This is a genomic window from Streptomyces sp. NBRC 110035, assembly GCF_000829695.1.
Lineage (GTDB): Bacteria > Actinomycetota > Actinomycetes > Streptomycetales > Streptomycetaceae > Streptomyces.
Genome location: NZ_BBNN01000037.1, coordinates 57,672 through 114,802 on the forward strand (window position 1 = coordinate 57,672; position 57,131 = coordinate 114,802).

At 72.4% G+C, this 57,131-nt stretch carries 51 protein-coding genes, 1 pseudogene and 1 riboswitch (2 of these 53 cut by a window edge); of the genes and pseudogenes, 7 read left to right on the plus strand and 45 right to left on the minus strand.

Annotated features, from left to right (window positions below):
* The 6 genes from hisG to TU30_RS25330 all read right to left on the minus strand — a co-directional run.
* On the minus strand, window positions 1-109 hold the start of the coding sequence (gene hisG, locus TU30_RS25305; protein ID WP_042174005.1) for an ATP phosphoribosyltransferase. The gene continues 749 nt to the left of window position 1, outside the view; 109 of the gene's 858 nt are visible here — the first part of the coding sequence; the start codon lies at window positions 107-109; the stop codon falls past the left edge of the window.
* Between the two features lie 72 nt (window positions 110-181).
* Window positions 182-454, minus strand: a complete 273-nt coding sequence (locus TU30_RS25310; protein WP_010046365.1) for a phosphoribosyl-ATP diphosphatase — start codon at window positions 452-454, stop codon at window positions 182-184.
* Between the two features lie 34 nt (window positions 455-488).
* Complete coding sequence (gene ribH / locus TU30_RS25315) at window positions 489-974, minus strand: 6,7-dimethyl-8-ribityllumazine synthase (RefSeq protein WP_042174008.1); 486 nt, start codon at window positions 972-974, stop codon at window positions 489-491.
* Window positions 975-1,061: 87 nt separating this feature from the next.
* Entirely contained in the window at window positions 1,062-2,351 is a 1,290-nt protein-coding gene (locus TU30_RS25320) for a bifunctional 3,4-dihydroxy-2-butanone-4-phosphate synthase/GTP cyclohydrolase II (RefSeq protein ID WP_042174010.1), read from the minus strand.
* Complete coding sequence (locus tag TU30_RS25325; protein WP_042174012.1) at window positions 2,348-2,992, minus strand: nicotinamide mononucleotide transporter family protein; 645 nt, start codon at window positions 2,990-2,992, stop codon at window positions 2,348-2,350. Before TU30_RS25325 ends, TU30_RS25320 begins: the two co-directional genes overlap by 4 nt.
* Window positions 2,989-3,648: a riboflavin synthase gene (locus tag TU30_RS25330; RefSeq protein WP_234307987.1), complete on the minus strand. Its 660-nt coding sequence runs from the start codon at window positions 3,646-3,648 to the stop codon at window positions 2,989-2,991. Before TU30_RS25330 ends, TU30_RS25325 begins: the two co-directional genes overlap by 4 nt.
* Window positions 3,649-3,792: 144 nt before the next feature.
* A riboswitch (FMN riboswitch) is annotated at window positions 3,793-3,923 on the minus strand.
* Between the two features lie 475 nt (window positions 3,924-4,398).
* Between TU30_RS25330 and TU30_RS25335 the strand changes: the two genes are divergently transcribed.
* Entirely contained in the window at window positions 4,399-5,157 is a 759-nt protein-coding gene (locus TU30_RS25335) for an SDR family oxidoreductase (RefSeq protein ID WP_042174163.1), read from the plus strand.
* 89 nt (window positions 5,158-5,246) lie between these two features.
* On the opposite strand, the gene TU30_RS25340 is transcribed toward TU30_RS25335, so the two are convergent.
* Entirely contained in the window at window positions 5,247-6,455 is a 1,209-nt protein-coding gene (locus TU30_RS25340; protein WP_042174014.1) for an ROK family transcriptional regulator, read from the minus strand.
* A 157-nt stretch (window positions 6,456-6,612) separates the two neighbouring features.
* Between TU30_RS25340 and TU30_RS25345 the strand changes: the two genes are divergently transcribed.
* The 3 genes from TU30_RS25345 to TU30_RS25355 all read left to right on the plus strand — a co-directional run bounded on the left by TU30_RS25345 (window position 6,613) and on the right by TU30_RS25355 (window position 10,336).
* Window positions 6,613-7,818, plus strand: coding sequence for an MFS transporter (locus TU30_RS25345; protein WP_042174016.1), 1,206 nt, complete (start codon window positions 6,613-6,615; stop codon window positions 7,816-7,818).
* A 202-nt stretch (window positions 7,819-8,020) separates the two neighbouring features.
* Window positions 8,021-9,436, plus strand: a complete 1,416-nt coding sequence (locus TU30_RS25350) for a uracil-xanthine permease family protein (RefSeq protein ID WP_042174018.1) — start codon at window positions 8,021-8,023, stop codon at window positions 9,434-9,436.
* Window positions 9,437-9,649: 213 nt separating this feature from the next.
* Window positions 9,650-10,336, plus strand: a complete 687-nt coding sequence (locus TU30_RS25355; protein WP_042174020.1) for a DUF5995 family protein — start codon at window positions 9,650-9,652, stop codon at window positions 10,334-10,336.
* 76 nt (window positions 10,337-10,412) lie between these two features.
* Here TU30_RS25355 and TU30_RS25360 read toward each other — a convergent pair whose 3' ends face one another.
* The 7 genes from TU30_RS25360 to rpe all read right to left on the minus strand — a co-directional run bounded on the left by TU30_RS25360 (window position 10,413) and on the right by rpe (window position 19,043).
* Window positions 10,413-12,110, minus strand: a complete 1,698-nt coding sequence (locus TU30_RS25360; RefSeq protein WP_042174022.1) for an NAD(P)/FAD-dependent oxidoreductase — start codon at window positions 12,108-12,110, stop codon at window positions 10,413-10,415.
* Window positions 12,111-12,181: 71 nt separating this feature from the next.
* Window positions 12,182-12,970: a carbon-nitrogen hydrolase family protein gene (locus tag TU30_RS25365; protein ID WP_042174024.1), complete on the minus strand. Its 789-nt coding sequence runs from the start codon at window positions 12,968-12,970 to the stop codon at window positions 12,182-12,184.
* A 365-nt stretch (window positions 12,971-13,335) separates the two neighbouring features.
* Window positions 13,336-14,577 (minus strand): MFS transporter, encoded by a 1,242-nt coding sequence (locus tag TU30_RS25370; protein WP_042174026.1) that lies wholly within the window; start codon window positions 14,575-14,577, stop codon window positions 13,336-13,338.
* A gap of 129 nt (window positions 14,578-14,706) precedes the next feature.
* Window positions 14,707-15,159, minus strand: a complete 453-nt coding sequence (locus TU30_RS25375) for an Lrp/AsnC family transcriptional regulator (RefSeq protein WP_042174027.1) — start codon at window positions 15,157-15,159, stop codon at window positions 14,707-14,709.
* 95 nt (window positions 15,160-15,254) lie between these two features.
* Window positions 15,255-16,697, minus strand: a complete 1,443-nt coding sequence (locus tag TU30_RS25380; RefSeq protein ID WP_042174165.1) for a GuaB1 family IMP dehydrogenase-related protein — start codon at window positions 16,695-16,697, stop codon at window positions 15,255-15,257.
* A gap of 533 nt (window positions 16,698-17,230) precedes the next feature.
* On the minus strand, window positions 17,231-18,277 hold the full coding sequence (locus TU30_RS25385; RefSeq protein WP_042174029.1) for a sugar-binding transcriptional regulator: 1,047 nt from the start codon (window positions 18,275-18,277) through the stop codon (window positions 17,231-17,233).
* 79 nt (window positions 18,278-18,356) lie between these two features.
* Complete coding sequence (rpe, locus tag TU30_RS25390) at window positions 18,357-19,043, minus strand: ribulose-phosphate 3-epimerase (RefSeq protein ID WP_042174031.1); 687 nt, start codon at window positions 19,041-19,043, stop codon at window positions 18,357-18,359.
* A gap of 176 nt (window positions 19,044-19,219) precedes the next feature.
* Here rpe and TU30_RS25395 point away from each other — a divergent pair.
* Window positions 19,220-21,347, plus strand: a pseudogene (locus TU30_RS25395) (MMPL family transporter).
* Here the strand turns inward: TU30_RS25395 and TU30_RS25400 are convergent.
* Window positions 21,328-22,746, minus strand: coding sequence for an RsmB/NOP family class I SAM-dependent RNA methyltransferase (locus tag TU30_RS25400; protein WP_042174033.1), 1,419 nt, complete (start codon window positions 22,744-22,746; stop codon window positions 21,328-21,330). The pseudogene TU30_RS25395 and the gene TU30_RS25400 overlap by 20 nt on opposite strands.
* Window positions 22,747-22,856: 110 nt before the next feature.
* Complete coding sequence (fmt, locus tag TU30_RS25405; protein ID WP_042174035.1) at window positions 22,857-23,789, minus strand: methionyl-tRNA formyltransferase; 933 nt, start codon at window positions 23,787-23,789, stop codon at window positions 22,857-22,859.
* A gap of 345 nt (window positions 23,790-24,134) precedes the next feature.
* On the opposite strand from fmt, the gene TU30_RS25410 reads away from it, so the two are divergent.
* Window positions 24,135-24,701, plus strand: coding sequence for a hypothetical protein (locus TU30_RS25410; protein WP_042174166.1), 567 nt, complete (start codon window positions 24,135-24,137; stop codon window positions 24,699-24,701).
* Between the two features lie 319 nt (window positions 24,702-25,020).
* Here the strand turns inward: TU30_RS25410 and TU30_RS25415 are convergent, their stop codons facing one another.
* The 14 genes from TU30_RS25415 to pyrR all read right to left on the minus strand — a co-directional run bounded on the left by TU30_RS25415 (window position 25,021) and on the right by pyrR (window position 41,759).
* Entirely contained in the window at window positions 25,021-27,177 is a 2,157-nt protein-coding gene (locus tag TU30_RS25415) for a primosomal protein N' (protein WP_042174037.1), read from the minus strand.
* 148 nt (window positions 27,178-27,325) lie between these two features.
* Window positions 27,326-28,534, minus strand: coding sequence for a methionine adenosyltransferase (gene metK / locus TU30_RS25420; RefSeq protein WP_042174039.1), 1,209 nt, complete (start codon window positions 28,532-28,534; stop codon window positions 27,326-27,328).
* A 247-nt stretch (window positions 28,535-28,781) separates the two neighbouring features.
* The gene (gene coaBC, locus TU30_RS25425; RefSeq protein ID WP_042174041.1) at window positions 28,782-29,984 is read right to left on the minus strand and encodes a bifunctional phosphopantothenoylcysteine decarboxylase/phosphopantothenate--cysteine ligase CoaBC; all 1,203 of its coding nucleotides are present in this window, start codon (window positions 29,982-29,984) and stop codon (window positions 28,782-28,784) included.
* A gap of 159 nt (window positions 29,985-30,143) precedes the next feature.
* Window positions 30,144-30,416, minus strand: a complete 273-nt coding sequence (rpoZ, locus tag TU30_RS25430; protein WP_028814064.1) for a DNA-directed RNA polymerase subunit omega — start codon at window positions 30,414-30,416, stop codon at window positions 30,144-30,146.
* A gap of 73 nt (window positions 30,417-30,489) precedes the next feature.
* Window positions 30,490-31,083: a guanylate kinase gene (gene gmk / locus TU30_RS25435; RefSeq protein WP_042174044.1), complete on the minus strand. Its 594-nt coding sequence runs from the start codon at window positions 31,081-31,083 to the stop codon at window positions 30,490-30,492.
* Window positions 31,084-31,120: 37 nt separating this feature from the next.
* A complete protein-coding gene (locus TU30_RS25440; RefSeq protein ID WP_003977346.1) occupies window positions 31,121-31,444 on the minus strand; it encodes an integration host factor in 324 nt (107 codons plus the stop codon).
* Between the two features lie 257 nt (window positions 31,445-31,701).
* A complete protein-coding gene (pyrF, locus tag TU30_RS25445) occupies window positions 31,702-32,550 on the minus strand; it encodes an orotidine-5'-phosphate decarboxylase (RefSeq protein WP_042174049.1) in 849 nt (282 codons plus the stop codon).
* Window positions 32,547-33,653 carry a quinone-dependent dihydroorotate dehydrogenase gene (locus TU30_RS25450; protein WP_042174051.1) on the minus strand — a complete coding sequence of 369 codons (1,107 nt, stop codon included), beginning with the start codon at window positions 33,651-33,653 and terminating at the stop codon, window positions 32,547-32,549. Before TU30_RS25450 ends, pyrF begins: the two co-directional genes overlap by 4 nt.
* 96 nt (window positions 33,654-33,749) lie before the next feature.
* Entirely contained in the window at window positions 33,750-37,073 is a 3,324-nt protein-coding gene (gene carB, locus TU30_RS25455; protein ID WP_042174053.1) for a carbamoyl-phosphate synthase large subunit, read from the minus strand.
* Window positions 37,066-38,220 (minus strand): glutamine-hydrolyzing carbamoyl-phosphate synthase small subunit, encoded by a 1,155-nt coding sequence (gene carA, locus TU30_RS25460; RefSeq protein WP_042174055.1) that lies wholly within the window; start codon window positions 38,218-38,220, stop codon window positions 37,066-37,068. The genes carB and carA overlap by 8 nt, the downstream gene beginning before the upstream one ends.
* Window positions 38,217-38,798 carry a hypothetical protein gene (locus tag TU30_RS25465; RefSeq protein ID WP_078878509.1) on the minus strand — a complete coding sequence of 194 codons (582 nt, stop codon included), beginning with the start codon at window positions 38,796-38,798 and terminating at the stop codon, window positions 38,217-38,219. Before TU30_RS25465 ends, carA begins: the two co-directional genes overlap by 4 nt.
* Window positions 38,795-40,108, minus strand: a complete 1,314-nt coding sequence (locus tag TU30_RS25470) for a dihydroorotase (RefSeq protein WP_042174059.1) — start codon at window positions 40,106-40,108, stop codon at window positions 38,795-38,797. Before TU30_RS25470 ends, TU30_RS25465 begins: the two co-directional genes overlap by 4 nt.
* Before the next feature lie 4 nt (window positions 40,109-40,112).
* A complete protein-coding gene (locus tag TU30_RS25475) occupies window positions 40,113-41,093 on the minus strand; it encodes an aspartate carbamoyltransferase catalytic subunit (protein ID WP_042174061.1) in 981 nt (326 codons plus the stop codon).
* Window positions 41,094-41,201: 108 nt separating this feature from the next.
* Window positions 41,202-41,759: a bifunctional pyr operon transcriptional regulator/uracil phosphoribosyltransferase PyrR gene (pyrR, locus tag TU30_RS25480; RefSeq protein ID WP_042174063.1), complete on the minus strand. Its 558-nt coding sequence runs from the start codon at window positions 41,757-41,759 to the stop codon at window positions 41,202-41,204.
* 276 nt (window positions 41,760-42,035) lie between these two features.
* On the opposite strand from pyrR, the gene bldD reads away from it, so the two are divergent.
* Window positions 42,036-42,539 (plus strand): transcriptional regulator BldD, encoded by a 504-nt coding sequence (gene bldD, locus TU30_RS25485; RefSeq protein ID WP_042174065.1) that lies wholly within the window; start codon window positions 42,036-42,038, stop codon window positions 42,537-42,539.
* Window positions 42,540-42,747: 208 nt separating this feature from the next.
* On the opposite strand, the gene nusB is transcribed toward bldD, so the two are convergent.
* The 15 genes from nusB to rpsD form a co-directional block, all read right to left on the minus strand.
* Window positions 42,748-43,182, minus strand: coding sequence for a transcription antitermination factor NusB (gene nusB / locus TU30_RS25490; RefSeq protein ID WP_042174068.1), 435 nt, complete (start codon window positions 43,180-43,182; stop codon window positions 42,748-42,750).
* Window positions 43,183-43,184: 2 nt separating this feature from the next.
* Window positions 43,185-43,751 (minus strand): elongation factor P, encoded by a 567-nt coding sequence (gene efp / locus TU30_RS25495; protein WP_042174070.1) that lies wholly within the window; start codon window positions 43,749-43,751, stop codon window positions 43,185-43,187.
* Between the two features lie 57 nt (window positions 43,752-43,808).
* Window positions 43,809-44,915, minus strand: a complete 1,107-nt coding sequence (locus TU30_RS25500) for an aminopeptidase P family protein (RefSeq protein ID WP_042174072.1) — start codon at window positions 44,913-44,915, stop codon at window positions 43,809-43,811.
* A 269-nt stretch (window positions 44,916-45,184) separates the two neighbouring features.
* On the minus strand, window positions 45,185-46,030 hold the full coding sequence (locus TU30_RS25505; protein WP_042174074.1) for a Pro-rich N-terminal domain-containing protein: 846 nt from the start codon (window positions 46,028-46,030) through the stop codon (window positions 45,185-45,187).
* A 248-nt stretch (window positions 46,031-46,278) separates the two neighbouring features.
* Window positions 46,279-47,373 (minus strand): 3-dehydroquinate synthase, encoded by a 1,095-nt coding sequence (gene aroB, locus TU30_RS25510; protein WP_042174076.1) that lies wholly within the window; start codon window positions 47,371-47,373, stop codon window positions 46,279-46,281.
* Window positions 47,370-47,852, minus strand: a complete 483-nt coding sequence (locus TU30_RS25515; RefSeq protein ID WP_042174167.1) for a shikimate kinase — start codon at window positions 47,850-47,852, stop codon at window positions 47,370-47,372. The genes aroB and TU30_RS25515 overlap by 4 nt, the downstream gene beginning before the upstream one ends.
* Window positions 47,853-47,878: 26 nt before the next feature.
* The gene (aroC, locus tag TU30_RS25520; protein WP_042174078.1) at window positions 47,879-49,063 is read right to left on the minus strand and encodes a chorismate synthase; all 1,185 of its coding nucleotides are present in this window, start codon (window positions 49,061-49,063) and stop codon (window positions 47,879-47,881) included.
* Between the two features lie 139 nt (window positions 49,064-49,202).
* On the minus strand, window positions 49,203-49,604 hold the full coding sequence (locus tag TU30_RS25525; protein ID WP_042174079.1) for a hypothetical protein: 402 nt from the start codon (window positions 49,602-49,604) through the stop codon (window positions 49,203-49,205).
* Between the two features lie 50 nt (window positions 49,605-49,654).
* Window positions 49,655-50,491 carry a shikimate dehydrogenase gene (locus tag TU30_RS25530; RefSeq protein WP_042174081.1) on the minus strand — a complete coding sequence of 279 codons (837 nt, stop codon included), beginning with the start codon at window positions 50,489-50,491 and terminating at the stop codon, window positions 49,655-49,657.
* Window positions 50,481-52,250 carry an endolytic transglycosylase MltG gene (mltG, locus tag TU30_RS25535; RefSeq protein WP_042174083.1) on the minus strand — a complete coding sequence of 590 codons (1,770 nt, stop codon included), beginning with the start codon at window positions 52,248-52,250 and terminating at the stop codon, window positions 50,481-50,483. Before mltG ends, TU30_RS25530 begins: the two co-directional genes overlap by 11 nt.
* Before the next feature lie 124 nt (window positions 52,251-52,374).
* Window positions 52,375-52,839 carry a Holliday junction resolvase RuvX gene (gene ruvX, locus TU30_RS25540; protein WP_042174169.1) on the minus strand — a complete coding sequence of 155 codons (465 nt, stop codon included), beginning with the start codon at window positions 52,837-52,839 and terminating at the stop codon, window positions 52,375-52,377.
* 35 nt (window positions 52,840-52,874) lie between these two features.
* On the minus strand, window positions 52,875-55,547 hold the full coding sequence (gene alaS, locus TU30_RS25545) for an alanine--tRNA ligase (protein WP_042174085.1): 2,673 nt from the start codon (window positions 55,545-55,547) through the stop codon (window positions 52,875-52,877).
* On the minus strand, window positions 55,547-55,918 hold the full coding sequence (locus TU30_RS25550) for a hypothetical protein (RefSeq protein ID WP_042174087.1): 372 nt from the start codon (window positions 55,916-55,918) through the stop codon (window positions 55,547-55,549). Before TU30_RS25550 ends, alaS begins: the two co-directional genes overlap by 1 nt.
* A gap of 7 nt (window positions 55,919-55,925) precedes the next feature.
* Window positions 55,926-56,399 (minus strand): DUF948 domain-containing protein, encoded by a 474-nt coding sequence (locus TU30_RS25555; protein WP_042174089.1) that lies wholly within the window; start codon window positions 56,397-56,399, stop codon window positions 55,926-55,928.
* 302 nt (window positions 56,400-56,701) lie between these two features.
* Window positions 56,702-57,131 carry the 3' portion of a 30S ribosomal protein S4 gene (gene rpsD / locus TU30_RS25560; protein ID WP_042174091.1) on the minus strand. The gene runs 185 nt beyond the window's last position, so 430 of the gene's 615 nt are visible here — the last part of the coding sequence; its start codon lies off the right edge, out of view; its stop codon occupies window positions 56,702-56,704.

Consider the following 57,131-nt stretch of genomic DNA (forward strand, 5'->3'; position numbering starts at 1 on the left):
CGATCCGCAGTTCCTTCGACTCCCGGCGCTGCTGGTAGCCGGCCTCATGCAGCATCTCCGCCGCAGGGCCTGCCAGTGAACCCTTGTTGGGGAGTGCGATGCGCAGCATGAGGTCGGCTTCCTTTGCGGTGTGACGGTGTGACGGTGTACCGGTGGTCAGGGGGGCAGGGAGTGCCCGCGCTCACAGGTGGGCGTAGACGTCGTCGAGGGAGATGCCTCGGGCGACCATCATCACCTGGACGTGGTAGAGCAGCTGCGAGATCTCCTCGGCGGCCGCTTCCTTGCCCTCGTGCTCGGCGGCCATCCAGACCTCGGCGGCCTCCTCGACGACCTTCTTGCCGATGGCATGGACGCCCTTCTCCACCAGTTCGGCGGTACGGGAGGTGGCGGGGTCGCCGTGCGCGGCCTTGTGCTGGAGCTCGGTGAAGAGCTCCTCGAACGTCTTCTTGGACATGGTGGTCCTTACCCTACGCGGTGCCGGGGGCTGCTCACCGCCAGGGTTCGGATACCGAACGCAGTGTGGCCGCGGTCGCCACCGCCGCCGTGACGGCCTCGTGTCCCTTGTCCTCGGTGGAGCCGGGCAGTCCGGCGCGGTCCAGCGCCTGTTCCTCGGTGTCGCAGGTGAGCAGGCCGAAGCCGACGGGCACGCCGGTGTCGGTGCTGACCTGGGTGAGGCCCTGGGTGACGCCCTGGCACACGTACTCGAAGTGGGGTGTGCCGCCCCGGACGACGACTCCGAGGGCGACGATCGCGTCGTAGCCGCGTCCGGCGAGGACCTTGGCGACGACCGGGAGTTCCCAGCTGCCGGGGACCCGGAGCAGGGTCGGCTCGTCGATGCCGAGGTCGTGCAGGGCGCGCAGGGCGCCGTCGACCAGTCCGTCCATCACCTTCTCGTGCCACTGTGCCGCGACGACGGCGACGCGGAGGTCCCCCACGTCACGTACGGCCAGTTCCGGTGCACCCTTGCCGCTCACATCTCTCCTCGGTGGTTCTCGGCCGGCCGCCGCGGGCCGGCTCTCCTGCGGGTCGTCGCGGTCACTGTCTGCCGCGGGCGGGTACGGTCACTGGTTGCCGCAGGCGGGCACGGTCGGCGTGTCCAGCCAGGGCAGGTCGTGGCCCATCCGGTCGCGCTTGGTGCGCAGGTAACGGATGTTGTGCTCGCCCGCGGCGACGGGCATCGGCTCGCGGCCGGTGACCTCGATGCCGTACCGGACGAGTGCCCGGGACTTGTCGGGGTTGTTGGTCAGCAGACGGACACCGCGCACCCCGAGGTCGGCGAGTATCCGCGCTCCGGCGGCGTAGTCGCGGGCGTCGGCGGGCAGGCCGAGTTCGAGGTTGGCGTCCAGGGTGTCGCGTCCGCGTTCCTGGAGTTCGTAGGCGCGCAGCTTGGACATCAGGCCGATGCCCCGCCCTTCGTGCCCGCGCAGGTAGACGAGGACGCCGCGGTCCTCCGCCTGGATCCGGTCCAGCGAGGCGTCCAGCTGGGGACCGCAGTCGCAGCGCTGGGAGCCGAAGATGTCGCCGGTGAGGCATTCGGAGTGGACGCGTACCAGGACGTCCCGGCCGTCGCCGATGTCTCCGTGGACGAGGGCGACGTGTTCGACGCCGTCGACGGTGGAGCGGTAGCCGTAGGCGGTGAACACGCCGCGGGAGGTGGGCAGCCGGACCTCGGCCTCGCGGCGGACGGCGGGCTCGGAGCTGCGGCGGTAGGCGATCAGGTCCTCGATGGAGATGATCGTCAGGCCGTGTTTGCGGGCGAACGGGATCAGTTCGGGCAGGCGCAGCATCCGGCCGTCCTCGCCGGCGATCTCGACGATGGCGCCGGCCGGGCGCAGTCCCGCGAGACGGGCGAGGTCGACGGCGGCCTCGGTGTGGCCGTCGCGTTCGAGCACGCCGCCGGAGCGGGCACGCAGCGGGAAGACGTGGCCGGGGCGGACGAAGTCGGCGGGTTCGGCGGCGCCGCCCGCGAGCAGTTGGAGCGTGGTGGCCCGGTCGGCGGCCGAGATGCCGGTGCTCACGCCGTGGGCCGCGGAGGCGTCGACGGAGACGGTGAACGCCGTCTTCATCGACTCGGTGTTGTCCTCGACCATCTGCGGGAGGCGGAGCCGGTCCAGTTCGTCGCTCTCCATGGGGGCGCAGATCAGTCCGCGGCATTCGCTCATCATGAAGGCGACGATCTCGGGGGTCGCCTTCTCCGCGGCCACGACGAGGTCGCCCTCGTTCTCGCGGTCCTCGTCGTCGACGACCACGATGGGGCGGCCGGCCGCGATGTCGGCGATGGCCTGTTCGACCGGGTCGAGCATGGGGCTCTCGAACTCCTCGGTGCGGTAAAGGATCGGTGCCGTGCTCATGCCGGCGCTCCTTCCATTGCGGGGCGCGCGTCCCTGCGGGAGCGCAGCCACCAGTCGCGCAGTCCCCACAGGACCAGTGCGCCGTAGACGACGTAGACGAAGCCGGAGAAGGCGAAGCCGTTGGCGAAGTTCAGCGGTACGCCGACGAGGTCGACCAACAGCCAGGCGAACCAGAACTCGACCATGCCGCGGGCCTGGGCGTACATGGCGACGATGGTGCCGACGAAGATGTACGCGTCCGGCCAGGGGTCCCAGGACAGGGACGGGAAGGCGGTGAACAGGCCGCCGACGGCGAGGGTGCCGACGGCCGCGAGGCCGGCCAGCGCGCCGCGCTCGCGCCAGGTGGCGAACCGCACCGCGATGGAGCCGTCCTGCGCCTGCTGCCGGCCGCGGTTCCACTGCCAGAAGCCCCAGGCGGCGACGGCCATGACGACGATCTGCTTGCCCGCGCTGCCGGAGAGATGGGCGGTGGCGAAGGCCGTGAAGAGGATGAGGCCCGAGACGAACTGGGCGGGCCAGGTCCAGATGGAGCGCCGCCAGCCGAGAGCCAGGGCTGTCAGTCCGATCACGTTGCCGATCATGTCCGACCACTTGATGTGCTGGTCGAAGAGGGTGAAGGCCTCCGAGTTCAGCCAGTTCACCGCACGGCCCCCTCACCGGCGGTACCGTCACCGGCGGCCGGGGCGCCGCCGACCGGAACCCCCGTCGCGCGGTCGCCGATCATCCGCTCGACGTATTTGGCGATGACGTCCACCTCGAGGTTGACCGGGTCGCCGCTCCGCTTGAGCCCGAGGGTGGTCAGGGCGAGGGTGGTGGGGATCAGGCTGACGGTGAAGAAGTCCTGCCCGGCGTCGACGACGGTGAGGCTGACGCCGTCGACCGTGACGGAACCCTTCTCCACCACGTAGCGGGAGAGTTCGGCGGGCAGGGAGATCCTGACGACCTCCCAGTTCTCGGACGGCTCGCGCTCCAGGATCCGGCCGGTGCCGTCGACGTGCCCCTGCACGATGTGGCCGCCGAGACGGGCACCCAGGGCCATGGGGCGTTCGAGGTTCACGCGGGAGCCGACGGCGAGGGCGCCGAGGCTGGAGCGGTTCAGGGTCTCGGCCATGACGTCCGCGGTGAACTCGTCGCCCTCGTGGTCCACGACAGTGAGGCAGACGCCGTTGACGGCGATCGAGTCGCCGTGCTTCGCGCCTTCGGTGACGACGGGGCCGCGCAGCCGGAAGCGACAAGCGTCGTCGAGCGTCTCGACGGCGGTGATCTCGCCCAGTTCTTCGACGATTCCGGTGAACACTTCCCGGGTCCTCCTGCCTCTTCGGGCGCGGACTCCGGGGCTGCCGACGACGGCAGAACAACGGACGGAGGCACCGGGAGCGACGCCGGACGGAGCCCGCCACGAGGACGGACCGGTACGGCGGCGCGCATGGTTGCCCGCCCGCCGCGCACTGCCTCCCATCCGGACTTTAACCGTCGGTCCAGGAATTCCACCTGGTCAACCGGCCACTGGAAGCGGCCGGGTCGCGGACTGTAACCGCCGGTTCGGACTTTCACCGACCCCGGAGTGCGCTGCTGGTGATACAGGGCCAGTCTGCCACGCACGCCCGTCGTCCATGCGGGCAACGGATGTGGGGTGGCTCACAGGCGATGACACCGCGTCCCGTCACCGCGGGACGGGACGCGGGGAGGCGGTCCGCCATCGGGTCCGCGACCGCTCGGCAGCCGTCCGCCTTCGCGCCCTTGTGCGCCATCGGGTGCCACCGGAGCGCTCCCGAACGCTCCCCGTGACTGGTCCATACCTATTGACGGACTGGTCTAGTCCTCTTAGCGTCTGCTTCAGCCTCCCCAGAGACCGGCCCGGCGGCGGTGACGACGGCCCTTGCCCGCCGCCGGGCCTCACCACCGCGTCCGACGCCCCCGCCGGGCCCGGCAGGACGGGCCCGTGCCACGTTCCCGGGGGCGGTTCCGTCCCTCCTCTGATGAACTTGACGAAGGCGCGCCGGCAGGAGTGCCGGCGTCCGACGCCGCATCCGAGGAGCTGAACGGCATGACCACGATCCTGGTGACCGGCGGTACGGGAACCCTCGGCCGGCACGTCGTCGGGCGGCTGCGGACGGGCGCGCAGGAGGTGCGGGTGCTCAGCCGGCACTCCCAGCCGTACGCCGTCGACCTGCGCCGGGGCGGCAGCACGCTGGACACGGCCGTCACGGGGGTGGACACGATCGTCCACTGCGCGAGCACCCCGCGCGGCGGCGACGAGGCGGCGGCGAGGAACCTCCTGGCGGCGGCGCGGCGGGCCGGGGTGGGGCACCTCGTCTACATCTCGATCACAGGGGTCGACCAGGTGCCGTTCGGCTATTACCGCGCCAAGTCGGCGGTGGAGCGGCTGACCGAGGAATCGGGGCTCGGCTGGACCGTGCTGCGTACGACCCGGTTCCACGACCTGGTGTTCACGCTCCTCCGGCACCTGAGCAGGGCTCCGGTGCTGCTGCTGCCGGCCCGCGTGAAGGACCAGCCGATCGGGGTGTCCGAGGTCGCGGACCGTCTGGCGGAGCTGGCCCGGGGCGGGCCCGCGGGGCGCGTCACGGACATGGGCGGGCCGGAGGTGCGCACGTTCGAGTCCCTGGCGCGCTCCTACCTGGAGGCCGCGGGCCGCCGCCGCGCGGTGCTCAAGGTCCCCCTCCGGGGCGCGGCGTACCGCGCCTTCCGGGCCGGCGGCCATCTCGCCCGGGAGCACGCGGTGGGCAAGGTCACCTTCGAGGATTTCCCGGCGGCGCGGGCGGAGCGGGCACGCGCGGGCGGGTGAGCGCGCGCCGGGTGGAGTGAGCCGCCGCGGGCGCCGGGGCCCGGGGAGACGGTGCGCGGTGCCGAGCGGGCCCGTCCGGGGGCGGCCGGTCAGTGGGCGTGTCCCTGCGCGGCCGGGCCGAAGAGTTCATCCTGGGCGTGGCCGCGGGCCGTCAGGAGGGCGCCGCGCAGAACCGCGCCGCCCCCCAGCGCGCTCGCCCGTACCTCGGTGGGCAGCGGCGACATCCGGGCCGTCCGTTCCTGTACGCGGGCGGCGAGCTCCTCCCCGCCCGCCCGGCCGATCTCCCCGCCGAGCACCACGCACCCGGGATCCAGCAGCGCGGCCACCGACGCGACCCCCACGGCGATGCGGCCGGCGAGGGCGTCGAGGAAGCGCGCGGCCGCCGGGCCCTGTTCCTCCCGTGCCCGCGCGGTGGCCGCCCGTACCGCGCCCGCCGCCGCCGGGTGCACGTCCGGCTCGGCCACGATCCCGTACTCCCCCGCCAGTTCCGCGACCGCCGCCGACGACGCGAGGGAATGGAAGCCGCCGCCGCAGTCCGTGGCCGACGGCAGGCCGGGCGTACCCGGGACCGGCAGGAAGCCGATTTCCCCCATGCCTCCGGAGGCACCCCGGCGCAGGGCACCGTCCAGGACGACGGCCGCGCCGGTGCCGTGACCGAGCCACAGCAGGACGAAGGTGTCGCGGTCGCGGGCGGCCCCGTCGCGCTGCTCGGCCAGGGCGGCGAGGTTGGTCTCGTTCTCGAGGCTGACCCGCGCCCCGGGCAGCCGCTCCTGAAGCGCGGCGGCCAGTCGGCGGTGCCATTCCGGCAGCCCTTCGGAGTCGCGCAGTTCCCCGCTCGCGGGGTCGACCAGCCCGGGGGCGCCGACCCCGACGGTGTGCAGCCGGTCGGCGCCCGCCTCCTTCGCCGTCCGCTCGACCAGGGTCACCGCCCGCTCCACGGCGGGCCCGGTCCCGGTGTCCACCGTGATCGGCGCCGAGGCCTCGGCCAGGACCGTGCCGACGAGGTCGGACACGACCACGGCGACGCCCTCGGTCCGTACGTCGAGTGCGGCCAGGTGCGCCCGGTCGGCGACGATCCCGTACAGCTTCGCGTTCGGCCCTCGCCGTTGTTCCCCGGCCTCCCCGACCACGGTGATCAGCCCGGCTGCGGTCAGCCGCTCGGCGAGGTCGGCGACGGTCGGCCGGGAGAGCCCGGTCAGCTGCTTCAGCTGCCCGGCCGTCAGCGGGCCTTCCTGCTGGAGCAGACGCAGGGCGAGCCGGTCGTTGATGGCTCGGGCGGTGCTCGGGGATGCGGCCATGGCGTGATCCTTCCAGATCGGCGGAGGTCGACGGCGGACGGCGGCAGGACCGGGCAGGAGTGAGGGCCGACGGAGATCCCCTTATCTTTCAGGCAGGGACCCTGATAGTTTACGCGACGCGTCAGGGATGCCTTGGGCGACCGGGAGGGGCGGGACCATGAGTGCAGAGGTGTACGGGCAGCGGGAGGTGCGGCGGGCGCGGTACGCCGTGGGGGCGGTCTTCGCCGTGCACGGCGCGGTCACGGGCTCGTTCGCCACCCGCGTGCCGTGGATCCAGGACCATGCCGGTGTGGGCGCCGGGCAGTTGGGGATCGCGCTCGCCTTCCCCGCAATCGGCGCGTCGGTCGCGATGCCGCTGGCGGGGCGCGTCAGCCACCGCTTCGGCGCCCGCGCCGCGCTGCGCGGGCTGATCGCCCTGTGGACGCTCGCGCTCGTCCTGCCGTCCGTCGCCCCGAACCTGCTCACCCTCTGCCTGGCCCTGTTCGTCTACGGCGCCACGGCCGGCATGTCCGACGTGGCGATGAACGCCCTGGGCGTGGAGGTGGAGAACCGGCTCGACCGGTCGATCATGTCCGGGCTGCACGGCATGTGGAGCGCCGGCGCCCTGATCGGTTCGGCGGCCGGCACGCTCGCCGCGCACCTCGGCACGGACGCCCGGCTGCATCACACGCTCGCGGCAGGTGTCCTGACGGTGGTGGGCGTCGCCGCCGCCGGCCACGTCCTCGATCTGCGGTCCGCCGTGGACGGGGAACCGCCCCCGAGGTTCGCGCTGCCGCCCCGCTCCGCGCTGCTGATCGGCGCGATCGGCTTCTGCGCGGTCTTCGCGGAGGGCGCGAGCCTCGACTGGTCGGCGGTCTACCTGCGCGACCGGTTGGAGGCCTCGGCCGGTCTCGCGGCGGCCTGCACCACCGGTTTCACGCTCACCATGGCGGTCGCCCGGATCGCCGGGGACCGGGTGGTGGACCGCTACGGCGCGGTGCGCACGGTCCGGGCGAGCGGTGTGGTCGCCGTCTGCGGCGGACTGCTGATCATCCTCGCGCAGCACCCCGCGGCGGCGATGGCCGGGTTCGCGCTGATGGGTCTGGGTATCGCGGTGGTGGTACCGCTGTGCTTCGCCGCGGCCGGCCGCAGCGGCAGCAACCCGAGCCTCGCCATCGCGGGCGTCGCGACCATCACGTACACCTCGGGGCTGATCGCTCCGAGCGCGATCGGGCTGCTCGCCCAGGCGACCAGTCTGATGGTGTCGTTCGTCCTGGTCACGGTGTTGTCGTGCGGTCTGGCCGGCTTGGCCGGTGTGCTGCGTGCCGGGGACCGGGTGAGGATCACCCGGCCGGACGCGGCGGTTCCCGGCCCCCGGGCATGAGGTTCTCCCGGGCCCGAAGACCTCACGGACCGTCCCGCCGGACTCCCGCCCCGGGAGCGCGGGACCGGGCCGTGCCGGCGGGCCCGGCCGCATCGGAGCCGGCCGCACGGCCCGGTCCGCGGCCGCCCGCGTGGACGAGGCATCCCTGACCAGCCCTCACAATGGTCCGGACACGCTGCACGAACGGCGAAAGCGACAGCTCATGGATCTCGGCGTCCGCTGGACACTGCACGGCGACGGACGCACACCGGCCCCCGGTGCGGTGGTCCGTCCCGACGAACGGCTCTCGTGGCCCCGCACCGCGGGACTGGGCGCCCAGCACGTCGTCGCGATGTTCGGGGCGTCCTTCGTCGCACCGGTCCTGATGGGTCTGGACCCCAATCTCGCGATCATGATGTCGGGCGTCGCGACCATCGTCTTCCTGCTGGCCACGCGCGGCCGGGTGCCCAGCTATCTGGGCTGCTCGCTGTCCTTCGTCGGCGTCGCCGCGGTCATCCGGGCCCAGGGCGGGTCGAGCGCCACCGTCACCGGCGCGGTGTTCGTGGTCGGGGCCGCGCTGTTCCTGGTGGGGCTCGCGGTGCGGCACTTCGGGGCGCGGATCATCCATGCCGCGATGCCCCCGATCGTCACCGGCGCGGTGGTGATGCTGATCGGCTTCAACCTGGCGCCGGTGACGGCCGCCACCTACTGGCCGCAGGACCAGTGGACCGCCCTGTTCGTGATGCTGTTCACCGGCCTGGCGGTGGTGTGTCTGCGCGGTTTCTGGTCCCGCATCGCGATCTTCCTCGGGCTGGTCTTCGGGTACGTCCTCTCCTGGGGCCTGGACCGGGTCTTCGGGCAGATCCACTCCGCGGACGCGAGCGGTGGGACCACCGACCACTGGCGGCTGGACCTGTCGGGCGTCGGCCAGGCCGACTGGATCGGCCTGCCCACCCTGCACGGCCCGTCGTTCGAGTGGTCGGCGATCCTGGTCGCCCTGCCGGTCGTCATCGCGCTGATCGCCGAGAACGCCGGGCACGTCAAGGCCGTCGGCGAGATGACCGGCGACAACCTCGACGACAAGCTGGGCACGGCCATCTCCGCCGACGGCGTCGGCTCCATGCTCTCCACCGCCGTCGGCGGCCCGCCCAACACCACGTACTCCGAGAACATCGGCGTCATGGCGGCGACCCGTGTCTACTCGACCGCCGCGTACTGGGCGGCCGCGGGATTCGCGCTGCTGTTCGGCCTCTGCCCGAAGTTCGGCGCGGTCGTGGCGGCCGTTCCCGGGGGCGTGCTCGGCGGCATCACCGTCATCCTGTACGGCATGATCGGCCTGCTCGGCGCCCAGATCTGGATCAATGCCAAGGTGGACCTGCGCAATCCGCTGAACCTGGTGCCGGCCGCCGCGGGCATCATCATCGGCGTCGGCAACGTCACGATGGAGTTCACCGACACCTTCTCGCTCAGCGGCATCGCGCTCGGCACGCTCGTCGTCATCACGGGCTACCACGCACTGCGCGCCTTCGCGCCCGCCCGCCTCAAGACGCAGGAGCCGCTGCTCGACGAGGGCACCTCGTCCTACGACACGGGCGACGGCGAGGCGGAGGGCGGAAGCGGTCGGCGCGCCAAGTCGTAGGCGTACGACGGGTGAAGGTGCCCGGCGCTCCCTTGCAGCCGTCCGACTCCCCCGGCAGCTCGGCCCACAGGCAGGCGCCGGTCCCGGCCTCCTGGGCACGCGGACCTGACACCGTACTGCTCCCCCTCCCCCACGACGGGCGCGTTACCCCGTTCCGGGGAAGCGTCGGGCCCGCCACCACGGGCACCACGGCAAAGGTGCGACTCTGCGCTCATGTCGCGATGCGAGCAAGTCCACACCCCCGTAGGCACGGTCGTCTCCCGCATGCGCGCCCTCGACTCCGCCCTGCCCCGCCGGGACGGGATCGCGGTCTTCAACCGGGTCTACCTCACGGTGACGACGGAGGCCGACCGGCGTATCGACGCGGGTCCGCCGGCGGACGACGGGGCGGCGGTCACCCTGAACGTGGTGTTCGCCGAACGCTATCTGGCCGCCGTCCGGGCGGTGTCCGAGGGGCGCCGCCCGCCGGCCTGCTGGCGTCCGCTGTTCCAGTTCCGCCACCATCCCGGCGTACGTCCGCTGCAGTTCGCGCTGGCGGGCATCAATGCGCACATCGGTCATGATCTGGCGCTCGCCGTCGTGGACGCCTGCCGTACGCTCGGCTGCGGACCCGCCCGGCTGGAGGACGAGTTCGAGCAGGTGGGCGACCTGTTGGTCTCGCTGGAGGAGCGCATCCGCGAGGACCTGATGCCGGGTCCCGATGTTCTCCAGCTCGCCGACCCGCTCACCCATCTGGCCGGCGCGTGGAGCCTGGACCGCGCCCGGGACGCGGCGTGGACGGCGGCCCGCGCGCTGTGGGCGCTGCGCGGGCTGCCGGACGTCACCGAGGAGTTCACCGAACGCCTGGACACGGCCGTGGGCTTCGCAGGGCGCATGCTGCTCACACCGCTGCCGGGCTGAGCGGGAACCGCGGCCGGGCGGTCACCACGACCGCCGTGCGTCCCGGCCCGTCGCCGCGCTCCCGGTGTGGTCCGGCTCAGTCGTCGGAGAGTTCCACCGGAGCGATCTCGTCGTACACGTCACCGGGCCCGGGGTTGGCCGCGTCGGTTTCTCCGCCGAAGTGGTGCATGACGCCCCAGACGGCGTTGAGCGCGGTCTGGACGGCGCCCTCGGCCCAGCCGGCCGTCCAGGAGACGTCGTCGCCGGCGAGGAAGACGCCCCGCTTGTCCTCGGGCAGCCGGTCCTGCATGAAGTGCGTGAACAGGCGCCGCTGGTAGCGGTAGTGACCGGGCAGGTTGGCCTTGAACGCACCCATGAAGTAGGGCTCGTTCTCCCAGGAGACGGTGACCGGGTTGCCGATGACGTGCTTCCTGATGTCGACCTTCGGGTAGATCTCGCCCAGCGATTTCAGCATGACCTCCATCCGCTCGTTCGGTGACAGCGGCAGCCACTTCAGGCTGTCGTCGCACCAGGTGTAGGAGAGGCAGATGACGGCGGGCCGGTCCGGGCCGTCGTCCAGCAGGTAGGTGCCCCGGGTCATCCGGTCGGTCAGCGTCATCGACATGACGTCCCGCCCCGTCTCCTCGTCCTTGTCGAGCCAGAAGGGCCGGTCGACGGGTACGAAGAGCTTGCTGGACTCCATGTAGTGGGTGCGCTCGATGGCGGTCCAGTGGTCGATCGGGAAGAGCGCGTCGTCGCAGGCGATCTTGGACAGCAGCATCCAGGACTGGGCGGTGAAGACGGCCGCCCTGTAGGTGCGGACGTCTCCGTTCGCGTCGGTCACCGTGACGCGGTGGCCCGCGGTGCGGTGCAGCCGCGTCACCGCGGGGCGCGGTTCGCCGTCCACGTGCAGGGACTTCAGCGCGGTGCCGTACGGCCAGTGGACGAGCTTCTCCGGCTCGCGCTCCCACAGGCGCAGCGGCAGTTGCTGTGAGCCGCCGACGATGCCGCGGTGGTGGTCGTCGGCCTCGGTGTAGACCACGCGCAGGATCTCCAGGATGGAGTTGGGGAAGTCGGTGTCCCAGCCGCCGGTGCCGAAGCCGACCTGGCCGAAGATCTCGCGGTGCCGGAAGGACCTGAAGGCCTCGGAGTCGCAGAGGAAGCCGTAGAAGGTCTGGTTGTCGAGCTTCTCGACGAGCCGGGACCAGATCTCGCGGATGCGCGGGACGTCCCGCTCGCGCAGGGCGCGGTTCATGTCGGAGAAGTCGGCGCCCTCCTCCAGGCACCGGGCCCAGGCGTCGGCCACGTCCCGGTAGACCTGCGGAAGGTCGTCGAGGGTCCGGGCGTAGTGGGACTCGCCCTTGAGGTCGACGACGGTCGAAGGCGTCGACGCGGCGAGCGGGTTGGGGAACGGGCGGGTCTCGAGGCCCACCAGGTCGATGTAGTGCTGGAGCGCGGTGGAGGACGGCGGGAAGCGCATCGCGCCCATCTCCGCGGTGAGCGAGGGGTCGCAGCCGTCGAAGCCGACGGTGCGCAGCCGGCCGCCGATCCGGTCGGCCTCGTACACGACGGGCTTGAGGCCCATCTTCATCAGCTCGTAGGCGGTGACGACGCCGGACAGGCCGCCGCCGATCACCGCGACCTCGGTGCCGTGCTCCGTCGCGGGGATCTGGCCGAGGCCCGCGGGGTGGGCGAGGAAGTCGTCGTACGCGTAGGGGAAGTCCGGGCCGAACATGGTGATCGGCGGCTGCTGCTCGTCGGCGTGTTCGACGGCGTTGGGCACCGTGGACGTCATGGGGTACGGACTCCTTGCGCTGATGATGTCGAAGGCGGTGCGGGGAGAGAGGTGGTGCGGAGGGGGCGGGTTCAGCCGCGGGACCCGTACAGGGCGGGGCGGCGGTTCCGCAGGTACGGGTTGTGCTCGCGGGAGGCGGCGAGGAGCACGGGGTCCGCGTCGGCGAGGACCAGTTCCTCTCCGCGCCCGGCCCGGGTACGGGCGACCCCGTCGGGCCCGGCGAGGGTGGAGAGGCCCGCGAACTCCCACTCGCCCTCCCGGCCCACCCGGTTGACGTACGCGATGTACATCTGGTTCTCGAACGCCCGCACCGGCACGAGGGACTCGGCGACGAACTGGAACGGGTGCATCAGCGCGGTCGGCACCAGCAGGAGGTCGGTGCCCGCCAGGGCGTGGGCCCGCGCGTTCTCCGGGAACTCGATGTCGTAGCAGGTCAGCAGGCCGACGGTGAGGCCGTGCAGCTCGGCCTGGACGACCTGTCGGTCACCGGGGGCGAAGTGGTCCTGCTCGAAGGGGCCGAAGAGGTGGGTCTTGCGGTAGTTCGCAAGGCGGGTGCCGTCCGCGGAGACGAGCTGGGCGGAGTTGTGGACCGCGTCGCCCGCGCGTTCCGGGTAGCTGTAGGCGATGGCGAGCCCGTGCCGGGTGGCGGTCCGGGCGATCGCGGCGGCCGCGTCGCCGTCGGCGGGCTCGGCGAGCACCGCGATGTCCTCACCGATCGCGTAGCCGGTCAGGAACAGCTCCGGGGTGACGAGCAGCCCGGCACCGGCCGCGGCGGCACGACCCGCGGCCTCGTCGAGGACCTCGAGGTTCCCGACGACGGAACCGGGCCGTCCGGAGCTCTGGAGCAGGGCGGTACGCATGCGTGTGTTCCTCGTCGGTGCGCGGGAGGGCAGGGCAGGGGGCGGAAGGGCCGCTGGGAGGGATCGCCTAGACGGTACGTTCGGCCGGCTCGGCCGGACAAGCGGAAGCCGTTGCGCTCCGGTGAGCGGATCGTTGCGTCCCCGGCGGCCCCGGCGGCGATTCGTTGCACGTGCCGTCCGGGACCGCCCCGGCGAGGCGGGGCCGCGGAGCCGGACCCGCCTCGCCGAAGGACGACCGGCCGGGCGGGAAGGAGCCACGGGACCGGTACCGCCGTCCCGGAACACGTCCGGGGCGCCCGGTGCGCTCCCCTCTGCGCGCCTGCCTGCGCGCGACGGCCGATGCGGGCCGGCCGGTGCGGGCCGTGTCAGGCAGGGTCCTTCACTGCACGGGCCCCCTCGGCCTCCTTCCCCGCTCCGGTCCGCGTCACTGCCCGTGCTCCCGCCACCAGCACCGCCGCCGTCACCGGATACGACACCGCGAACACGGCGAAGGCCGTGCTGTGCGGGCTCTGAGAGGCGATCAGGGCGTAGCCGGCGAAGACGGCGACGGTGGTCAGCTCGGTGCCCAGGCCCGCGAGCGAGGTCAGGGTCGCCCGCCCGGTGTCCCCGATGCGCCGCTGGAGCCGCGCGTCGGCCAGCACGGTCGCCGCCTGGAGACCGCCGAAGGCGAGGGCGACCAGGATCAGCCCGGCGTGCGTACCGGCGAGCGAGCCGACGGCGAGGGCGAGTCCGGCGCCGGCGAGCAGGGCCGCGAGTCCGGTCGTGCCGAGGCGTTCGCCCTTCCCGGCCAGCAGGCTTCCGGCGGTGGCACCGGCCCAGATCAGCAGCAGGAGGTACGGGACGGTACGGTCCGCGACGCCGGTGTCCCGCACCAGCAGCGGCGTGTACTCGTCGAGGGCGCCCCACACCGCGCCGACGGCCGGCACGAGCAGCAGGGCGCCGCGCACCGAGCGGTCGGCCCGGGCCTCGGCGAGCCCGGCGCGCAGGGTGGCGGTCCAGCCCTGCCGGGCGGCCGCCGGGTGCCGGTGCTCCGGGAACCGGAGGGCGGTGGCCGCGGTCAGCAGGCACGCCAGAATGCTGGCGGCGCCGACGGCGGTGTGGCCTCCCCGTCCGAGCACCGGGCCGGCGAGTCCCATGGCCGCCATCACGGCCACCAGGCCTGCCGCGCGGGCGCGGCCCATGATCCGGGCGTAGCGGCCGGCCGCGTCGAGCCGGTCGAGTTCGTCGTGGACCAGGGCCTCCAGTGCCCCCGAGGCGAGTGCTCCGCCGGCGCCCCACAGGACGAAGCCGGCCGCGAAGGCGCCGTACGAGGGCAGCAGCACCCAGAGGGTGAAGCCGGCGGCGGAGAGCAGCGGGCCGAGCCACAGGAGCAGCCGGCGGGAGACGGCGTCGGCCCAGACGCCGGAGGGGACCTCCAGCAGCACGCCGGTGACCGACCAGAGGGCGAACAGGGAGGAGATCTGCCAGACGGTGAGGCCGGTGTCGCTGAACAGCAGCGCGTACACCGGGTAGAGCAGCACGAAGTCCTCGAGGAACGCGTAGCCGTACAGCGTGGTCGTCAGCCGTCGGACGCGGGGGTCGTGCGCACGCGTGGGCGTGGAAGTCATGAGGCCTTCCCGTAAGGACGGTTCGGACACCGGACGTGGAGGACGTACGGCATCCGGGGTGGCCCTCGGGAGGCGTTACCGGTGGATCAATGTCGCCAGGTCATGACCCGATGGTAGCCGGACCGGCGGTCAGGCGGGCGGTCCTGAGGAGAATCGTCGCAGCAGCGGGGACAGCACCAGCACGGACTTGGTGCGCTCGACGAAGGGCTCCCCCGCGATCCGTTCCAGGACCCGTTCGAAGTGCCGCATGTCGGCGGCGAAGACCTGGGCGACCGCGTCCGCCTCCCCGGTGACGGTGGAGGCGGACACGACCTCCTGGTAACGCTCCAGGCCACGCTGGATGGTCTCCGGGGAGGTGTTGCCGCGGCAGTGGATCTCGACGAACCCCTCGGTCTCCCAGCCGAGGGCGGCGGGATCCACCCGTACGGTGAAGCCGGTGATGGCGCCGGTGGCGCGCAGCCGGTCCACGCGCCGCTTGACGGCGGGCGCGGACAGGCCGACGAGCTTGCCGATGTCCGCGTAGGAGCGTCGGGCGTCCTCGGCGAGGGCGTGCACGATGCGTTCGTCGAGATCGTTCAGCACGGTGTGCGGTTCACTTCGCTTCTGGAGGACTTCTGGGCGCTTCCGGGAGGGGAGGGCCGCCCGGGGAGCCGGGCGGCCGACGACCGGGGCCCCGGTCAGGTCCAGCTGGCGTGCAGCGGCTTGCCCTCGGCGTATCCGGCGGCGCTCTGGATTCCGACGACGGCCTTCTCGGCGAACTCCTCCAGGGAACCCGCACCCGCGTAGGTGCAGGAGGAGCGGACGCCCGCGATGACCGAGTCGATCAGGTCCTCGACGCCGGGCTGGGCCAGGTCGAGGAACATGCGGGAGGTGGAGATGCCTTCCTCGAACAGTGCCTTGCGGGCCCGGTCGTACGCCGACTCCTCCGAGGTGCGGTTGCGTACGGCGCGCGCGGAGGCCATGCCGAAGGACTCCTTGTAGGGGCGGCCGTCCGCGTCGTGCTGGAGGTCGCCCGGGGACTCGAAGGTCCCGGCGAACCAGGAACCGATCATCACGTTGGACGCGCCGGCCGCGAGCGCCATGGCCACGTCGCGCGGGTGGCGGATGCCGCCGTCGGCCCACACGTGCTTGCCGTGCTTCCTGGCCTCCGCGGCGCACTCCAGGACCGCGGAGAACTGCGGCCGGCCGACGCCGGTCATCATGCGGGTGGTGCACATGGCGCCGGGGCCGACGCCGACCTTGACGATGTCGGCGCCGGCCTCGATCAGGTCGCGGACGCCGGCGGCGGAGACCACGTTGCCCGCGGCGACCGGGACCTGCGGGTCGAGGTCGCGGACCAGCTTGAGAGCGCTGATCATCGACTCCTGGTGCCCGTGCGCCGTGTCGATGACGAGCGTGTCGACGCCCGCGTCCAGCAGTTGCTGGGCCTTGCCCGCGACGTCGCCGTTGATGCCGACGGCCGCGGCGATGCGCAGCCGCCCCCGGTCGTCGGTGGCCGGCGTGTAGAGGGTGGCGCGCAGGGCCCCCTTGCGGGTGAGGATGCCGGCGAGGCGGCCGTCCTTGTCCACGGCGGGGGCGTAGCGCCGGTTGGCGCCGTCGAGGGTGTTGAAGGCCTCGCGCGGGTCCATGTCGGCGTCGACGAGCAGCAGGTCGCGGGACATGACCTCGCTGAGCTGCGTGAAGCGGTCCACACCGGTCAGGTCGGCGTCGGTGACCACACCGACCGGCCGGTGCCCGTCGTCGACGACGACGCCCGCGTTGTGCGCGCGCTTGGGCAGCAGGGCGAGCGCGTCGGCGACGGTCTGGTGCGGGGCCAGCACGATCGGGGTGTCGAGGACCAGGTGGCGGCTCTTGACCCAGGCGACGACCTCGGTGACGACCTCGATCGGGATGTCCTGCGGTATGACCACGAGCCCGCCGCGGCGGGCCACCGTCTCGGCCATGCGGCGGCCGGCGATGGCCGTCATGTTGGCGACGACGAGCGGGATGGTGGTGCCCGTACCGTCCGGGGAGCCGAGGTCCACGTCCTGACGCGAGCCGACGGCGGAACGGTTCGGCACCATGAAGACGTCGTCGTACGTCAGGTCGTACGCGGGCTGGATGTCGTTGAGGAAACGCACGTGCTGCACATCCCAGTCGATCAGAGGTGGCCCCCGGACAGGTCAGCCCGGGGGAAGAGCACGTACTTCATTGTCCCATGAGGACCGGATCGCCCGTGCCGGTGCGATCGCCCGGACGGCTCGGCGCCCGGCTCGGAGGTTCCTCCGAACCGGGCGCCACGGCGGGGTCCGCCGCACCGTCCCGGCGCACACCTCCCGCCCGGTCTCTCCCCGGGGCGTGTTCCCGCCGGGGCAGCAGCTCCTTCGAAGCTGCCGAAAACGGAGCCGTCCTGGTCGTACGGGAAGGGGCCGCCCGTGCCGGGGGGATCCGGCGTGCGCCGCGATCCGGCGTGTGCCGCGCCTCCCTGGGAGGGCCGGGCTCCCGAACGGCGGCCGTACCGTCGGCCCGGGCGGGGCCGCGTCGTCCGCGCCGGCGGGCGGGCAGCCCGCGAGGAGCGGACCGCCGGCAGCACGGGCGGGCAGGCCGGAGGACGGGGGAGGAACCGCAGCACCGTACGGCGGTGCCGCCACGCCCGCCCTCGTCCCCCGCTCGGTCAGGAACCGTCCGGGTCCGACCGGTTGAGGGCGGACCTGGGCGCGGGTCCCGCCGCCATCAGGTAGTCGGCGGCGGAGGTGTCCGTCACCAGGCTGGTGACCAGGCCGGAGCGCAGCACCGCGTCGATCGCGGGGCCCTTGCGCTGCCCGCCGGCGATCGCGACGACCTCGGGGACCTTGCGGAGCTGGTGGGTCTTGACCGTGATGCACCGCTCCCCGAGGTCCCGGCCGACCCGGCGCCCGTCGGCGTCGAAGAGGTGCGCGGACATCTCGGCGGCGACGCCCAGGGAGGCGTAGTGCTCCCGTTCCTCGTCCGAGAGCATGTCGTGCACCGTCGAGATGCCCGGCTCCCAGGAGCCGATGGAGACGCAGGCGACCGTCACCTTGTCGAAGTACTCGAAGGCCCGTGCGATACCGGTCTGGTGGCGCAGCGCCTCGGCGGTCGCCGCGTCCGGGAGCAGCATCGGCGCGTAGATGGGGTGGGCGTCTCCGCCCGACACCTGCGCGGCCCGCCGTACGGCCTCCACCGAACCGCGCTCGGCGGTCCCGGCGTCGTACACGCCCGTCAGCTGCACGACCGTGCAGGGCGCCAGCCTGTCCAGGGCCGCCGCCATGTGGATGGTGGACCGGCCCCAGGCCAGGCCCAGGACGTCTCCTTCGTCGACCAGTTCGCCGAGCAGGTCGGCGGCCACCTCTCCCAGGTTCTCGGGGTCGGGTGTCTCCGCGGCCTCGGCCGGGGACTCCACCACGACGGCGTGCCTGAGGCCGTAGCGGGCGCGCAGCGCGTCGGAGCGCTCCGCGTCCAGCTCGGCCGGCACGCGGATCTCGATGCGTACGAGATCCCGTTCGAGGGCGGTCTCCAGGACCCGGGCCACCTTGAAGCGGCTGACGCCGAACTCCTCGGCGATCTGGATCTTGGACTTGCCCTCTAGGTAGAAGCGGCGGGCCATGGCCGCCGCCTGCACCAGCTCAGCGGGTCCCATCCGCATGGCTGAACGGCCCGCCGCCGACATACCCGGCACGGCGATCTCCTCACTGCTGTTCACATTCTGGATTCGCCGTTCATCCTTGCAGATCCGGCGCGGTCGATCAGCCCTGCTGGGGAGCCGTTCACGTTCTCGTGGTTCAGTGGTCGCACGCCCAGGATGCCTTGCCCGTGGCGGTCTCGGCCTGCGTGCGCAAGGCACGTACCGCCTCGGCCGGGTCCTGTGCCCCGTACACGGCGGATCCCGCGACGAAGACATCGGCCCCGGCGTCGGCGCACTGCTCGATGGTGGACGCCGAAACGCCGCCGTCGACCTGGAGCCAGAGGTCCAGACCGTGTTTGCTGATCAACTCGCGGGTGCGGCGAATCTTCGGAAGCATGATGTCGAGGAAGGCCTGGCCTCCGAAACCCGGCTCGACCGTCATGACCAGCAGCATGTCGAGCTCGGGAAGCAGGTCCTCGTACGGTTCGATCGGCGTCGCGGGCCGCAGGGCCATGGAGGCCCTGGCCCCCTTGGCCCTGATCTCCCGGGCCAGCCGCACGGGCGCCGCAGCCGCCTCGACGTGGAAGGTGACGGAGCCGGCCCCCGCCTCGACGTACTGGGGCGCCCAGCGATCTGGGGCCTCGATCATCAGGTGGCAGTCCAGCGGAGTGTCCGTGGCGCGGGCGAGCGACTCCACGACCGGCACACCGAGCGTAAGGTTCGGGACGAAATGGTTGTCCATGACGTCGACGTGGAGCCAGTCGGCTCCCGCGACCGCCTGCGCCTCGTCCGCGAGGCGGGCGAAGTCGGCGGAGAGAATACTGGGGTTGATCTGCGCGGCCATGCACCAAGCCTGCCATGCCCCGCGGCGGTCGGTGCCACCGGCCGGGGACGGGTGCGGGCGTACCGGTCCTCCGTGTCCCGGGCCGGCCGGCTCCGGAGGCGGCCGTGAGCGCGACCCGCGGCACACCCGCGGCACGTGGAGCGCCCCGGCCGCCTCCCGCGCGCGGCAAGCGCGGCATCGGGCATCTGGTCTGCGGGCGCCGCGCCAAGTGGCTGGTCCTGGCGCTGTGGCTGGTGGTGCTGTTCGTGGCGGCGCCCTTCGCGCAGAAGCTGACCGACGCCCAGGACAACGACGCGGCGTCCTGGCTGCCGGGATCCGCGGAGTCCACCCGGGTCCTGGAGATCTCCGAGGACTTCAGACCCGAACAGATCCCCGCGATCGTGGTCTACGCGCGCGAGCGGTCTGACGGCCGCAGACCGGGAGCGGATCGCCGAGGACGCGGCGCAGCTGAGGCAGCTGTCCGACCACGGCATCCGGGGCGCCGAGACCCGGGGCCCGGCCTACGACCGCGAGACCGGTCCGCGGGCGGCGCAGATCCTGGTACCGGTCACGATGGACGAGCAGGGCTGGCAGCGGATCGTGCCCGCCGTCGACTCGGTACGGGACGAGGTCGGCGGGAACGAGGACGGGCTCGCCGTGCACATCACGGGGCCGGGCGGCACCTCGGCGGACTTCGTCGAGGCGTTCGAGGGCATCGACTCGACGCTGCTGTTCGCCGCGATGGGCGTGGTCGTCGTGATGCTGCTGCTCACCTATCGCAGCCCCACGCTCCTGCTGGTCCCGCTGCTGTCGGTGATCTGTGCCCTGTTCACCGCGCAGGCCCTGATCCATCTGCTGGCCGAGCACACCGGTCTGACGGTGAACGGACAGAGCGCCGGCATTCTCACCGTGCTGGTCTTCGGCGCGGGCACCGACTACGCGCTGCTGCTGGTCGCCCGCTACCGCGAGGAGCTGCGCCGGCACGAGGACCGGCACGAGGCGATGGTACGGGCCCTGCACCGCGCGGGCCCCGCGGTGCTGGCCTCGGGCGCGACCGTCGTACTGAGCATGCTGGTGCTGCTGACCGCGGAGATGAATTCCACCAGCGGCCTCGGCCCGGTCGCCGCGATCGGTGTCGCGGTGGCCCTGCTGGCCATGCTGAGCCTGTTCCCGGCGCTGCTGGTCGTCTTCGGCAGGTGGATCTTCTGGCCGGTGGTCCCGCACCACGGCGCGCCCGACCCGACGGAGCGCGGTGTGTGGGCGCGCACGGGTCACCGGATCGCGCGCCGTCCTCGCATGGTCTGGGGCGTGACGGCGGCGGTGCTGGCGGTCTGCTCGCTCGGTCTGGTCCAGCTGCGCGCCGAGGGCATCGGCAACGCGGACGCGTTCACCGGGAAGCCCGACTCGATCGTGGGGCAGGAGGTCTCCGCACGCCACTTCCCCGCGGGCAGTGGTGATCCGCTGGTCGTCGTCGGCGACCGGGCGCGGGCTGACGAGCTGCGCCGCGCGGTCGCCTCGTCGGAGGGTGTGGTGCCCGGGTCCTTGGGCGTGCCGCCGGGCAGCAGGGCCTACGTCGGGGACACCGTGCGGTTCGAGGCGACCATGACCGCCCCGGCGGACAGCGAGGCGGCGAAGCAGACCGTGGAGCGGGTCCGGGACGCCGTGCACGCGGTGCCGGACGCGGACGGCCGGGTGGGCGGCGGAACGGCGGCGCTGCTGGACATGGACCGGGCGACCACGCACGACAATCTGCTGATCATCCCGCTGGTGCTGCTGGTCGTCCTGCTGATCCTGTGCGTCCTGCTCCGCGCCCTGACCGCCCCGCTGCTGCTCGTCGGGACGGTGATCCTGTCGTTCGCCGCGGCGCTCGGCCTCAGCGCCCTGGCCTTCCGGTACGTGTTCGACTACGCGGGCGAGCCGACGGACTTCCCGCTGTTCGTCTTCGTCTTCCTGGTGGCCCTGGGCATCGACTACAACATCTTCCTGACCACCCGGATCCGTGAGGAGGCGCGCCTGCGCGGCACCCGGCGGGGCGTGGTCACCGGGCTCGCCACCACGGGCACCGTCATCACCTCGGCGGGCCTGGTGCTGGCGGGCACCTTCGCCGCGCTCGGCACGCTGCCCATGGTCGCGTTCGCCGAGATCGGCTTCGCGGTCGCCCTCGGCGTGCTGCTCGACACCTTCGTCGTGCGGTCGGTGCTGGTCACGTCCCTGTTCCTGGACGTGGGCCCCGCCGTGTGGTGGCCGCACCGGCTGGCCCGCGAGGACGGTGCCGGCGCGGCGCGCGAGCCGGCGGAGGGGAGCGTCAGCCGGTCCGCCGGATGAGTGCCAGGTACATGGCGTCGGTCCCGTGCACATGCGGCCACAGCTGGACGTCGGGGCCCTCCCCCAGCTCCGGGACGCCGGGCAGCAGCGGCCGGGCGTCGAGGAGTTCGACGTCCGGGAACTGCTTGAGGAGGTCGGCGACCACGGCCCGGGTCTCGGCCAGGTGGGGCGAGCAGGTGGCGTAGCCGACGACGCCGCCGACCCGTACGGACTCCAGGGCGGTGCGCAGCAGCCCGCGCTGCAGCGGGGCGAAGCCCTCCAGGTCGCCGGGCCGGCGCCGCCAGCGCGCCTCGGGGCGCCGGCGCAGGGCGCCGAGGCCGGTGCACGGCACGTCGACCAGGACCCGGTCGAAGGTGCCGGCCCGCCACGGCGGCCGGGTCCCGTCGGCGGCGACGACCTGGTACGGCCCGGGGTTCCCGGCCAGCACCTTCGCGACCAGTTTGGCCCGGTGCGGCTGCTTCTCGGAGGCCAGCAGGGCGGCACCGCGCTCGGCCGCGAGCGCGGCGAGCAGCGCGGCCTTGCCGCCGGGGCCCGCGCAGCCGTCCAGCCACAGCCGGTCGGGCCCGTCCAGCGGGGCGTTGGCCAGGGCGAGCGCCACGAGCTGGCTGCCCTCGTCCTGCACGCCGGCCCTGCCGTCCGCCACGGCCGGGATCACGCCCGGCTCGCCGCCCTCGCTCAGCCGCACCGCGTACGGCGACCAGCGGCCCGGCAGGGCGGCCTCCTCGTCGAGCAGTTCCCCGGTGGTGGCCCGGCCGGGACGGGCGACGAGTGTGACCTCGGGCCGCTCGTTGTCGGCCCGCAGCAGTTCCTCGATGCCGGCGCGGCCGCCACCGAGGGAGTCCCACAGCGCGGAGACGACCCAGCGCGGGTGCGAGTGCACCACCGCGAGATGGTCCTCGGGGTCCTCGTCGTACGGCGGCGCGACCCGCTCGAGCCAGCCGTCGAGGTCGTGCTGCGCGACCTTGCGCAGGACGGCGTTGACGAACTTGGCCCGCCCGTCGCCGAGCACCACGCGCGCGAGCTCGACGGAGGCGGACACGGCGGCATGGGTGGGGATCCGGGTCCCGAGCAGCTGGTGCGCGCCGAGGCCGAGCACGTCGAGGACGGGCGGGTCCACCTCGCGCAGCGGCCGGTCGACGCAGGCGGCGACGACCGCGTCGTACGTCCCCTGCCGGCGCAGCGTGCCGTACACCAGCTCGGTGGCGAGCGCCGCGTCCCGTGCGTCGAAGTCACCGCCCTCGCGCGCCGTGCGCAGCAGGGGCGGCAGGACGAGGTTGGCGTAGGCGTCCCGCTCGTCCACGGCCCGCAGGGCCTCGAAGGCGAGGAGGCGGACGGGGTCCTTCTCGGGCCGGCGGTAGGGCTTGCCGGGCTTGCGGGGACGACGGGGCTGGTCACTCACGAAAAAGGTGCTCCGGGTGTGGGATGAAGTGCGCGGTCCAGCGTACGTCGTCAAGGCGGTGCACGGTCGCGTGACGCCGGGTGCCGGGCCTGGGTGCGGCAGCGTCGGCGTCAGCCGCCCAGGGTGTCCTCGGCCCCGATCCGTACCCCGCGGGCCCAGTCGGCCGCGCGCATCGGTTTCTTGCCCTGGGGTTGCACCCACAGCAGTTCCACGGCGTGCGAGCCGGTGCCGACGTACACGTTGTTCTTGCCCGCGGAAAGCCGTCCGGGGGCGAGATCCGTACGGTCGGGGGTGGGCGTGACCTGGACGAGCTTGAGCCGCTCGCCCCGGAAAGTGGTCCAGGCGCCGGGCGCGGGCGTGCAGCCGCGCACGAGGCGGTCGACGCGCAGGGCCGGGGCACTCCAGTCGACGCGGGCGTTCTCCACGGAGACCTTCGGGGCGAGGGTGATGCCGTCGGCGGGCTGCGGTACGGCCTTCAGGGTGCCGTCCTCGATGCCGTCCATGGTCGCGGCGAGCAGCCCGGCGCCGGCGAAGGCGAGCCGCGTGAGCAGGTCGCCGCTGGTGTCCGTGGGGCGGATCTCCTCGGTGACGGCGCCGTAGACCGGACCCGAGTCGAGCCCTTCCTCGATGAGGAAGGTGGACGCGCCGGTGATCTCGTCGCCCGCCATGACGGCGTGCTGCACGGGCGCCGCCCCGCGCCAGGCGGGCAGCAGCGAGAAGTGGAGGTTGACCCAGCCCCGGTCCGGGATGTCGAGGGCGGCCCGGGGCAGCAGGGCACCGTAGGCGACGACGGGACAGCAGTCGGGGGCGATCTCGCGCAGCCGCTCGAGGAACTCCGGGTCCCGCGGCTTCACGGGCCTGAGCACCTCGATCCCGGCCTCCTGCGCCCGCTCGGCGACCGGGGAGGCGACCAGCCTGCGGCCCCGCCCGGCGGGTGCGTCGGGCCGGGTGACGACGGCGGCCACCTCGTGCCGCTCCGAGGCGAGAAGAGCGTCCAGAGCGGGAACGGCGACCTCGGGGGTACCGGCGAAGACGAGCTTCATGGGGTGGTTCGGGCCTCTCGGGCGGGGACGTTGCGGGCAGCGCACCAGTCTATGGGGCCGGACGGCTGGGGGTGTACGGGCGGCGTGCAGGTGGCACCCGGGCGACGGTGCGGTACGGGGGAGCGAGCCGGGGACGCGCTCCGGGCGGGAGGCCGGACGGGGACCGGACGGGAGGCCGGACGGGAGGCCGGGCGCATGGTCGTCCTTCGGGGGCGTGTGCGGGATCCACCGCGCCCCCACCCCGTGACCCACTGAGCGAATCCGCGTTGGTCAAGAAAGAGTTGACCACACCGGGCCGCTCCGACGCGGCCCGTTCCTTTCAACGCCGGTTCGAGAGGCTTGTTCATGGCCGACCACGCAACCCACGACGCCCAGGCTCGCGCCAGCCTGCACTTGCTGGTGCGGGACATCGAGCGGGTCCGCCGGCAGGTGGACGCACTGCGCACGCTCACCGCCCAGCTCGGCAACGTCTACCGCCCGCGCCGCTCCGGCCCCTCCACGGGCTTCGTCGTCTACGGACGCGCCCCCGCCCCGACGGTCCGTCTCGCCCAGGAACTGCGGGACAGCGTCGAGACACTGGTCACCGCGGCCGTGGACTTCGACCGCTCGCTGGGCTTCTCGTGGGACGCGGTGGGCTCCGCACTCGGCGTCACCAAGCAGGCGGTCCACCGTCGTTACGGCGCCCGCCGTACCGCCGCCGCCCAGAGCCAGGCCACGGAGCCGGAGCACACCGCCGAGCCGTCGGGAACGCGCACGGTCAACGTGGGCGCCGAGGTCTCCAGCACACCCGCGGTCCCCGCCGCCCGTGCCATGCCGACGCAGCCGACGGCGGGCGTTTCGTCCCTCCGCGACGACCCGCGCCCCACGGTCTTCCCCGGTCCCACCGCCTTCCCGGGCCCGCGCAACGGCTGACCGCGCTGCCCGCCCCCGGCCCTCCCCGGCCCGACCACCGCCCGGGAGGGCCGGACCCCACAACCGGCCTGCCCTGCCGCAGCCGTGCCAGGCAGGCCGAAACCGGCGCGGGCGCGCGCCGCACGGCCCGCGGGTCGGCCCGCCGACCGGGCAAACCGCCTGAACGACCGGTGCCGCACACGTGGCGGGCAACGGCGAGCCCCACGTCGGCACGTGCGCCTCCCCGAGGCTCGATCCGTATGCGGCACCGGCGAGGAGCTCCCTGCTCGCCCACTCCTCCGTCCCCGACCACCGCTCCGCGTCGCCCGGCCCGTGGTTCTCAGCCGATGTCGGGCGGGTCGATCCGTACCCACACCGGTTCGTCGCCGCCGCGGGCCGTACGGGCCGCCTGGGCGGACTTCAGGACGGCGGTCAGGGCGGCCCCCCTGCCCGGGGGTACGCGGATCAGGGCCCGCTCCCAGTGGGCCCCGGGCGGCGGGCCGCCGGGGCGCCGCGGGCGGCCGGCCGGGGTGACGGGCAGCGGGACGGGCCCCAGTACCTCAGCCTCCCCGGGGAGTTCGGCCGCGTGCAGGAACCCGGCGACGGCCTCCGCGGGCCCCGACACGGCCGCCATCCGGGACACCGGCGGAAATCCCAGTTCGGTCCGCTCCCCCAGCTCCCGTACCGCGTGACCGACGGGGTCCCACCGCACCAGCGCCTGCACGGGCCTCAGGGTCGGCTCGGCGACCACCACGACCGTGCCGCCCTCCGCCTGCGGACGTACCAGCGCCGCCGCGGCGATCCAGCGGCGCAGCGCGTCCTCCCCGGCCCGCAGGTCGGGCCTGCTCAGCATGGCCCAGCCGTCCAGCAGCAGCCCCGCCGCGTACCCGCCCTCGGCGACCGGCTCGGCCCCCGGCGTGCTCACCACCAGCGCGGGTGCCTCGGGAACCGTGTCCAGCACGTGCTCGCGCCCGGAGGTGCGCACCGGTACGGCGGGAAAGGCCCGGCCCAGCTCCTCGGCGGTCCGGCGCGCTCCCACCACCTGGGCCCGCAGCCGGAACCCGCCGCACTCCGGGCAGTGCCAGCCGCTCTCCTCACGCCCGCACCAGCCGCACCGCAGATCGTCGGCTCCGGGTGCCTCCATCGGCCCCGAACAGTGCCGGCACCGCGCCGGGGTGCGGCAGTTGGCGCACGCCATCCGCGGGACGTAGCCGCGCCGGGGCACCTGCACGAGCACCGGACCGTGCCGCAGCCCCTCCCTGACGGCCTGCCAGGCGAGCGACGGCAGCCGGGCGGCGCGGGCGGCCTCGTCCCGCGCGAGATCCCCGTCCCCGACGGTCCGCACCAGCGGGACGGCGGCCCGTACCCGGTCCCTGCCGGCGACCAGGGGCCCGGCCCAGCCCGTCTCCACCAGCTGGGCGGCCTCCACCGTGCAGCTCCAGCTTCCCAGCAGGAAAGCGCACTTGTCCTGTGCCGCCCGCAGCAGCAGCACCTCGCGCGCGTGGGGCTGCGGGGCGTGCTGTTCGCTGTGGCTGTCGTCGCCGTCGTCCCAGAGCGCGACCAGCCCGAGGTCCTGGACGGGCGCGAACATCGCCGCCCGGGTGCCGATCACGGCGCGCACGGAGCCGCGGCGCACGGCCAGCCACTGCGCGTACCGCTTCTCGGGCCCGGCGTCGGCGGTCAGCACCGCGTGCCGTCCCTTGCCCAGGAGTTCGGTGAGCGCGGCGTCGACACGGGCGACGGTCCGTCCGTCCGGCAGGACGACGAGGGCACCGCGGCCGGAGGCCAGGGTCGCAACGACCGCGCGGGCCAGTTCCTCGCTCCAGAGCGGTCCGGGCAGCGCGTTCCACACGGCACGCGGAGCGCGGCCGGCGGACAGCTCCCGGAGGAAGCCGGGCCCCTGCCCGTAGCGGGCCCAGGAGCCCGGCTCGGGTGCCGGCGGCGGTGGCGCCGGCTCGGGCGAGGGGCGCCGCTCGGCGCGGGCGCTGCGCGGCGGCACGGCGAGCTGGAGCACGTCGGCGAGGCTGCCCGCGTACCGGTCGGCGACCGCGCGGGCCAGCGCCAGCAGTTCCTCGCTCAGGACCGGCTCGGGCGACACCACCTGGGCGAGGGCGGCCAGCGGCCCCGTGTAGTCGGACTCGGCGAGCCGCTCGACCAGGAACCCGCCGATGAGCCCGCCGCCCTCGCGGCGTCCCCCGCGCACCCGGCGCCGGCCGGCCCCGAAGCGCACCCGCACCCGGACGCCCGGCTGCGCCTCGGCGTCGAGTTCCTCGGGCACGGCGTAGTCGAAGTACCGGTCGAGGTGCAGGACGCCCTTGTCGACGAGGACGCGCGCCACCGGCAGATGTCCGGCGAGCGCGGCTCCCCGCCAGGTCCGCGGCTTGGCCCGGGGTGTGCCGGCCTTGCGCACGGTCTCCCGGATGAGGGCGAGTTGCTCGGGCGGCGCGCCCCGCGCACCGCCGTCCGCCTCTTTGCTCCCGCCGTTCTCGCTGCTCACGCCTGCATTCTTACCAAACGGCACTGACACACGACGGCCGCTGCCGCCCTGGGCGGTACGCCCGCACACGCCGGCGGTGCCCCGCACACGCCGAGGCCCGGAGCCCCCGAAGGGGCGCCGGGCCTCGGTGGAAGGGCCGGGGCGCGGACTACAGCCCCGCCGCCTTGCGCAGCGCGTCCACGCGGTTGGTGCGCTCCCAGGTGAAGTCGGGCAGCTCACGGCCGAAGTGGCCGTAGGCGGCGGTCTGGGAGTAGATCGGCCGGAGCAGGTCCAGGTCACGGATGATGGCGGCCGGACGGAGGTCGAACACCTCGTCGATCGCCCGCTCGATCAGCTCGGTGTCGACCTTGGCCGTGCCGAAGGTCTCCACGAACAGACCGACCGGCTCGGCCTTGCCGATGGCATACGCCACCTGGACCTCGCAGCGGGCGGCCAGGCCGGCCGCGACCACGTTCTTGGCGACCCAGCGCATCGCGTACGCCGCCGAGCGGTCCACCTTGGAGGGGTCCTTGCCCGAGAAGGCGCCGCCGCCGTGCCGGGCCATGCCGCCGTACGTGTCGATGATGATCTTGCGACCGGTGAGGCCGGCGTCGCCCATCGGGCCGCCGATCTCGAAGCGGCCGGTGGGGTTGACCAGCAGACGGTAGTTCTCGGTGTCCAGCTTGATGCCCTCGTCCAGCAGCGCCTTCAGCTCCGGCTCCACGACGAACTCGCGGATGTCGGGGGCGAGCAGTGACTCGAGGTCGATGTCGGAGGCATGCTGCGAGGAGACCACGACGGTGTCGAGACGGACCGCCTTGTCGCCGTCGTACTCGATGGTGACCTGGGTCTTTCCGTCCGGGCGCAGGTAGGGGATGGTGCCGTTCTTGCGCACGTCGGACAGACGCTTGGACAGGCGGTGCGCGAGGAAGACCGGGAGCGGCATCAACGTCGGTGTCTCGTCCGACGCGTAACCGAACATCAGTCCCTGGTCACCGGCGCCCTGGCGGTCCAGTTCGTCCTCGTCGCCCTCGACCCGGTTCTCGTACGCGGCGTCGACGCCCTGGGCGATGTCCGGGGACTGGGCGCCGATGGACACCGACACGCCGCAGGAGGCGCCGTCGAAGCCCTTCTTCGAGGAGTCGTAGCCGATTTCCAGGATCTTGTCCCGCACCAGCTGCGGGATCGGTGCGTAGGCCTTGGTCGTGACCTCGCCGGCCACGTGCACCAGGCCGGTGGTGATCAGCGTCTCGACGGCGACGCGGGAGTTCGGGTCCTCGCGGAGCAACGCGTCGAGGATGGTGTCGCTGATCTGGTCAGCGATCTTGTCGGGGTGACCTTCGGTCACGGACTCCGAGGTGAAGAGACGACGGGACACAACGCTCCCTGGGGTTGCAGCGGCTGCTGGCTGATCATTGGCGGACGGCAGGGGCTGCACCGCACACCGTCCGTGAAACAGTTTATCGGTCGCGCCTCGCCGCGGGTCTTCCCGTCTCGCCTCTCGGGAACCACGGTGACCTGCGGCACGGGCATTCTGCCCATGCCGAGGCGTGTTGGCCAGAGGCGCCACACCCCGGAGGCAAGGTTTCAGGACTCCCACGGTGCCGAAACCCGCCCCGGGTCCCTCAGCCGAGGCGCCCGGCCACCAGGTCCCAGACCGTGTCGGCCAGGGCTTCCTTGGGGCCGTGCGCCACCGGCGTCTCACCGCCCTCGGCGTCCAGCACCACGGCCTCGTTCTCCTCGGAGCCGAAGGTCTTGCGCTCGCCCACCTCGTTGACCACGAGCAGGTCGCAGCCCTTGCGCTTCAGCTTGGCGCGTCCGTTGGCGAGCACGTCGTCCGTCTCCGCGGCGAAGCCGACGACCACCTGCCCGGGGCGGGCCCGGTCGGCGGAGATCTCGGCCAGGATGTCCGGGTTGCGCACCAGGGCGACGGGCTCGGGCTCCCGGCCGTCCTGCTTCTTGATCTTTCCGGCCGCGTACGCCGCGGGGCGGAAGTCGGCGACCGCGGCGGCCATGACCACCGCGTCGGCGTCGGCGGCGGCCCTGAGGACTTCCTCGCGCAGTTGCACGGCGGTCCCGACGGGGACGACGTCCACCCCCGCCGGGTCGGGCAGTCCGGTGTTGGCGGCGATCAGGGTGACCCGTGCGCCCCGCGCTGCGGCGGTCCGGGCGAGCGCGTAGCCCTGCTTGCCGGAGGAGCGGTTGCCGAGGAAGCGGACGGGGTCGAGGGGCTCCCGGGTGCCGCCGGCGCTGACCACGACATGCCGGCCTGCGAGATCGGGCTCGCCGACGCCCCGGGCCAGCACCCGGCGGCAGACCTCGAAGATCTCGCCCGGGTCGGGCAGCCGGCCCTTGCCGCTGTCGGCGCCGGTGAGCCGGCCCACCGCCGGTTCGACGACGACGGCGCCGCGCCGGCGCAAGGTGGCCACGTTCTCCTGTGTGGCCGGGTGCTCCCACATCTCGGTGTGCATGGCGGGGGCGAAGACCACCGGGCAGCGGGCGGTGAGCAGGGTGTTGGTGAGGAGGTCGTCGGCCAGGCCGTGCGCCGCCTTCGCCAGCATGTCCGCGGTGGCCGGGGCGACCACGACCAGATCGGCGTGCTGCCCGATGCGGACGTGCGGCACCTCGTGGACGTCGTCCCACACCTCGGTCGGGACAGGGTGGCCGGAGAGCGCGGACCAGGTGGCGGCGCCGACGAAGTGCAGCGCGGAGGCGGTGGGGACGACGCGGACGTCGTGCCCCGACTCCGTCAGCCTCCTGAGCAGGTCACAGGCCTTGTACGCGGCGATGCCGCCGCTGACGCCCAGAACGACCTTCGGCTTGCCCACGTCTTTCTCCGTCTCTTCCTGGAACAGGACAGCCCTGCGCCCCCACCACACCACAGGCCCGGCAGACATGCTGCCGGGCCTGTGGAAAAGTCGGCCGAAAACCGCTGGTACGACTTTCGGACATGCGACTCACTGCACTACGACGTGCCGAACTGCGACTTACTGGGCGGGGCCCTCAATGGCCTCGGAGGTCAGCAGTCCCGCGTTGATCTCACGCAGGGCGATCGAGAGCGGCTTCTCGTGGACGTGGGTGTCGACGAGGGGGCCGACGTACTCGAGGAGCCCCTCGCCGAGCTGCGAGTAGTACGCGTTGATCTGGCGAGCCCGCTTGGCCGCGTAGATCACGAGGCTGTACTTCGAGTCCGTGGCCTCGAGGAGCTCGTCGATCGGCGGGTTGATGATGCCCTCGGGCGTGGAGATGGAAGAGGACACGCTCTACCTTCCGATGGATGGGAAAGAATCGGTCTGCATGATCGCTGAATGACCGTTGAGGAAACGCTGACGATCACACGACGTTCATCAAGGCTAGCAGCTCGCGGGCCACGTCCTCGACGGAGGTGTTGACCAGGGTCGTGTCGAACTCCGGCTCGGCCGCCAGCTCGGTCTTCGCGGCCTCCAGCCGCCGCTCGACCACCTCGGGCGACTCGGTGCCCCGGCCGGTGAGCCGGCGCACCAGCTCCTCCCAGGAGGGAGGGGCCAGGAAGACCAGCTGGGCCTCGGTCATGGACTCGCGGACCTGGCGGGCGCCCTGGAGGTCGATCTCCAGGAGGACGGGCAGACCCGACTCCAGGTGTTCGAGCACCGCCGCGCGCGGTGTGCCGTAGCGGTTGCCGGCGAACTCGGCCCACTCCAGCAGTTCGCCGTTGGCGATCAGTTTGTCCATCTCGTCGTCGGTGACGAAGAGGTAGTGGACCCCGTCCCGTTCACCGGGGCGCGGCTTGCGGGTCGTCGCCGACACCGAGAGCCAGACCTCGGGGTGCGCCTTGCGCATATGCGCGACGACCGTGCTCTTGCCGACCCCCGAGGGGCCGGAGAGCACGGTCAGCCGCGGACGTACGTCCGGGGGTACGGGGGTCGTCCCCCGGGGTGTTGCAGCCATGCGGCGATTATTCCAGCAATCCCGGTGTGCCCGGGACTCAGGAGCCGGTGCTGCCGAACTCGCGCTCCAGGGAGGCGATCTGGTTCGAACCGAGACCGCGTACGCGGCGGCTCTCGGAGATGCCCAGTCGCTCCATGATCTGCTTGGCGCGGACCTTGCCCACGCCCGGCAGGGACTCGAGCAGGGCGGAGACCTTCATCTTGCCGATGACGTCGTTCTCCTGGCCCTGCTTGATGACCTCGTGCAAGGAGGCGCCGGAGTGCTTGAGTCGATTCTTGACCTCGGCCCGCTCCCGGCGAGCCGCGGCGGCCTTTTCGAGCGCGGCTGCGCGCTGTTCAGGGGTAAGGGGCGGAAGAGCCACGCCTACGTCACCTCGGATGTCGAACTGTCGGATACGGACCGGTGAGGAACCTAGTCGCCCCACACCAGGGGAGCCACGAGCAACACGCTTGCCCGTTCACTCTCCGTCGGAGACTAGCGGCCAACTCCTCCGGAGTCAGCGAGAACAGCGGAAAAGTCCTGGTCAGCCTCCAGGATGGCAGACATTTGCGGGCATAACGACCCTGTTTTCTTTTCGTACGCGGATCCCGGCGGTCCTCTGCGTCCCTCGTCGGAGGCTCAGACCGTCGCCAGGGCCGTCCCGATCTCCTCCGCGAACCGCTCCGTCGCGTCACGCAGCGCGACCACGTCGGCACCGTGGCGCAACACTCCCCGGCTGACGTTCGGCACGACGTTGCGCGCCACCGGGCCGAAGACCGCCGGGAGATCCGCCGCCGTGGCCCCTTGCGCGCCGATGCCGGGCGCGAGCAGCGGACCGTTGATGTCCAGGTCGTACGAGGACAGGTCGCCGAGCGTCGCGCCGACGACCGCGCCGAAGGACCCCAGGGGGGTCTCCCCCGCGTTCTCGGCGGCCAGGTGCCCCAGCATGGTCGCGCCCACGCTGCGCCCGTCGGCCCGTACCGCGTGCTGCACCTCGCCGCCCTCCGGGTTGGAGGTCAGCGCCAGGACGAACAGTCCCGTGCCGCTCTCCCGGGCCAGCGCCACCGCCGGACCCAGCGAGCCGTAGCCGAGGTACGGGGAGACGGTCAGCGCGTCCGAGAACAGCGGGGAGTCCGGATGCAGGAAGGACTCGGCGTAGGCGGCCATGGTGGAGCCGATGTCGCCGCGCTTGGCGTCCATGACGACCAGCGCGCCGGCCGCCCGCGCCTGAGCGACCGTCGTCTCCAGCACCGCGACGCCGCGCGAGCCGAAGCGCTCGAAGAACGCGCTCTGCGGCTTGAGCACGGCGACCCGGTCCGCGACCGCCTCGACGACCGTGCGGCTGAACCGCTCCAGGCCGGCCACGTCGTCGTTCAGGCCCCACTCGGCGAGCAGAGAGGCGTGCGGGTCGATGCCGACGCACAGCGGGCCGCGCGTGTCCATGGCCCGCCGCAGCCGTGTGCCGAAGGGGACCGGTCGTCCGCTCATGCCGTTGTCCTCACGTCGGCGCCCACCGCGTCGGCGAGCGTGGCGTACGTGCTGGTGCGCAGGCGCGCGGCGAGCCCCTTGTGGAGAGTGCGGGCCCAGAGGGGCCCCTCGTAGACGAGGGCGCTGTACCCCTGGACCAGCGTGGCGCCGGCCAGGATGCGCTGCCAGGCGTCCTCGGCGTTCTCGACACCGCCGACGCCGACCAGGGTGATCCGGTCCCCCACACGCGCGTACAGGCGGCGCAGCACCTCGAGGGAGCGTGCCTTCAGGGGGGCGCCGGACAGGCCGCCGGTCTCCTGTACGGCGGCGGGGCCGGACCGCAGGCCGAGCCCCGCGCGCGCGATGGTGGTGTTCGTGGCGATGATCCCGTCCAGACCGAGCTCCACGGCCAGGTCGGCGACCGCGTCGACGTCCTCGTCGGCGAGGTCCGGGGCGATCTTCACCAGCAGCGGCACCCGGCGGGCGGGCACGGCGCGGTCGGCGGCCTCGCGGACGGCGGTGAGCAGCGGGCGCAGATGGTCGGCGGCCTGGAGGTCCCGCAGGCCGGGGGTGTTCGGCGAGGAGACGTTGACGACCAGGTAGTCGGCGTACGGCGCCAGCCGCTCGGCGGACTTCACGTAGTCGGCGACGGCCTCGGCCTCGGGCACGGCCTTGGTCTTGCCGATGTTGACGCCGACGACCGTCCTGAAGACGGGCGTACGGGAGGCCAGGCGGGCTGCCACGGCCAGCGATCCCTCGTTGTTGAAGCCCATGCGGTTGATCAGCGCGCGGTCCGCCACCAGCCGGAACAGCCGCTTCTTCGGGTTGCCGGGCTGCGGCTCGCCGGTCACCGTGCCGATCTCGACGTGGTCGAAGCCGAGCATCGCCATGCCGTCGACGCCGACGGCGTTCTTGTCGAAGCCGGCGGCGAGACCGAAGGGACTGTGCAGGCGCAGCCCGAGGGCCTCGGTGCGCAGTTCCCGGTGGCGGGGCGCGAGCGCGGCGGCGACGAAGGTGCGCAGGCCGGGGACGCGCGCGACGAGACGGATCCAGCGGAAGGCGAGGTGGTGGGCCCGCTCCGGATCCATCCGCTGGAACACCAGGTGGAAGAAGTACTTGTACATGGCTGTGTCCTCGTGAAAGGTCTCGTGAAGAGCCTGACGAACCTGAAGGGCCTCGTGAAGAGGGGGACACCGTTTCCGGTGTCCCCCTCGGGGCCGTCAGTCGCGGGCCGCTGTCAGGTGCTCCGCGTGTTCCTGGAGCGAGCGGACGCCGACCTCGCCGCGGTTGAGGGCGTCGATGCCCTGGACCGCGGCGGCGAGCGCCTGGACCGTCGTCAGGCACGGCACGGAGCGCGCCACGGCGGCCGTACGGATGTCGTAGCCGTCGAGCCGGCCGCCGGTGCCGTACGGCGTGTTGACGATGAGGTCGACCTCACCGTCGTGGATCAGCTGGACGATGGTCTTCTCGCCGTTCGGTCCGGTGCCCTCGGACTGCTTGCGCACCACGGTGGCGTTGATGCCGTTGCGCCTGAGGACCTCGGCGGTGCCGGAGGTGGCGAACAGTTCGAAGCCGTGGGCGACGAGCTCGCGCGCGGGGAAGATCATCGAGCGCTTGTCGCGGTTGGCGACGGAGATGAAGGCGCGGCCCCTGGTGGGCAGCGGCCCGTAGGCGCCCGCCTGCGACTTGGCGTACGCGGTGCCGAAGACGGAGTCGATGCCCATGACCTCGCCGGTGGAGCGCATCTCCGGGCCGAGGACCGTGTCGACGCCGCGGCCGTGGATGTCGCGGAAGCGCGACCAGGGCAGCACGGCCTCCTTGACGGAGATCGGCGCGTCGAGCGGGATGTCGCCGCCGTCGCCCCGGGCCGGGAGCAGGCCCTCCGCCCGGAGCCCGGCGACGGTCGCGCCGAGCGAGATCCGTGCGGCCGCCTTGGCCAGCGGCACCGCGGTCGCCTTCGAGGTGAAGGGGACGGTGCGCGAGGCGCGCGGGTTGGCCTCCAGGACGTAGAGGATGTCGCCGGACAGCGCGAACTGGATGTTGATCAGGCCGCGCACCCCGACGCCGCGTGCGATGGCCTCCGTGGAGGCGCGCAGCCGCTTGATGTCGAAGCCGCCCAGGGTGATCGGGGGCAGGGCGCACGCCGAGTCGCCGGAGTGGATGCCGGCCTCCTCGATGTGCTCCATGACGCCGCCCAGGTAGAGCTCCTCGCCGTCGTAGAGCGCGTCGACGTCGATCTCGATGGCGTCGTCGAGGAAACGGTCGACCAGCACCGGCCGGGAGGGGCTGATCTCGGTCGACTCGGCGATGTAGGAGGCGAGGCGGGTCTCGTCGTAGACGATCTCCATGCCGCGGCCGCCGAGCACGTAGGACGGACGGACGAGGACCGGGTAGCCGATCTCGTCGGCGATGGCCCTGGCCTCGGTGAAGGTGGTGGCGGTGCCGTGCTTGGGGGCCGGCAGGCCGGCCTCCTTGAGGACCTGGCCGAAGGCACCCCGGTCCTCGGCCGCGTGGATGGCCTCGGGGGACGTGCCGACGACCGGTACGCCGTTGTCCTTGAGGGCCTGGGCCAGGCCCAGCGGGGTCTGGCCGCCGAGCTGGACGATCACGCCCGCGACCGGTCCTGCCTGCTGCTCCGCGTGGACGATCTCCAGGACGTCCTCCAGGGTGAGCGGCTCGAAGTACAGCCGGTCGGAGGTGTCGTAGTCGGTGGAGACGGTCTCCGGGTTGCAGTTGACCATCACGGTCTCGTAGCCGCCAGGAGGACTGGGCGCGGCGCTCAGCGCGAAGGAGGCGTGGACGCAGGAGTAGTCGAACTCGATGCCCTGGCCGATGCGGTTCGGGCCGGAGCCCAGGATGATCACCGCGGGCTTCTCGCGCGGGGCGACCTCGGTCTCCTCGTCGTAGGAGGAGTAGAAGTACGGCGTGTTCGCGGCGAACTCGGCGGCGCAGGTGTCGACGGTCTTGTAGACCGGGCGGACGCCGAGGGCGTGCCGGACCTCGCGGACGACGTCCTCGCGCAGGCCGCGGATCTCCGCGACCTGCTGGTCGGAGAAGCCGTGCCGCTTGGCCTCGGCGAGCAGTTCGGTGGTCAGCTCGGGCGCCTCGGACAGCTCGTCGGCGATCTCCTTGATGAGGAAGAGCTGGTCGACGAACCAGGGGTCGATCTTCGTGGCGTCGAAGACCTCCTCGGGGGTGGCGCCCGCGCGGATGGCCTGCATGACGGTGTTGATGCGGCCGTCGGTCGGGCGGACGGACTCGCCCAGCAGCTCGGCCTTGTCGCCGGGCTCGCCGACGAAGGTGAACTGGCTGCCCTTCTTCTCCAGCGAGCGCAGCGCCTTCTGGAACGCCTCGGTGAAGTTGCGGCCGATGGCCATGGCCTCGCCGACCGACTTCATCGTGGTGGTGAGGGTGGAGTCGGCGCTCGGGAACTTCTCGAAGGCGAACCGCGGCGCCTTGACGACCACGTAGTCGAGGGTCGGCTCGAAGGAGGCCGGGGTCTCCTTCGTGATGTCGTTGGGGATCTCGTCGAGGGTGTAGCCGACGGCGAGCTTGGCGGCGATCTTGGCAATGGGGAAACCGGTCGCCTTGGAGGCCAGCGCCGAGGACCGTGACACGCGCGGGTTCATCTCGATGACGATCACCCGGCCGTCCTCCGGGTTCACCGCGAACTGGATGTTGCAGCCGCCGGTGTCCACGCCGACCTCGCGGATGACGGCGATGCCGATGTCCCGCAGGGTCTGGTACTCGCGGTCGGTCAGGGTCATCGCGGGGGCGACGGTGATGGAGTCGCCGGTGTGCACGCCCATGGGGTCGAAGTTCTCGATGGAGCAGACGACCACGACGTTGTCGTGCTTGTCGCGCATCAGCTCCAGCTCGTACTCCTTCCAGCCGAGGATGGACTCCTCGAGGAGCACCTCGGTGGTCGGCGAGAGGGTGAGCCCCTGTCCGGCGATGCGGCGCAGCTCGTCCTCGTCGTGGGCGAAGCCGGAGCCGGCGCCGCCCATGGTGAAGGAGGGGCGGACCACGACCGGGTAGCCGCCGAGCTCGTCGACGCCGGCCAGGACCTCGTCCATGGTGTGGCAGATGACCGAACGGGCGGACTCGCCGTGTCCGATCTTCCCGCGGACGGCCTCCACGACCTCCTTGAACAGGTCGCGGTCCTCGCCCTTGTTGATGGCCTCCACGTTGGCGCCGATCAGCTCGACGCCGTACTTGTCCAGGACCCCGTTCTCGGCCAGCGAGATCGCGGTGTTCAGGGCCGTCTGACCGCCCAGGGTGGGCAGCAGGGCGTCCGGCCGCTCCTTGGCGATGATCTTCTCGACGAACTCGGGGGTGATCGGTTCGACGTAGGTGGCGTCGGCGATCTCCGGATCGGTCATGATCGTCGCCGGGTTGGAGTTGACCAGGACGACCCGCAGGCCCTCGGCCTTCAGTACCCGGCACGCCTGGGTGCCGGAGTAGTCGAACTCGGCGGCCTGGCCGATGACGATCGGGCCGGAGCCGATGACCAGGACGGACTGGATATCGGTGCGCTTAGGCACGCTGGCCCTCCATCAGGGAAACGAAGCGGTCGAACAGGTAGGCGGCGTCGTGCGGCCCCGCTGCCGCTTCCGGGTGGTACTGGACGCTGAAGGCCGGTTTGTCGAGCAGCCGGAGCCCTTCCACCACGTTGTCGTTGAGGCAGACGTGGGACACCTCGGCGCGGCCGAACGGGGTGTCGGAGACCTTGTCGAGGGGGGCGTCGACGGCGAAGCCGTGGTTGTGCGCGGTGACCTCGACCTTGCCCGTGGTGCGGTCCTGGACCGGCTGGTTGATGCCGCGGTGGCCGTACTTCAGCTTGTAGGTGCCGAAGCCGAGGGCGCGGCCGAGGATCTGGTTGCCGAAGCAGATCCCGAACAGCGGGGTGCCGCGCTCCAGGACGGACCGCATCACGGAGACGGGGTGGTCGGCGGTGGCGGGATCACCGGGTCCGTTGGAGAAGAACACGCCGTCGGGGTCGAGGGCGTGGACGTCGTCGGCGGTCGCGGTGGCGGGCAGGACGTGCACCTCGATGCCGCGCTCGGCCATCCGGTGCGGGGTCATGCCCTTGATGCCGAGGTCGACGGCGGCGACGGTGAACCGTTTCTCGCCGACGGCGGGGACGACGTACGGCTCGGCGGTGGCGACCTCGGCGGCGAGGTCGGCGCCCTTCATCCCGGGCGTTTCCCGGACCTCGGCCAGCAGTGCGGCGTCGTCGCGTACGGCGTCGCCGCTGAAGATGCCGACGCGCATGGCGCCCCGCTCGCGCAGGTGCCGGGTGAGGGCGCGGGTGTCGATGCCGCTGATGCCGACGACGCCCTGGGCGGCGAGTTCCTCGTCCAGGGAGCGGCGGGAGCGCCAGTTGGACGGCACGCGCGCGGGGTCGCGCACGACGTAGCCGGCGACCCAGATCCGCCGGGACTCGGGGTCCTCGTCGTTGACGCCGGTGTTGCCGACGTGCGGGGCGGTCATGACCACGACCTGGCGGTGGTAGGACGGGTCGGTGAGGGTCTCCTGGTAGCCGGTCATGCCGGTGGAGAACACCGCTTCGCCGAAGGTCTCCCCCACTGCCCCGTAGGCGCGGCCGCGGAAGACCCGGCCGTCCTCCAGGACGAGTACGGCGGGAAGCACCTTCTCGCGAGAGGCGGTTCCCCGGGTGGAGGTTGTCATCGTTCGGCGCCTTCCGTCGTGACGTCTGTGACGTTCGTCTTGCTCATGGAGTTGATGGCCTCGACCCACTCGGTGTGCTCGGCCGCCCGGTCGAAGCGGAAGCCGGAGTCGATCAGCCGCTCGCCGTGCGCCCAGGTGACGACCAGCAGTCCGCCCTCGGTGAGCACCTTGCCGGCGATGCCCTTGTCGAGCCGGGCCCCGCGCAGCGCGTCGGCCGGGACGAAGAAGTCGCCGGCTCCGGGGCGCACGGCGTCCAGGCCCGCGTCGGTGAGGGTGACCTCCGCGCGGCTACGGGTGCCCAGGCCGTGCGCCACGATGCGGTCGAGCCACTGACCGGCGGTGGTGGAGCCGTGGTAGCGGCCGCTCGCGCTGAGTTTCGCCCGGCCGGGAGTGTCCGGGGCCGTGGGCAGTTCGGGCAGGTCGCCCTGGAGGGTGCCGCGCCACTTCCAGCCCTCGCGCATCAGCCAGTAGACGAGCGCGACGAAGAGGGCGAGTCCGACCACCCAGCCGATCCGGGCGGCCCAGTCGGTCACTTCCGCCGATTCCTTCTCGGCGGCCAGCAGGATTACAGGTGTCACGTGAGCTTCCCGTCGATGAGCGTGGCCGTGCCCCGGAGCCAGGTGTGCGTGACACGGCCCGGCAGCTCACGGCCCTCGTACGGGGTGTTGCGGCTGCGCGAGGCGAAGCCCGCGGGGTCCACGGAACCACGGTATGCCGTGTCGACGAGCATGAGGTTGGCGGGCTCACCTGCCGAGACGGGCCGGCCGTGGCCCTCGGCCCGTCCGATGCGCGCGGGAGCGAAGGACATCCGGTCCGCGACCCCGGCCCAGTCCAGCAGCCCCGTGTCCACCATGGTCTCCTGGACCACCGACAGCGCCGTCTCCAGGCCGACCATGCCCATGGCCGCGGCGGCCCACTCGCAGTCCTTGTCCTCGTGCGGGTGCGGGGCGTGGTCGGTGGCGACGATGTCGATCGTGCCGTCGGCGAGCGCCTCGCGCAGCGCGTGGACGTCCCGCTCGGTGCGCAGCGGCGGGTTGACCTTGTAGACCGGGTTGTACGAACGCACCAGCTCGTCGGTGAGGAGCAGGTGGTGCGGGGTGACCTCGGCGGTGACGTCGATACCGCGGGACTTGGCCCAGCGGACGATCTCGACGCTGCCCGCGGTCGACAGGTGGCAGATGTGGACGCGGGAGCCGACGTGCTCGGCGAGCAGCACGTCCCGGGCGATGATCGACTCCTCGGCGACGGCCGGCCAGCCGCCCAGCCCCAGCTCGGCCGAGACGACGCCCTCGTTCATCTGGGCGCCCTCGGTCAGCCGGGGCTCCTGGGCGTGCTGGGCGACGACCCCGTCGAAGGCCTTCACGTACTCCAGGGCGCGCCGCATGATCACGGCGTCGTGGACGCACTTGCCGTCGTCGGAGAAGACGGTGACGCCGGCCGCGGACTCGTGCATGGCACCCAGTTCGGCGAGCGTGCTGCCCTCCAGGCCGACGGTGACGGCGCCGACGGGACGTACGTCGCAGTAGCCGTGCTCCCTGCCGAGCCGCCAGACCTGCTCGACGACGCCGGCGGTGTCGGCGACGGGGAAGGTGTTGGCCATGGCGAACACGGCGGTGTAGCCCCCGCTCGCCGCCGCGCGGGTACCGGTCAGCACGGTCTCGGAGTCCTCGCGGCCGGGCTCGCGCAGATGGGTGTGCAGGTCGACCAGGCCGGGCAGCAGCACCTTGCCGTGGGCCTCGACGACGGTCACCTCCTGCGCCTCTCCGGCAGGGCCGGCGCCCTCGGCGCTCAGCCCGGTGCCGACGGCCACGACGGTCCCGCCGTCGATCAGCACGTCCTGCGGGTCGCCGCCGAGCACCTTCGCACCGCGGATCAGGGTCTTGCTCATCGTGTTACTTCTCCTCCGTGGTGCGGGCGGGTGCGGCGGCGGGTTCGTTGCCCCCGAGCAGCAGGTACAGGACGGCCATCCGGATGGAGACCCCGTTGGTGACCTGCTCGACGACGGTGCAGCGCTCGGAGTCGGCCACCTCGGCGGTGATCTCCATGCCGCGGACCATGGGGCCGGGGTGCATCACGATCGCGTGCTCGGGCATCCTCCGCATGCGTTCGCCGTCGAGGCCGTAGCGCCGTGAGTACTCGCGCTCGGTCGGGAAGAACGCGGCCTTCATCCGCTCGCGCTGCACCCGCAGCATCATCACCGCGTCGGACTTGGGCAGGGTCCGGTCGAGGTCGTAGGAGACCTCGCAGGGCCAGGCCTCGACGCCGACCGGCAGCAGGGTCGGCGGGGCGACGAGGGTGACCTCCGCACCGAGGGTGTGCAGCAGGTCGACGTTGGAGCGGGCGACCCGGCTGTGCAGGACGTCGCCGACGAGCGTGATGCGCCGTCCGGAGAGGTCCTGGCCGATCCCGGTGTCCCGGCCGACGAGCCGGCGCCGCATGGTGAAGGCGTCGAGCAGGGCCTGGGTGGGGTGCTGGTGGGTGCCGTCGCCGGCGTTGATGACGTGCGCGTCGATCCAGCCGGAGGTGGCCAGCCGGTACGGGGCCCCGGAGGCGCCGTGCCGGATGACGACGGCGTCGACGCCCATGGCCTCCAGGGTCTGGGCGGTGTCCTTGAGGGACTCGCCCTTGGAGACGCTGGAACCCTTGGCGGTGAAGTTGATGACGTCCGCGGACAGCCGCTTCTCGGCGGCCTCGAAGGAGATCCTGGTCCGGGTGGAGTCCTCGAAGAAGAGGTTGACGACGGTCCGGCCGCGCAGGGTCGGAAGTTTCTTGATCGGCCGGTCGGCGACCCGGGCCATCTCCTCGGCGGTGTCGAGGATCAGGACGGCGTCGTCGCGGGTGAGGTCGGCGGCCGAGATGAGATGACGCTGCATCTGTCAGGCTCCGTAGGGCAGTTCAACAGGAAGAACGTGACAATCCGGGCAGCCGGGCGCAGGGTGACGCCCCGGGCCGGTGCGCGCGGGTGGCGTGCGCCCGGATCGCTACGGGGAGGGCTGCTTGGCACCGAGCAGCACGGTGTCGCGACCGTCCTCCTCGGCGAGCAGGACCTTGACCGTCTCCCGCAACGACGTGGGGAGGTTCTTGCCGACGTAGTCGGCGCGGATGGGCAGTTCGCGGTGGCCGCGGTCGACGAGGACGGCGAGCTGCACCGCGCGCGGGCGCCCGATGTCGTTCAGCGCGTCGAGGGCTGCGCGGATGGTGCGCCCGGAGAAGAGCACGTCGTCCACCAGGACGACCAGGCGGCCGTCGATGCCGTCGCCGGGGATCTCGGTGCGGGCCAGCGCGCGCGGGGGGTGCATGCGCAGGTCGTCGCGGTACATGGTGATGTCGAGCGAGCCGGCCGGGACCTTGCGCTCGGTGACCTGCTCGAGCTTGGCGGCGAGCCGCTGGGCGAGGAAGACGCCCCGGGTCGGAATGCCGAGGAGCACCACGTCGTCGGCGCCCTTGGCGCGCTCGACGATCTCGTGGGCGATGCGGGTCAGTACCCGCGCGATGTCGGGGCCCTCGAGAACGGGCCGCGCATCGGAGTGCGTGTCCATGTGAACGGACCTCCTTCTCCGCCTCACGGGACGGACCTTAAAGGACGTCGGATGTACAGCGGCCACGCTACCAGGCCGGGGAACGACACCCCCGGTACCCCCTCCCGCCGACGCCGGTCAGTCCTTCGGCGCAACGGTTCCGGCCGGTCCCGGAGGAGTCGGTGTGGACCGTTCGGCTTGACGGACGAGAGTAACTCTGCGTAACCTCACAGTGAGTTACCAGCCGCGCGGCCCGGAAACCATGCCGGCCGCGTCGACACAGTGCCGGGGAGCTATATGTCCAGCGAATACGCCAAACAGCTCGGGGCCAAGCTCCGCGCGATCCGCACCCAGCAGGGCCTTTCCCTCCACGGTGTCGAGGAGAAGTCCCAGGGCCGCTGGAAGGCGGTCGTGGTCGGTTCGTACGAGCGCGGCGACCGCGCAGTGACCGTGCAGCGTCTTGCCGAGCTGGCGGACTTCTACGGCGTTCCGGTGCAGGAACTGCTTCCGGGCACTACGCCGGGCGGCGCCGCCGAGCCGCCGCCGAAGCTGGTCCTCGACCTGGAGCGGCTGGCCACGGTGCCGCCGGAGAAGGCCGGCCCGCTGCAGCGGTACGCGGCGACGATCCAGTCCCAGCGCGGCGACTACAACGGCAAGGTGCTCTCGATCCGCCAGGACGACCTGCGCACGCTCGCCGTGATCTACGACCAGTCGCCCTCGGTTCTCACCGAGCAGCTGATCAGCTGGGGTGTGCTGGACGCGGACGCGCGCCGCGCGGTCGCCTCGCACGACGAGGGCTGATCGCACCACCGCCCGAGCAGAAACGTACCGCCGGGGTGCCCCGACCTGCAGAGGCCGGGGCACCCCGGCGGCGTTCGTCCGGCGGTGGTTCCGCGGGCCCAGGATGCCGCACGGGCCCGGGGACAGCCCCCGGACACACCGGAGGGCCCGCAGCGGTCGCGCTGCGGGCCCTCCGGCGTGTCGGTGCCGGTCCGTGGCCTGCGCCGGCTCAGGCCCCGTCGCGGCGCAGCGAGGGCTTGAGCTCCTTGAACCGGCCGAGGAGGCCGTTGACGAACGAGGGCGACTCGTCCGTGGAGAACTCCTTCGCCAGCTGCACCATCTCGTCGAGCACGACGGCGTCCGGGGTCTCGTCGACCCAGACCAGCTCGTAGGCACCGAGACGCAGGATGTTGCGGTCGACGACCGGCATACGGTCCAGGGTCCAGCCGACCGAGTACTGGGAGATCAGCTCGTCGATGCGCGTCGCGTGCTGCGCGTACCCCTCGACCAGCTGCATCGTGTACTCGCTCACCGGCGGTTGCCGGGTGTCGGACCGGGAGTGCCGGACCCAGTCCGCGAGGACCGTCAGGACGTCGGCGCCGCGCTGGTCGCCTTCGAAGAGGATCTGGAAGGCGCGCTTGCGGGCCGTGTTGCGGGCAGCCACGGTTAGCTGTTCACCCGGCCGAGGTAGTCGCTCGTACGGGTGTCGACCTTGATCTTCTCACCGGTGGTGATGAAGAGCGGGACCTGGATCTGGTGCCCGGTCTCCAGTGTGGCCGGCTTGGTGCCGCCCGTGGAGCGGTCGCCCTGGACGCCCGGCTCGGTCTCGGCGATGGTCAGCTCGACGGCGGCCGGAAGCTCGACGAAGAGCACCTCGCCCTCGTGCTGCGCGACGGTGGCCTCGAAACCCTCGATGAGGAAGTTGGCGGCGTCGCCGACGGCCTTGCGGTCGACGTGCAGCTGGTCGTAGGTCTCCATGTCCATGAAGACGAAGTAGTCGCCGTCCATGTAGGAGAACTGCATGTCCCGCTTGTCGACGGTGGCCGTTTCGACCTTCACACCGGCGTTGAAGGTCTTGTCGACGGTCTTGCCGGAAAGCACGTTCTTGAGCTTGGTGCGCACGAAAGCCGGGCCCTTGCCGGGCTTGACGTGCTGGAACTCGACGACGGACCAGAGCTGGCCACCGTCGAGCTTGAGCACCATGCCGTTCTTGAGGTCGTTCGTGGAAGCCACGTTGCGCAATCTCCTGGACTGACGTGAGACGACTCGGGGCCGGCACCCGGCGCGAAGCTAGAGCGCCAGCAGCTCCTTGGTCGTGATGGTGAGTAGCTCGGGTCCGCCGTCCGCCTCGGGGCGTACGACGAGCGTGTCATCGATCCGGACGCCGCCCCGGCCCGGGAGGTGGACCCCCGGTTCGACGGTGACCGGCACACAAGCGTCCAGTTTACCCATGGCTCCGGGGGACAATTGAGGGTCCTCGTCGATTTCGAGTCCGACCCCGTGTCCGGTGAGCGACGGAAGGGCCGCGGCGTACCCCGCGCTGTCCAGTACCTGGCGGGCCGCGTGATCCACGTCACGGCAGGCGGCGCCGGGTACGAGGGACTCCCGGCCGGCCCGCTGAGCGGTGAAGACGAGGTCGTACAGCTCGATCTGCCAGTCCGCGGGAGCGGTGCCGATGACGAACGTGCGGCCGATCTCGCAGCGGTACCCGCGGTAGGTGGCGCCGAGACAGACGGAGAGGAAGTCGCCCTCCTCCACCCGCCGGTCGGTGGGCCGGTGACCGGGCCGCCCGGCGTTCGGGCCGGTGGCGACGGAGGTGGCGAAGGCGGGACCGTCGGCGCCGTGGTCGACCAGGCGGCGCTCCAGTTCCAGTGCGAGATGGCGTTCGGTGCGGCCGACGAGGATGGACTCCAGCAGCTCCCCGAGGGCCTGGTCGGCGATCTCCGCGCTGATGCGCAGACAGGAGATCTCCTCCTCGTCCTTGACCACCCGGAGCTGCTCGACGGCGCTGCCGACGCCTGCCAGGCGCAGTCCGGGGGCGGCCGAGCGGAGGGCTCGGTGCCGGATCACGGTGAGGTGGTGCTCCTCGACGGCGAGGGAGTCGGCGCCCCCGGCGGCGGCGAGCCCGGCGGCCGCCACGGCGGGATCACCCCCGGAGCCGGGCACGACGTGCACCCGCAGCGCCTCGGCGGGCCGGGTCTGCGGGGAACGGTCGTCGGGCGGCCCGGCGCACAGCAGGAGGTCCTCGGCGGGGCCCAGCAGCAGCACGGCGCCTTCGGGGGCGGCGCCCGCGAGATAGCGCACATTGGCGGGCCGGGTGACCAGCGCCGCCGCGCTGCCTCCCGCGTTGCAGCATTCCCTCAGCCGCCTCCGGCGGAGCACGTACACCTCAGACATGTCACGAGCCTATGAGCGGTGGCCGAAAACCGCCGTTCGAGAGGGCCGAGTGGGCGGCGGTGTGCGGCGCCGCACGGCGGTGTCCCGGGCAGATCGGGGGCGGGCCGTCGGCCCTGTGTGCGGTATCGGCGTTCGTGGCCCGCCGGGGCCGCTGCTGCCGTGTCCGGCGAAAGCGGGGGCGGCACCCCGGCCGGTGGCACGGCTGGGGCTGTCCGGTGCGGGGCAGCCGGCGGCGCGGCTGTCGCGCCGGGGCGGTCGCCGCCGGTGGCTCACCAGGACGGCGGGCTGGCGATGGACCTGGCGAGGACGTCGTCCAGGACGGCGGCCGTTTCCGGTATGCCGAGCTGGGAGTTGTCGATGATCGGGAGGCCCGAGCCGTACCAGCCGGCCATGCGGCCGTGGATGCGGGCCACCTCCTCGTCGCCGAGGCGGCGGTTGCCGGACCGTTCGGCGTTGCGTTCCAGGACGATGTCCAGACCGGGCAGCAGCACGACCGGCAGCAGGCCCGGCCCCACATGCCGTTTCCAGCCACCGAGGCCGACGACCGGGCGGTCGGGGAAGACCGCGTCGTCGAGGATGCAGGAGATCCCGTTGGCGAGGAAGTTGCGCGCGGCGAAGCCGCAGGTACGGCGCGCCAGGCGGTACTGCGCCTCCGAGTGGTCGTTCCACCCGGTCTGCGGGTCGGCGAAGCCGGACCGCACCCACTCGCGTACGTCGTCCAGGCTGATGTGCGCGGTCGGCACCCGGCGGTGGTCCGCCCAGTACTTGGCGACGCTGGTCTTCCCGGCGCCCGCGGGGCCTATGAGCAGGACCGCGAGGGTCGTACCGGCCGGGTCGGGGGCCGCGGGGGCCTGCGGGACGCTGGGCATGGCGACGGGGCCGCCCGGCGGCAGCGGCAGATGTCCGGTGGTCTCCGGCGGCGGATGCGGGGCGCCCGCGGGCTGCGGCGTCGGTCCGGACGGGGGCGCGGGGTAGCCGGGGGCCGGCGGCGGCACGGGCACCGGGACGGACCCCTGGCGCGGTCCCGGATGGTGTGCGGCCGGTGACCAACTGTCGGCCGGTCCGTGCCCCGGTCGGTGGGGCGGCGGCAGCGGAGAACCCCCTGCATGCTGCATCCGGTGCCACTCCGTCTCGGTCTGCTGGGCTCGGTTCACTCGCCGCAGGCGACAAGCACTGACGGCAGGGGGATCCCCCCGCGCTCTCCGACAGCCTAGAGCGTCGGAGCGACTGTTCGAACGAGTACCGCCCCTGCCGTTGTCCGGTGAACGGCCGAAGGCGGCCCTGAGTGCCCCGACCGCCGGGCCGGTTCGCCGACTGCCCGGCGGGGCCGGGGGCTTGCCCGAGGAGGCAGGCCCCTCGGGTGTTACTCCGCCACTTCCCCGTACGCGGCGAGCAGCACCGCCGGATCCGGGCCTTCCAGCACGGTGGGCCTGGCGAGGCCGTCGAGGACGACGAAGCGCAGCAGGTCGCCGCGGGACTTCTTGTCGACCCTCATGTTCTCCAGCAGCCTGGGCCACTGGTCGTGGCGGTAGCGCAGGGGCAGCCCGACCGATTCGAGGACGGCGCGGTGCCGGTCGGCGGTGGCGTCGTCCAGCCGGCCGGCGAGCCGGCCGAGCTCGGCGGCGAAGTGCATGCCCACCGACACCGCCGCGCCGTGGCGCCACTTGTAACGCTCGTTCTTCTCGATGGCGTGGCCGAGCGTGTGACCGTAGTTGAGGATCTCCCGCCGGCCCGCCTCCTTCAGGTCGGAGGAGACGACGTCGGCCTTGACCCGGATCGAGCGCTCGATGAGCTCGGCGGTGTGCGGGCCCGCCGGGGTACGTGCGGCCTGCGGGTCGGCCTCGATGAGATCGAGGATGACCGGATCGGCGATGAAGCCGGCCTTGATGACCTCCGCCAGCCCGGAGACGTAGTCGTTGGTCTGGAGGGAGTCCAGGGCGGCGAGGTCGCACAGGACCCCGGCGGGCGGGTGGAAGGCGCCCACCAGGTTCTTGCCCTCGGCGGTGTTGATGCCGGTCTTGCCCCCGACGGCCGCGTCGACCATGGCCAGCACGGTGGTCGGCACCGCGATCCAGCGCACTCCGCGCAGCCAGGTGGCGGCCACGAACCCGGCCAGGTCGGTGCTGGCGCCGCCGCCCACGCCGACGATGACGTCGGTGCGGGTGAACCCGGACTGGCCGAGCGCCTTCCAGCAGTAGGCGGCGACCTCCGCGGTCTTGGCCTCCTCCGCGTTGGGCACCTGGATGGCGACGGCCTCGTAGCCCTGCTCGGCGAGATCGGCGCGGAGCGCCTCGCCGGTCTCGGCCAGGGCCTCGGGGTGGACGACCGCGACCCGCTTGGTGCCGGCCCCGATCAGCCCGCCGAGCTCGCCCAGGAGCCGCCGGCCCACCAGGACCTCGTACGGGTCGGTGCCCGCGGTACCGCCGATGTGGATCCGCGTCACTGCCTCGCTGCTCATGCCTGCTTCAACTCCAGTGCGTCCAGGGTGGAGGCGGTGACCTCCTCGGGCGTGCGGCCATCCGTGGCCACGACGGCCGTGGCCACCTCCTCGTACAGGTGGCGCCGGGCCTCCATCAGCTCGCGCCACTGCTTGCGCGGGTTGACGGCGAGCAGCGGCCGGGCGGCGCCCAGGCCGGTGCGCCTGGCCGCCTCCTCGACGTCCATCGACAGGTAGACGACCCGCCGCCCGGCGAGCAGCGCGCGCGTGTCGGCGTCGAGGACGGCGCCGCCGCCCAGGGCCAGGACACCCTCGTGCTCGGCGAGCGCGGTGCGCACCGCCTGCTTCTCGAGCACGCGGAAGGCGCTCTCGCCCTCGTCCACGAAGATCTCGGCGATGCTGCGGCCCTCGGCGGCGACGATGTCGTCGTCGGTGTCCCGGTAGCCGACGCCCAGCCGCTCGGCAAGCAGGTGCCCGACAGTGGACTTGCCGACGCCCATCGGGCCGACCAGCACGATCAGCGGGGTCACCGGACGGCCAGGTTCTCGAGGTAGGACGCCACATTGCGGCGGGTCTCGGGGACGCTGTCGCCGCCGAACTTCTCCGCGACCGCGTCCGCGAGGACCAGGGCGACCATGGCCTCGGCGACGATCCCGGCCGCCGGTACGGCGCACACGTCGGAGCGCTGGTGGTGGGCGGCGGTCTCCTCGCCGGTGACGACGTCCACGGTCTTCAGCGCCCGCGGCACGGTCGCGATCGGCTTCATCGCGGCCCGCACCCGCAGCAGCTCACCGGTGCTCAGGCCGCCCTCGGTGCCACCGGAGCGGCCCGAGGCGCGCCTGATGCCCTCGTCGGTGGCGACGATCTCGTCGTGCGCCTTCGAGCCGGGCACCCGCGCCAGGTCGAAGCCGTCGCCGACCTCCACGCCCTTGATCGCCTGGATGCCCATGAGGGCGGCGGCCAGCCGGGCGTCGAGCCGCCGGTCCCAGTGCACGTGCGAACCGAGCCCGACCGGTACGCCGTACGCCAGCACCTCGACGACTCCGCCGAGGGTGTCGCCGTCCTTGTGGGCCTGGTCGATCTCCTCGACCATCGCCTTCGAGGCGTCCGGGTCCAGGCAGCGCACCGGGTCCTCGTCCAGCCGCTCCACGTCGGCCGGGGTCGGGTACACGCCGTAGGGGGCCTTCGCGGCCGCGAGCTCCACGACGTGGGAGACGATCTCGACGCCGGCCGTCTCCTTCAGGTACGAGCGGGCCACGGCGCCCAGCGCCACCCGGGCCGCGGTCTCCCGCGCGGAGGCCCGTTCCAGCACCGGGCGGGCCTCGTCGAAGCCGTACTTCTGCATGCCGGCGAGGTCGGCGTGGCCGGGGCGCGGGCGGGTCAGCGGGGCGTTGCGGGCGAGGCCGGCCAGCACCTCGGGGTCGACCGGGTCGGCCGCCATGACCTGGTCCCACTTCGGCCACTCGGTGTTGCCCACCATGACCGCGACCGGGGAGCCGAGGGTGAGACCGTGCCGGACGCCGCCGAGGAAGGTGACCTCGTCCCGCTCGAACTTCATCCGGGCACCGCGACCGTAGCCCAGCCGCCGCCTCGCGAGATGGTCCGCCACCATGTCCGTGGTGATCGGGACGCCGGCGGGGAGGCCCTCCAGCGTCGCGACGAGTGCGGGACCGTGGGACTCCCCCGCGGTCAGCCAGCGCAACCTGCTCAACGGTGCTCCTCCATGCTCGCGCCCGGTACTGCCCTGCGCACGCGCCGTCGCGTACGGCTACGGCGCGACGGGGTGCGCGGCCCCGGCCCGCCACGTCCGATCCTCCCACGTCCGGGTGGCATGTCCGGTCGCCGGTCCATCAGTCGGACGAGCGGTGAGGGGCGGAGGGGCCACCGGCGCCGGGGCCCGGGCGCTGCTGCCCGGGTGCGTGGGCCCCGGGGAAGTCGGCGCCGCTCTGCCCCGCCGTGACCTGTGCGGGGGCGGGCGCCACGGGCCGGCCGGCCCGGCCGGGCTGCGGCGCGTACCGGCCCAGGTGGTCGGCTCCGCTGCCCGGTCCGTACCGGGCCTCCGCGTGGACCGGCCGGCCCGCCCGGGTGGCGCGCCGGTGTGCGGTCCTGCGCTCGGTCCTGACGGCCCAGGACGCGACGACCACGAGAACGACCAGGGCCGGCACCGTGATCTGCACCCGGTCGGGCAGAAAGCCCCGTACGGACTCGAAGGTCTGAGCCCTCCAGGCTGCCGGTGGTGTGCCTGCGGACATGAACGCGTGTCCCTCCCCCGGTTCCGCCCCCTGCGGAACCGGACGGGATCCTATCGGGCCGCGAGCGCCCGCTCCCCCGCTCTTCGCATGGCCTCCAGCGGGGCCGGTGCGCACCCCGTCATCTGCTCGACCTGGAGCACCGCCTGGTGCACCAGCAGGTCGAGCCCGCCGACCACCGCACCGCCGTACGCCGACCAGCGGGCCGCGAGGGCGGTCGGCCAGGGGTCGTAGAGGACGTCGAAGAGGGCCGCCGGGCGTTCGGGAACGGCTCGGGCGAGGGTGTCGGTGACGCCCGCCGGGGTGGTGGTGACCACCAGCGGAGCGTGCAGGGCCCGCTCGGCGTCGTCCCAGTCGGCGATGCGCACCGCCACGTCCAGGCGCTCGGCCCACTGCCGCATCTCGGCGCCTCGCGCGGCGCTGCGCACGTAGACGACGACCTCGCCGGCGCAGATCCGGGAGAGCGCGGCGAGCGCGGACGACGCGGTGGCCCCGGCACCGAGGACCGCGGCGGTGTCCACCGCGTCGATGCCGTGCTCGCGCAGGGCGTCGACCATGCCGGGGATGTCGGTGTTGTCGCCGGTCCGGAGGCCGTCCTCGGTGAAAACGACGGTGTTGACCGCGTCGACCGAGGCCGCGGTCTCGCTGATCCCGTCCAGCAGCGGGATCACCGCCCGCTTCAGCGGCATGGTCAGCGACAGTCCGGCCCAGTCGTCCCCGAGCTTCTCGAAGAAGCCCGGCAGGGCTTGCTCGTCGACGTCGAAGCGGTCGTACGTCCGGCCCTCCAGGCCCAGCTCCGCATAGGCGGTACGGTGCAGCACCGGGGAGAGGGAGTGTGCGATCGGGGAGCCGAGGACCGCCGCACGTAGCGCCCCGGCCCTAGCTGGCATTGAACTTGTCCTTCAGCTTCAGGAAATCGTCGTGCGTCCTGGCGAACTCCGTCTTGTTCACGCCGTCGGTGGCCACGAAATAGATCCAGCCGTCCTTCGTGGGATCCAACGCCGCTTGGAGAGCGTCTTCGCCGGGGTTGCCGATGGGTCCGGGTGGCAGACCCTTGTTGGTGTAGGTGTTGTACGGGTCCTTGTTGCTGTTGATCTCGGACTCGCTGATGTCGATGTTGCTCTCGCCCTTCAGGTAGTTGAAGGTCGAGTCGAACTGGAGCAGCTGGTTCGTCTCGGTGTTGGTGGGCTTGAGGCGGTTGTAGATGACCTCGGACATCTTGCGGAAGTCGTCGTGGGTCTTGCCTTCGGCCTGCACCAGGCTCGCGACCGTGACCAGTTCCCACGGCCCTTCGAGACCGAGGCTCTCGGCCTTCTCCTCGAACTGCAGTTCCTCGTACGTGTCGGCGGCCCGGCCCACCATCTCCTTGAGCACTGCCTCGGGTTTCGCGCCCTTGCCCACCGCATAGCTGGACGGGTAGAGGAAGCCCTCCAGGGGATCCTTGACGTCCTCGTCGTTCACGGCCCAGTCGGGCAGGCCGAGCTTCTCCCGCTCCTTCCGGGCGACCTTCGCGGTGGTGCCGTCCTCGACCTCGAGGCGTTCGTCGATGAGCTTGTAGATCTCGGCGTTGCGCTTGCCCTCTGCGATGATCAGGTTGTTGCGGCTCTTCGGGCTGAGCATCAGCTCGACCGCGCTCTCGGCCGACATCTCCAGCTCGAGCGTGTACACGCCGTCCTGGATCGTCTTGCCCTGCGGGTTGCCGGCCTGGGCCGCGACGAAGGCGTCGACGCTCTTGACGACGCCTTCCTTCTTGAGCACCTGGCCGATGGCGTACCCGCCGGATCCCTTGGGGATCGTGACGGTCACCTGCTCGCCGTTGCCGTCACCCGCGAAGTCCGGGGCGCTGCCGAGACGGTCCTTGACGAACTGCCAGCCGATATAGCTCACACCGGCCGCACCGCCGCCGAGGACCAGCACCACCACGAGGCAGGCGAACCCACTGCGCCGCTTCTTTTCCCTGGCGCCCTTACCGCCCCTGGCACCTTTGCCCCGGCGGTCGCCGCGACCGCCCGGCTCGTCGTCCTCGTCCTGGTCGTCGCCCGAGAAGAAGGCGTGTTCGCCCTGGTCCGGCCCCGGGTCCCAGTCGGTCCGCGACTCCGGTTCCGCGTCCTGCTCCGGCTGCCGGCCGGGCTCGGCGCCGCGCCGGGCGGGCGGCGCCGGCGGCGGATAGGCGTCGGGGGTCGCGTAGTAGTCGGACTGCTGGTCGCCGTACGTCCCGCCCTGCTGACCGTACGGGTCCGTGGGATCGGCCGCCGCGTACGGGTCCTGCGGGTGGGCGGGGGCTCCGGTCTGCCAGCCGCCCGTGTCGTACCGCTGCTGGTCCGGGTGCTGCTCGTCCGGGTGCTGCCGGTCCTGGTGCTGTGCCTGCTGGGGGGCGTACTGCTCGCCGTACTGCTGCTGGTCGTACTGCTGGTGACCCTGCTGCTGGTCGTACTGCGCGTACTGCTGCTGTCCGTACCCGCCCTGCTGCTCGGCGGTGCCCCAGTCGCCGTACTGCTGCTGCGGCTGCTGCGGGTAGTGCTGCGCCTGGCCGTCGTAAGAGGGCTGCTGACCCTGCTGGGCCTGCTGCCCTGTCCACCCGCCGTCCCCGTACAACGGGTCGTCCGGATGCCACGGTGCGGAGCCTTGGCCCCGGCCATACTCAGTCATCGATCCCCTAGAGCCGCGAGGCGGCGGTCACGCGGCTGTGGGGGTGGCCGGCGTCCGTTCCGCCTCTCTTTAGCGGCGGCTGTTCGAACGCCACCGCATCGCGCGGAACGTTACCGTACCGCGATCAGCTCACCACTTCGACGCCCTCACCGGGTGCATTGCCCGACACCCGTTCGGATTCGAGGGCCTGCTGGAGGATGATCACGGCGGCGGCCTGGTCGATGACGGAGCGTCCCTTCCTGGACTTCACACCGGAGGCGCGCAGCCCCTGGCTCGCCGTCACCGTCGTCATGCGTTCGTCGACGAGGCGCACGGACACCGGCGCGATCCCGCGGGCCAGTTCCTGCGCGAAGCCGCGGACCTTGACCGCGGCGGGGCCCTCGCCCCCCTTGAGGGAGCGAGGGAGGCCGACGACGACCTCGATCGGCTCGTACTCCTCGACGAGCTGCCGAAGGCGCCGGTGAGCCGCCGGGACGTCCCGGCCGGGGACCGTCTCGACCGGGGTGGCGAGGATCCCGTCGGGGTCGCACGAGGCGACCCCGATCCGGGCGTCCCCGACGTCGATCGCGAGCCGGCGGCCGCGGCGCATCGCCGGGCCGCCGGACGGGTGAGGCATCGAGTCGCTCACTCGGCCGTGTCCGCCACGAGCCGCTCGACGGCGTCGACGGCGTCGCCGACGGCGGCCGCGTTCTGGCCGCCGCCCTGGGCGACGTCCGGCTTGCCGCCACCGCCGCCGCCGAGGGTCTTGGCGGCCGCGCGGACCAGGTCACCGGCCTTGAGACCGCGCTCGCGGGCGGCCTCGTTGGTGGCGATGACGGTGAGGGGCTTGCCGCCCACGGTGGTGAACAGGGCGACGACGGCGGCCCGGCCGCCCTGGATGCGGCCGCGTACGTCGAGGACCAGCTTGCGCAGGTCGTCGGCGGTGGTGCCGTCCGGGACCTGGCCGGTGACCACGGCGATGCCGCGGATGTCCTTGGCGGAGGCGGCAAGGCCGGCGGCGGCCTGCAGCACCTTCTCGGCGCGGAACTTCTCGATCTCCTTCTCGGCGTCCTTGAGCTTGCCGAGCATGGCGGAGACCTTCTCCGGGAGCTCCTCCGGGCGGCCCTTGATCAGCTCCTGGAGCTGGGCGACGACGGTGTGCTCGCGGGCGAGGAAGTTGTAGGCGTCCACACCGACCAGCGCCTCGATGCGGCGCACACCGGAGCCGATGGAGGACTCGCCGAGCAACTTGACCAGGCCGAGCTGGGCGGTGTTGTGCACGTGGGTGCCGCCGCACAGCTCCTTGGAGAAGTCGCCGATGGTCACCACGCGCACGCGCTCGCCGTACTTCTCGCCGAACTCGGCGATGGCACCCTGCTTCCTGGCCTCGTCGATGCCCATGACGTCGGCACGCACGTCCAGGTCGCGGGCGAGCACCTCGTTGATCTTCTGCTCGACGTCGGTCATCACGACCGTCGGAACGGCGGACGGCGAACCGAAGTCGAAGCGGAAGCGGCCGGGCTGGTTCTCGGAACCGGCCTGGGCGGCAGTCGGGCCGAGGGCGTCGCGCAGGGCCTGGTGGGTGAGGTGGGTGGCCGAGTGGGCGCGGGCGATGGCCGTGCGGCGGCGCTCGTCGATGGAGGCGTGGGCCTTGGCGCCGAGGGTGACCTCGCCGACCTGGACGACGCCCTTGTGGACGTACACGCCCGGAACAGGCTTCTGGCAGTCACGGACCTCGATGACGGCACCGGAGTCGGCCCTGATCCGCCCGGTGTCACCGATCTGGCCGCCGCCCTCGGCGTAGAACGGGGTGCGGTCGAGGATGATCTCCACCTCGTCGCCCTCGGCGGCGGCCGGTGAGGAGACGCCGTCGACCAGGATGCCCACGACGGTGGACTCGCCCTCGGTGGCGGTGTAGCCGGTGAAGTCGGTGGCACCGGCCCGGTCGGCGATCTCACGGTAGGCGCCGAGGTCGGCGTGGCCGGTCTTCTTGGTCCGCGCGTCGGCCTTGGCCCGTTCCCGCTGTTCCTTCATGAGCCGGCGGAAGCCGTCCTCGTCCACGGACAGGCCCTGCTCGGCGGCCATCTCCAGGGTGAGGTCGATCGGGAAGCCCCAGGTGTCGTGCAGCAGGAAGGCCCGGTCGCCGGAGAGGACCGTGCCACCGGACTGCTTGGTCTCGGTGACGGCGGTGTCGAGGATGTTGGTGCCGGCCTTCAGCGTCTTGAGGAAGGCGTTCTCCTCGGCGACGGCGACCTTCTCGATCCGCTCGTGGTCGGTGATCAGTTCGGGGTACTGCTGCCCCATCATGCCGATGACGACGTCGACCAGGTCCTTGACGACCGGGCCGGTGGCACCGAGGAGGCGCATGTTGCGGATGGCACGGCGCATGATGCGGCGCAGCACGTAGCCGCGGCCCTCGTTGCCCGGGGTGACGCCGTCACCGATGAGCATGACCGAGGTGCGCATGTGGTCGGTGACCACGCGCAGCGAGACGTCCGAGTCCTCGGCGTCGCCGTAGCGGACCCCGGTCAGGGCGGTGGCCCTGTCGACGACGGCCATGGAGGTGTCGATCTCGTACAGGTTCTGCACGTCCTGCAGAATCATGGCGAGCCGCTCGAGGCCGAGACCGGTGTCGATGTTCTGGCTCGGCAGGTCCCCGAGGATCTCGAAGTTGTCCTTGCCGATGCCCTCGCCCCGCTCGTACTGCATGAAGACGAGGTTCCAGATCTCCACGTACCGCTCGTCGTTGACGGCGGGGCCGCCCTCGGCGCCGAACTCGGGGCCGCGGTCGTAGTTGATCTCGGAACAGGGTCCGCAGGGGCCGGGGACGCCCATGGACCAGTAGTTGTCCTTCATGCCCAGGCGCTGGATGCGCTCCTCGGGCACGCCGACGACGTCGCGCCAGATGCGCTCGGCCTCGTCGTCGTCCTTGTAGACGGTGATCCACAGGCGCTCGGGGTCGAGGCCGTAGCCGCCCTTGTCCTGAGGGCTGGTGAGCAGCTCCCAGGCGAGCTTGACGGCGCCTTCCTTGAAGTAGTCGCCGAAGGAGAAGTTGCCGCACATCTGGAAGAACGTGCCGTGCCGGGTGGTCTTGCCGACCTCTTCGATGTCCGGCGTGCGGACGCACTTCTGGACGCTGGTGGCGCGCGCGAAGGGGGGCTTGACCTCGCCCAGGAAGTAGGGCTTGAAGGGCACCATGCCGGCCGGGACGAGGAGTAGAGTCGGGTCGTCCGCGATGAGCGACGCCGAAGGGACGACGGTGTGCCCGCGCTCCTCGAAGAAGCTCAGCCAGCGGCGGCGGATCTCGGCCGACTCCATCAGTGGTCCTCATTCCGGTTGTACGGGTTCGTCAGGTACGCCGAGCCCTCGACGTACCGTGGGTTGCTCTTCGGGCTGTTGCGGTTCTCGAGGGCGGCGTACCGGCCGGACCGCGGGAGTTCCCGGTCGACGGGGGTGCCGAGGCCGAGGGCGTCGCCCAGTTCGGCCTCGCGCCGGGCCATGTTGTCGCGGACGTCGAGGGCGAAGTCCACCGCCCGGTCCTTGATGCGGCCGCCGGTCTCGATCGCCTTGTTCGCCGCGGTCGCGGCGAGGCTCTCGGGCGTCAGCTGCCTCAGTTTCCGGTTGACCTTGGTGGTGGCCCACACACCTGCGGCGACGCCGGTGCTGAACCAGAACGTACGGCGGAACATCGCTGGGTCAGTCCTTCTTTCCCCGGGTGCGCCTCGCCCGCCGCGTGCCCGGGACGGTGCGGCCCACGATCACGGTGCGGCCCGGCGCCTTCGCGGGCTCGGTCCTGTCGGACGCCTGCCTGGCGGACGCGTCCTCCTTACGGCCGCCGACGGCCCGGCGCACGCCGTAGCCGAAGGCGGCGACCTTGACCAGCGGGCCGCCGAAGGTGGAGGCGACGGTGGTCGACAGGGCGGAGGCGTTGGAAGTGACCTCCTGGACGTCGGAGGCGATCGCGTCGACCCGCTCGATCTGGGTCTGCGCGGAGCGCACCGCGGTGGAGGCGTCGGCCAGCAGCGGGACGGCCTGGTCGGTCACGTCCGCCACGAGCCTGGTGGTCGCCCGGAGCGTCTGGGCCAGCCTCGCCAGCGCGACGGCGAGGAAGGAGACCAGGATCGCCCAGAACACGGCCACCAGGATTCCGGCCACCTCTCCACCGGACACTGTGCGCACCTGCTCCCTGAGAGACATGCCTGAACATCGAGAGAATCGTGCACCGAGCCTATCGCGCCGCCGGCAGGACTCCGTACCGGATTAACGCCCGGCGCGGGGACGCGGCCCGGCCGGGACGAGGCGGTCCGCCGGGCGCCGCACGGGGCCGGGACCGGAGCCGCGGCGGCCGCTTCGGCACCGGGCACGACCGTGCGCAGGCGGCTGCCGGGGCGGCCACGCAGCAGCCCGCCGTCTCTGCCCGCCCTCACGGGTGGGCAGAGACGGCGGGCTGGGGTACCGCGTGCCTGCCGGGGTCAGCGGGCGTAGTACTCGACGACGAGCTGCTCGTCGCAGATCACCGGGATCTCCTTGCGGTTCGGCTCACGGTCCAGGCGGAACGCCAGGGACTTGAGGTTCACCTGGAGGTAGCGCGGGGTCTCGCCGTCGGGGGCGAAGCCACCCTCGCGGGCGATCGTGAACAGCGTCTTGTCCTTGCTGCGCTCACGGACCTGCACGACGTCGTCCGGGCGGACACGGAAGGAGGGCTTGTCGACCTTCTTGCCGTTGACCTGGATGTGGCCGTGGGTGACCATCTGGCGGGCCTGGTAGATCGTGCGGGCGATGCCCGAACGCAGGACCAGGGCGTCGAGACGGCGCTCGAGCTCGATGACGAGCGCTTCACCGGTCTTGAGCGACGTCTTGGCGGCACGCTCGTACGCGCGGACGAGCTGGCGCTCGCTGACG

Coding starts and splice junctions, on each gene's coding strand:
- TU30_RS25370 (WP_042174026.1), bottom strand. CDS start 14,577: ATGACTTCCACGCCCACGCGTGCGCACGACCCCCGCGTCCGACGGCTG.
- TU30_RS25320 (WP_042174010.1), bottom strand. CDS start 2,351: ATGAGCACGGCACCGATCCTTTACCGCACCGAGGAGTTCGAGAGCCCC.
- mltG (WP_042174083.1), bottom strand. CDS start 52,250: ATGACTGAGTATGGCCGGGGCCAAGGCTCCGCACCGTGGCATCCGGAC.
- TU30_RS25450 (WP_042174051.1), bottom strand. CDS start 33,653: ATGTACAAGTACTTCTTCCACCTGGTGTTCCAGCGGATGGATCCGGAG.
- pyrR (WP_042174063.1), bottom strand. CDS start 41,759: ATGGACACGCACTCCGATGCGCGGCCCGTTCTCGAGGGCCCCGACATC.
- alaS (WP_042174085.1), bottom strand. CDS start 55,547: ATGGAGTCGGCCGAGATCCGCCGCCGCTGGCTGAGCTTCTTCGAGGAG.
- TU30_RS25340 (WP_042174014.1), bottom strand. CDS start 6,455: ATGGCCGCATCCCCGAGCACCGCCCGAGCCATCAACGACCGGCTCGCC.
- TU30_RS25550 (WP_042174087.1), bottom strand. CDS start 55,918: ATGTTCCGCCGTACGTTCTGGTTCAGCACCGGCGTCGCCGCAGGTGTG.
- bldD (WP_042174065.1), top strand. CDS start 42,036: ATGTCCAGCGAATACGCCAAACAGCTCGGGGCCAAGCTCCGCGCGATC.
- gmk (WP_042174044.1), bottom strand. CDS start 31,083: ATGGCTGCAACACCCCGGGGGACGACCCCCGTACCCCCGGACGTACGT.
- TU30_RS25360 (WP_042174022.1), bottom strand. CDS start 12,110: ATGACGTCCACGGTGCCCAACGCCGTCGAACACGCCGACGAGCAGCAG.
- TU30_RS25310 (WP_010046365.1), bottom strand. CDS start 454: ATGTCCAAGAAGACGTTCGAGGAGCTCTTCACCGAGCTCCAGCACAAG.
- TU30_RS25500 (WP_042174072.1), bottom strand. CDS start 44,915: ATGTCTGAGGTGTACGTGCTCCGCCGGAGGCGGCTGAGGGAATGCTGC.
- TU30_RS25470 (WP_042174059.1), bottom strand. CDS start 40,108: ATGAGCAAGACCCTGATCCGCGGTGCGAAGGTGCTCGGCGGCGACCCG.
- TU30_RS25525 (WP_042174079.1), bottom strand. CDS start 49,604: ATGTCCGCAGGCACACCACCGGCAGCCTGGAGGGCTCAGACCTTCGAG.
- carA (WP_042174055.1), bottom strand. CDS start 38,220: ATGACAACCTCCACCCGGGGAACCGCCTCTCGCGAGAAGGTGCTTCCC.
- TU30_RS25530 (WP_042174081.1), bottom strand. CDS start 50,491: ATGCCAGCTAGGGCCGGGGCGCTACGTGCGGCGGTCCTCGGCTCCCCG.
- aroB (WP_042174076.1), bottom strand. CDS start 47,373: ATGAGCAGCGAGGCAGTGACGCGGATCCACATCGGCGGTACCGCGGGC.
- rpe (WP_042174031.1), bottom strand. CDS start 19,043: ATGGCCGCGCAGATCAACCCCAGTATTCTCTCCGCCGACTTCGCCCGC.
- TU30_RS25350 (WP_042174018.1), top strand. CDS start 8,021: ATGGATCTCGGCGTCCGCTGGACACTGCACGGCGACGGACGCACACCG.
- TU30_RS25355 (WP_042174020.1), top strand. CDS start 9,650: ATGTCGCGATGCGAGCAAGTCCACACCCCCGTAGGCACGGTCGTCTCC.
- TU30_RS25475 (WP_042174061.1), bottom strand. CDS start 41,093: ATGCAGCGTCATCTCATCTCGGCCGCCGACCTCACCCGCGACGACGCC.
- TU30_RS25345 (WP_042174016.1), top strand. CDS start 6,613: ATGAGTGCAGAGGTGTACGGGCAGCGGGAGGTGCGGCGGGCGCGGTAC.
- TU30_RS25335 (WP_042174163.1), top strand. CDS start 4,399: ATGACCACGATCCTGGTGACCGGCGGTACGGGAACCCTCGGCCGGCAC.
- TU30_RS25410 (WP_042174166.1), top strand. CDS start 24,135: ATGGCCGACCACGCAACCCACGACGCCCAGGCTCGCGCCAGCCTGCAC.
- fmt (WP_042174035.1), bottom strand. CDS start 23,789: ATGAAGCTCGTCTTCGCCGGTACCCCCGAGGTCGCCGTTCCCGCTCTG.
- TU30_RS25515 (WP_042174167.1), bottom strand. CDS start 47,852: ATGGGCGTCGGCAAGTCCACTGTCGGGCACCTGCTTGCCGAGCGGCTG.
- pyrF (WP_042174049.1), bottom strand. CDS start 32,550: ATGAGCGGACGACCGGTCCCCTTCGGCACACGGCTGCGGCGGGCCATG.
- TU30_RS25365 (WP_042174024.1), bottom strand. CDS start 12,970: ATGCGTACCGCCCTGCTCCAGAGCTCCGGACGGCCCGGTTCCGTCGTC.
- ruvX (WP_042174169.1), bottom strand. CDS start 52,839: ATGCGCCGCGGCCGCCGGCTCGCGATCGACGTCGGGGACGCCCGGATC.
- TU30_RS25505 (WP_042174074.1), bottom strand. CDS start 46,030: ATGCAGCATGCAGGGGGTTCTCCGCTGCCGCCGCCCCACCGACCGGGG.